The 55,028-nt window shown below is 69.5% G+C and carries 48 protein-coding genes and 3 pseudogenes; 33 read left to right on the forward strand and 18 right to left on the reverse strand.

Annotated elements, in window-relative coordinates; all coding sequences use genetic code 11:
- Positions 1-59: 59 nt before the first annotated feature.
- The 3 genes and pseudogenes from CHC05_RS27025 to CHC05_RS27035 form a co-directional block, all read right to left on the reverse strand.
- Positions 60-413, reverse strand: a complete 354-nt coding sequence (locus CHC05_RS27025; protein WP_089253378.1) for a hypothetical protein — start codon at positions 411-413, stop codon at positions 60-62.
- Between the two features lie 305 nt (positions 414-718).
- A pseudogene (locus tag CHC05_RS27030) lies at positions 719-1,678 on the reverse strand (HAD-IC family P-type ATPase); the annotation flags it as partial.
- Between the two features lie 31 nt (positions 1,679-1,709).
- Entirely contained in the window at positions 1,710-2,177 is a 468-nt protein-coding gene (locus CHC05_RS27035; protein WP_089253380.1) for a universal stress protein, read from the reverse strand.
- Between the two features lie 232 nt (positions 2,178-2,409).
- Between CHC05_RS27035 and CHC05_RS27040 the strand changes: the two genes are divergently transcribed.
- The 3 genes from CHC05_RS27040 to CHC05_RS27050 are packed head-to-tail and all read left to right on the forward strand — an operon-like array spanning position 2,410 to position 6,429.
- Complete coding sequence (locus CHC05_RS27040; protein WP_245871238.1) at positions 2,410-5,112, forward strand: bifunctional acetate--CoA ligase family protein/GNAT family N-acetyltransferase; 2,703 nt, start codon at positions 2,410-2,412, stop codon at positions 5,110-5,112.
- Between the two features lie 19 nt (positions 5,113-5,131).
- Positions 5,132-5,983: a universal stress protein gene (locus CHC05_RS27045; protein ID WP_089253381.1), complete on the forward strand. Its 852-nt coding sequence runs from the start codon at positions 5,132-5,134 to the stop codon at positions 5,981-5,983.
- Positions 5,984-6,000: 17 nt separating this feature from the next.
- Positions 6,001-6,429 (forward strand): CBS domain-containing protein, encoded by a 429-nt coding sequence (locus tag CHC05_RS27050; RefSeq protein WP_089253382.1) that lies wholly within the window; start codon positions 6,001-6,003, stop codon positions 6,427-6,429.
- Between the two features lie 298 nt (positions 6,430-6,727).
- Here CHC05_RS27050 and CHC05_RS41690 read toward each other — a convergent pair whose 3' ends face one another.
- Positions 6,728-7,237: a hypothetical protein gene (locus tag CHC05_RS41690; RefSeq protein WP_179266395.1), complete on the reverse strand. Its 510-nt coding sequence runs from the start codon at positions 7,235-7,237 to the stop codon at positions 6,728-6,730.
- A 195-nt stretch (positions 7,238-7,432) separates the two neighbouring features.
- Between CHC05_RS41690 and CHC05_RS27060 the strand changes: the two genes are divergently transcribed.
- From CHC05_RS27060 to ppdK, 8 genes and pseudogenes are all read left to right on the forward strand, one after another.
- Positions 7,433-7,993, forward strand: a complete 561-nt coding sequence (locus CHC05_RS27060; RefSeq protein ID WP_089253383.1) for a DoxX family membrane protein — start codon at positions 7,433-7,435, stop codon at positions 7,991-7,993.
- A gap of 94 nt (positions 7,994-8,087) precedes the next feature.
- Entirely contained in the window at positions 8,088-8,750 is a 663-nt protein-coding gene (locus tag CHC05_RS27065) for an ABC transporter ATP-binding protein (protein ID WP_089253384.1), read from the forward strand.
- Between the two features lie 83 nt (positions 8,751-8,833).
- Entirely contained in the window at positions 8,834-9,175 is a 342-nt protein-coding gene (locus CHC05_RS27070; RefSeq protein ID WP_089253385.1) for a TOBE domain-containing protein, read from the forward strand.
- A gap of 118 nt (positions 9,176-9,293) precedes the next feature.
- Positions 9,294-9,800 carry a flavodoxin domain-containing protein gene (locus CHC05_RS27075; protein ID WP_089253386.1) on the forward strand — a complete coding sequence of 169 codons (507 nt, stop codon included), beginning with the start codon at positions 9,294-9,296 and terminating at the stop codon, positions 9,798-9,800.
- A 28-nt stretch (positions 9,801-9,828) separates the two neighbouring features.
- A pseudogene (locus CHC05_RS27080) lies at positions 9,829-12,025 on the forward strand (phosphoketolase family protein).
- Between the two features lie 71 nt (positions 12,026-12,096).
- Positions 12,097-13,878 (forward strand): GAF domain-containing sensor histidine kinase, encoded by a 1,782-nt coding sequence (locus tag CHC05_RS27085; protein WP_089253387.1) that lies wholly within the window; start codon positions 12,097-12,099, stop codon positions 13,876-13,878.
- A 49-nt stretch (positions 13,879-13,927) separates the two neighbouring features.
- A complete protein-coding gene (locus CHC05_RS27090; RefSeq protein WP_089253388.1) occupies positions 13,928-14,383 on the forward strand; it encodes a pyridoxamine 5'-phosphate oxidase family protein in 456 nt (151 codons plus the stop codon).
- A 90-nt stretch (positions 14,384-14,473) separates the two neighbouring features.
- Positions 14,474-17,134: pseudogene (gene ppdK / locus CHC05_RS27095) on the forward strand (pyruvate, phosphate dikinase).
- Between the two features lie 63 nt (positions 17,135-17,197).
- On the opposite strand, the gene CHC05_RS27100 reads toward ppdK, so the two are convergent.
- Complete coding sequence (locus CHC05_RS27100; protein ID WP_425426847.1) at positions 17,198-18,184, reverse strand: Acg family FMN-binding oxidoreductase; 987 nt, start codon at positions 18,182-18,184, stop codon at positions 17,198-17,200.
- 142 nt (positions 18,185-18,326) lie between these two features.
- Between CHC05_RS27100 and CHC05_RS27105 the strand changes: the two genes are divergently transcribed.
- The gene (locus CHC05_RS27105; protein ID WP_089253389.1) at positions 18,327-18,965 is read left to right on the forward strand and encodes a response regulator; all 639 of its coding nucleotides are present in this window, start codon (positions 18,327-18,329) and stop codon (positions 18,963-18,965) included.
- Between the two features lie 48 nt (positions 18,966-19,013).
- Here CHC05_RS27105 and CHC05_RS27110 read toward each other — a convergent pair whose 3' ends face one another.
- On the reverse strand, positions 19,014-19,718 hold the full coding sequence (locus tag CHC05_RS27110; protein WP_089253390.1) for a CBS domain-containing protein: 705 nt from the start codon (positions 19,716-19,718) through the stop codon (positions 19,014-19,016).
- Positions 19,719-19,904: 186 nt separating this feature from the next.
- Between CHC05_RS27110 and CHC05_RS27115 the strand changes: the two genes are divergently transcribed.
- From CHC05_RS27115 to CHC05_RS41695, 5 genes are all read left to right on the forward strand, one after another.
- Positions 19,905-20,765: a universal stress protein gene (locus CHC05_RS27115; protein WP_089253391.1), complete on the forward strand. Its 861-nt coding sequence runs from the start codon at positions 19,905-19,907 to the stop codon at positions 20,763-20,765.
- 175 nt (positions 20,766-20,940) lie between these two features.
- Entirely contained in the window at positions 20,941-21,927 is a 987-nt protein-coding gene (locus tag CHC05_RS27120; RefSeq protein ID WP_089253392.1) for an Acg family FMN-binding oxidoreductase, read from the forward strand.
- Between the two features lie 174 nt (positions 21,928-22,101).
- Complete coding sequence (locus CHC05_RS27125) at positions 22,102-22,776, forward strand: CBS domain-containing protein (RefSeq protein ID WP_245871249.1); 675 nt, start codon at positions 22,102-22,104, stop codon at positions 22,774-22,776.
- On the forward strand, positions 22,773-23,135 hold the full coding sequence (locus CHC05_RS43495) for an Hsp20/alpha crystallin family protein (protein ID WP_089253394.1): 363 nt from the start codon (positions 22,773-22,775) through the stop codon (positions 23,133-23,135). The genes CHC05_RS27125 and CHC05_RS43495 overlap by 4 nt, the downstream gene beginning before the upstream one ends.
- Before the next feature lie 68 nt (positions 23,136-23,203).
- Entirely contained in the window at positions 23,204-23,365 is a 162-nt protein-coding gene (locus tag CHC05_RS41695; protein WP_179266396.1) for a hypothetical protein, read from the forward strand.
- A 186-nt stretch (positions 23,366-23,551) separates the two neighbouring features.
- Here the strand turns inward: CHC05_RS41695 and CHC05_RS27135 are convergent, their stop codons facing one another.
- The 3 genes from CHC05_RS27135 to CHC05_RS27140 are packed head-to-tail and all read right to left on the reverse strand — an operon-like array spanning position 23,552 to position 25,539.
- Positions 23,552-24,541 carry an Acg family FMN-binding oxidoreductase gene (locus tag CHC05_RS27135; RefSeq protein ID WP_144022791.1) on the reverse strand — a complete coding sequence of 330 codons (990 nt, stop codon included), beginning with the start codon at positions 24,539-24,541 and terminating at the stop codon, positions 23,552-23,554.
- 9 nt (positions 24,542-24,550) lie between these two features.
- Positions 24,551-24,676 carry a hypothetical protein gene (locus CHC05_RS43135; RefSeq protein ID WP_281257731.1) on the reverse strand — a complete coding sequence of 42 codons (126 nt, stop codon included), beginning with the start codon at positions 24,674-24,676 and terminating at the stop codon, positions 24,551-24,553.
- A complete protein-coding gene (locus CHC05_RS27140) occupies positions 24,673-25,539 on the reverse strand; it encodes a universal stress protein (protein ID WP_089253396.1) in 867 nt (288 codons plus the stop codon). Before CHC05_RS27140 ends, CHC05_RS43135 begins: the two co-directional genes overlap by 4 nt.
- Before the next feature lie 162 nt (positions 25,540-25,701).
- Here CHC05_RS27140 and CHC05_RS27145 point away from each other — a divergent pair, with 162 nt between their 5' ends.
- Positions 25,702-26,697, forward strand: a complete 996-nt coding sequence (locus CHC05_RS27145) for an Acg family FMN-binding oxidoreductase (RefSeq protein ID WP_089253442.1) — start codon at positions 25,702-25,704, stop codon at positions 26,695-26,697.
- Between the two features lie 113 nt (positions 26,698-26,810).
- Here CHC05_RS27145 and CHC05_RS27150 read toward each other — a convergent pair whose 3' ends face one another.
- A complete protein-coding gene (locus CHC05_RS27150) occupies positions 26,811-28,523 on the reverse strand; it encodes a SulP family inorganic anion transporter (protein WP_089253397.1) in 1,713 nt (570 codons plus the stop codon).
- Positions 28,524-28,629: 106 nt separating this feature from the next.
- Between CHC05_RS27150 and CHC05_RS27155 the strand changes: the two genes are divergently transcribed.
- On the forward strand, positions 28,630-29,616 hold the full coding sequence (locus CHC05_RS27155; RefSeq protein WP_089253398.1) for an Acg family FMN-binding oxidoreductase: 987 nt from the start codon (positions 28,630-28,632) through the stop codon (positions 29,614-29,616).
- A gap of 154 nt (positions 29,617-29,770) precedes the next feature.
- Complete coding sequence (locus tag CHC05_RS27160; protein ID WP_089253399.1) at positions 29,771-29,965, forward strand: DUF1918 domain-containing protein; 195 nt, start codon at positions 29,771-29,773, stop codon at positions 29,963-29,965.
- Positions 29,966-29,990: 25 nt separating this feature from the next.
- On the opposite strand, the gene CHC05_RS27165 is transcribed toward CHC05_RS27160, so the two are convergent.
- Positions 29,991-30,992 (reverse strand): magnesium transporter, encoded by a 1,002-nt coding sequence (locus tag CHC05_RS27165; RefSeq protein ID WP_245871239.1) that lies wholly within the window; start codon positions 30,990-30,992, stop codon positions 29,991-29,993.
- Positions 30,993-31,414: 422 nt separating this feature from the next.
- On the opposite strand from CHC05_RS27165, the gene CHC05_RS27170 reads away from it, so the two are divergent.
- Positions 31,415-31,855: an Hsp20/alpha crystallin family protein gene (locus CHC05_RS27170; protein WP_089253401.1), complete on the forward strand. Its 441-nt coding sequence runs from the start codon at positions 31,415-31,417 to the stop codon at positions 31,853-31,855.
- A gap of 196 nt (positions 31,856-32,051) precedes the next feature.
- Positions 32,052-32,741, forward strand: a complete 690-nt coding sequence (locus CHC05_RS27175; RefSeq protein ID WP_245871240.1) for a CBS domain-containing protein — start codon at positions 32,052-32,054, stop codon at positions 32,739-32,741.
- A gap of 60 nt (positions 32,742-32,801) precedes the next feature.
- Here CHC05_RS27175 and CHC05_RS27180 read toward each other — a convergent pair whose 3' ends face one another.
- From CHC05_RS27180 to CHC05_RS42730, 4 genes are all read right to left on the reverse strand, one after another.
- Positions 32,802-33,482 carry a phosphoribosyltransferase gene (locus CHC05_RS27180; RefSeq protein WP_089253403.1) on the reverse strand — a complete coding sequence of 227 codons (681 nt, stop codon included), beginning with the start codon at positions 33,480-33,482 and terminating at the stop codon, positions 32,802-32,804.
- Between the two features lie 365 nt (positions 33,483-33,847).
- The gene (locus CHC05_RS42720; protein WP_245871241.1) at positions 33,848-34,180 is read right to left on the reverse strand and encodes a hypothetical protein; all 333 of its coding nucleotides are present in this window, start codon (positions 34,178-34,180) and stop codon (positions 33,848-33,850) included.
- Positions 34,181-34,222: 42 nt separating this feature from the next.
- Entirely contained in the window at positions 34,223-34,570 is a 348-nt protein-coding gene (locus tag CHC05_RS42725) for a phage integrase N-terminal SAM-like domain-containing protein (RefSeq protein WP_245871242.1), read from the reverse strand.
- Between the two features lie 468 nt (positions 34,571-35,038).
- On the reverse strand, positions 35,039-35,332 hold the full coding sequence (locus CHC05_RS42730) for a molybdopterin-binding protein (RefSeq protein WP_245871243.1): 294 nt from the start codon (positions 35,330-35,332) through the stop codon (positions 35,039-35,041).
- A 657-nt stretch (positions 35,333-35,989) separates the two neighbouring features.
- On the opposite strand from CHC05_RS42730, the gene CHC05_RS27195 reads away from it, so the two are divergent.
- The 9 genes from CHC05_RS27195 to CHC05_RS27235 all read left to right on the forward strand — a co-directional run bounded on the left by CHC05_RS27195 (position 35,990) and on the right by CHC05_RS27235 (position 48,560).
- On the forward strand, positions 35,990-36,823 hold the full coding sequence (locus tag CHC05_RS27195) for a metallophosphoesterase family protein (protein WP_089253404.1): 834 nt from the start codon (positions 35,990-35,992) through the stop codon (positions 36,821-36,823).
- Between the two features lie 532 nt (positions 36,824-37,355).
- The gene (locus CHC05_RS27200; protein WP_179266398.1) at positions 37,356-39,044 is read left to right on the forward strand and encodes an MFS transporter; all 1,689 of its coding nucleotides are present in this window, start codon (positions 37,356-37,358) and stop codon (positions 39,042-39,044) included.
- Entirely contained in the window at positions 39,037-39,552 is a 516-nt protein-coding gene (locus CHC05_RS27205; protein ID WP_144022793.1) for an HPP family protein, read from the forward strand. Before CHC05_RS27200 ends, CHC05_RS27205 begins: the two co-directional genes overlap by 8 nt.
- A 767-nt stretch (positions 39,553-40,319) precedes the next feature.
- Complete coding sequence (locus CHC05_RS27210) at positions 40,320-41,525, forward strand: sulfotransferase family protein (protein ID WP_089253407.1); 1,206 nt, start codon at positions 40,320-40,322, stop codon at positions 41,523-41,525.
- 14 nt (positions 41,526-41,539) lie between these two features.
- Positions 41,540-42,844, forward strand: a complete 1,305-nt coding sequence (locus tag CHC05_RS27215) for an ABC transporter substrate-binding protein (protein ID WP_245871244.1) — start codon at positions 41,540-41,542, stop codon at positions 42,842-42,844.
- A 2-nt stretch (positions 42,845-42,846) separates the two neighbouring features.
- On the forward strand, positions 42,847-44,547 hold the full coding sequence (locus CHC05_RS27220; RefSeq protein WP_179266399.1) for a thiamine pyrophosphate-dependent enzyme: 1,701 nt from the start codon (positions 42,847-42,849) through the stop codon (positions 44,545-44,547).
- Positions 44,547-45,962: a pyridoxal-phosphate dependent enzyme gene (locus CHC05_RS27225; RefSeq protein ID WP_089253409.1), complete on the forward strand. Its 1,416-nt coding sequence runs from the start codon at positions 44,547-44,549 to the stop codon at positions 45,960-45,962. Before CHC05_RS27220 ends, CHC05_RS27225 begins: the two co-directional genes overlap by 1 nt.
- The gene (locus CHC05_RS27230) at positions 45,959-47,110 is read left to right on the forward strand and encodes a Glu/Leu/Phe/Val dehydrogenase dimerization domain-containing protein (RefSeq protein ID WP_089253410.1); all 1,152 of its coding nucleotides are present in this window, start codon (positions 45,959-45,961) and stop codon (positions 47,108-47,110) included. Before CHC05_RS27225 ends, CHC05_RS27230 begins: the two co-directional genes overlap by 4 nt.
- 46 nt (positions 47,111-47,156) lie before the next feature.
- A complete protein-coding gene (locus CHC05_RS27235; protein WP_089253444.1) occupies positions 47,157-48,560 on the forward strand; it encodes a class-II fumarase/aspartase family protein in 1,404 nt (467 codons plus the stop codon).
- Positions 48,561-48,573: 13 nt separating this feature from the next.
- Here CHC05_RS27235 and CHC05_RS27240 read toward each other — a convergent pair whose 3' ends face one another.
- Positions 48,574-49,326, reverse strand: a complete 753-nt coding sequence (locus CHC05_RS27240) for an SDR family NAD(P)-dependent oxidoreductase (RefSeq protein WP_089253411.1) — start codon at positions 49,324-49,326, stop codon at positions 48,574-48,576.
- Between the two features lie 138 nt (positions 49,327-49,464).
- On the opposite strand from CHC05_RS27240, the gene CHC05_RS27245 reads away from it, so the two are divergent.
- Together CHC05_RS27245 and CHC05_RS27250 are read left to right on the forward strand one after the other, a co-directional pair.
- Positions 49,465-49,947 carry an RrF2 family transcriptional regulator gene (locus CHC05_RS27245; RefSeq protein WP_089253412.1) on the forward strand — a complete coding sequence of 161 codons (483 nt, stop codon included), beginning with the start codon at positions 49,465-49,467 and terminating at the stop codon, positions 49,945-49,947.
- 58 nt (positions 49,948-50,005) lie between these two features.
- Complete coding sequence (locus tag CHC05_RS27250; RefSeq protein ID WP_144022794.1) at positions 50,006-50,767, forward strand: maleylpyruvate isomerase N-terminal domain-containing protein; 762 nt, start codon at positions 50,006-50,008, stop codon at positions 50,765-50,767.
- A 6-nt stretch (positions 50,768-50,773) separates the two neighbouring features.
- Here the strand turns inward: CHC05_RS27250 and CHC05_RS27255 are convergent, their stop codons facing one another.
- Positions 50,774-51,985 (reverse strand): acyltransferase domain-containing protein, encoded by a 1,212-nt coding sequence (locus CHC05_RS27255; protein ID WP_089253414.1) that lies wholly within the window; start codon positions 51,983-51,985, stop codon positions 50,774-50,776.
- A 10-nt stretch (positions 51,986-51,995) separates the two neighbouring features.
- Positions 51,996-55,028, reverse strand: a 3,033-nt coding sequence (locus CHC05_RS27260; RefSeq protein ID WP_144022795.1) for a non-ribosomal peptide synthetase, incomplete at its 5' end; no start/stop codon positions are given.

Consider the following 55,028-nt stretch of genomic DNA (forward strand, 5'->3'; position numbering starts at 1 on the left):
GAGTGGGCCGTCTCGTACGACTGACCCTGTCGACAGAGCGGCCTGGGCGCAGGCTGCGATCAGTGCCAGCCGACCCAGACCGGGAAAGCTCGATGATGCAGCGACACGATGCCGGCTGCGGCCAGCATCATCGCCAGCGGCAGATTCGCGACGGTGAAAAGCGCAGCGGTTGCCTCGATTAGCGCCACCGACGCCTCACCGCCGGGATCGTTGGCCAGGCCGATCTGGAAGGCTTGGGCCACCAAGTTGACAGCCACCCACGCGATGCCAGCGCCGAAGGCCACCGTGCTCAGCTGTCCAGGTCCCCGCTCGAACCTGACGAGGTGGCTGCGCAGACTGCCGAGGAACCAGAGGCTCGCCGCGGCGCCGGCGAGGAAGAGCATGCTCTGGGTCAGCAGTGCGGTCCGGTGCACGGCGAAGTCCGTAGCAGTTAGCGGCGTCCGTTCGAAGACAGTTGCCGTCGCACCAAGAACGACCATTGCGAAGCCGCTTGCGGCTCCCTAGCGCTGCCATCGGGTTGGCGCCCGGGGCGAACGGCTCGCCGGCGCGGCGTCCGTCAGGAGTGTTCCCGGTGTGCCGGCCGTAGACGACGTTCGAGGTGATGGTCAGGACCGAGATCCGTGTCGGGCACCACGATCTTGCCGTCTTTGCTGACATGGCCTTCGGGCGTGTATCCGTGGCCGTGGATCACGTATCCGCCGTCGCTGGTCACGGCTTCCTGGACAGCCATCCGTCCCTCGGTCAGCGTCCCGGTCTTGTCAGCGGCGATCACCGTCACCGACCCGAGGGTCTCGACGGACCGCAGCCGGCGCGGGATCGCCTTTGCCCGTGCCATCCGTCGCGCGCCGAGGGCCAACGCCAGCGTCACCACGGCCGGCATCGACTCCGGGACGGCCGCCACCACCAGACTGACGGCGGTGACCGCCATCTCCACCGTTCCCCGCCCGGTCAGAAGTCCCAGCACGAACACGACCGCGGACATCAGCAGCACGGCGACGCCCAGCACACGTCCGAGCCGTGCGAGGCGGCGCTGCAGCGGCGTCGGTCCCGGGCGAGTGCCCCGGACCAGCCCGACGATCCGGCCGAGCGCGCTGGCGGACCCGATACGCACGACGGTCCCGGCGCCGCGGCCAGCGACGACCACCGTTCCCGCACTCACTTCCTGGCCGGCTTCGCGGTCGACGGGCTGGGCCTCGCCGGTCATCGCGGACTCGTCGAGTCGCAGACGGTAGGTGCCGTCCAGTGCGATGTCGGCCGGGACGATGTCGCCCGCCGCGAGCAAGGCCCTGTCGCCGCGCACGACCTCGGACACCGGGACGATCCGGTCGACGCCGTCCCGAACGACGCGGGCGGTCGGCGCCGCGAGACCGTCGAGCGCGGCGATGGCCCGGTCGGCGCGGACCTCCTGCCATACGCCGATGCCGGTGTTGACGATGACGACCAGGGCGATGACCGCGGTGTCGGGATAGTCGCCAAGGACGGCGGTGACCACCGCGGCGGCGATGAGCAGCACGACGAGCGGATCGGTGAGCTGGCGCGCCACGCGCGTGCTCAACCGGTGAGCGGGGGCGGCATCGAGGAGGTTGGGTCCCTCGTCGCGCAGGTGCCGCCCGGCTGCCTCTTCGGTGATGCCGCCGGGCGGTGCCACGTCGGTCGCCGGTACGGAGATGGTCAGCATCGGATCGCTCCCGTCACCGGTGACTGTCCGGCTACGCGCGGACCGCCGGTTCGGCCGACGACGACGCCGGCACGGGGATCGGGATCACGACGACCGGGCAGGGCGCCAGTCGGATGACCTCCTCGCTGACCGATCCGAGCACCGTGTGGTGCAGGCGGCTGTGTCCGTGGCTGCCCAGCACCAGAAGATCCGCGGCTCGCGCCGCGTCCGCCAGCACCTGCGCCGCCCGTCCTTCGACAACCTCGGCGGCCACCGGGTGGGTGCTGCCGTGCTGAGCCGTCAGCGCCGCGATCTCCTGCTGTAGCACCCGCTCGGCGTGCTGACGGGTTTCGTCCGGCCGCACGGTGTGCGGGTCGAGTTCCACGCCGTCCCAACGCCAGGCCATGACGGCCTGCACCGCGCCGCCGCGGTCGGCGGCCTCCTGCGCGGCCCAGGCCAGCGCGCGGCGTCCGCCTTCGGAGCCGTCGACACCGACCACGATCAGATAGCTCTCCGTCATCTCGTCCTCCCTGATGCCGCTCCTGCCTCGCAGTGTCGGCCCGCCGGCAGCGGTCGGGCAGGCGCCAACGACCCTGACCGGAGGGCCGATGGTCCCGCCGTCGGCCCGTGCCGCCGCAGGAGTGATCGACGGGACCTCTGCGGACCACGGGCGGGCCGGTCGGCCCTGCCGAACCGGGGTGGGCAGGCATTGGCTTGGAAGGAACGTCGCCGCCGCTCTGAGGAGGGCTTCTGTGACCGACATCGCCGATGCGCCCCGCGCCGCCGTTCACGGCGGCGTCGACGCGCTGACCGCCGACGGCGGGATCGTCCGGATCCGCCCGGCCCTCCCGCAGGACGAACCCGCGCTACGGACGATGTACGCGAGCGCCGATCCCGACAACCTGCGGATGCGCTTCTTCGGGCTGGCCGGCGAGTCGACGATCATGACTGAGGTGCGGCGGCTCTGCCGAACGCCCGGACCGTGCCACGCGGCGGTAGTGGCCGAGCTGGCCGGCCAGGTGGTCGGGGTGGCGTCGTTCGAACGAACGAGCCCGGCGGACCGGCGTGCGGAGTTCGCGGTGTTCGTCGGCGACGCCGAGCACGGCCGGGGCATCGGCACGCTGCTGCTCGAGCATCTCGCCGCCGTCGCGCGCAAGGAGGGCGTCGACGAGCTGCTCGGCGAGGTTCTTCCCACCAACGGGTCGATGATCCGGGTGGCCCGGGACCTCAGCGGTCGGGTGTTCACCCGGTTCGCCGACGGCGTGTTGGACGTCGGCCTGCCGACTGTTGAGGACCGCGACGCCGTCGACGCTCGCGATCGGCAGTCCGGGCACGCGTCACTGCTGCCGCTGCTGTGTCCGCGCTCGGTCGCGGTGATCGGTGCCGGACGCGCGCCCGGCGGGGTAGGACATGAGACGCTGCGCGGCCTGACGGAGTCCGGGTACACGGGCGTGGTGTACGCCGTCAACCCGCACGCCACCGAGGTCGCCGGAGTCCGGGCCTACCCGTCGCTGCGGACGCTGCCGGGTCCGGTCGACCTCGTCGTGGTGGCCGTCCCGGCGAGCGCCGTCCCCGGTGTCATCGCCGATGCCGCCGTGGCTGGCGCCCGCGCGGCCGTGGTGCTCAGCGCGGGCTTCGGGGAGGTCGGAGCGGACGGCCGGCAGGGGCAGGCCGCGCTGGTGGACCTCGCGCGCAGGCACGGCATCCGCCTCGTCGGCCCCAACTGCATCGGGATTCTCAACACCGACGCGAAGGTCCGGCTGAACGCCAGCTTTGTACCCGGTCATCCGTTGCCCGGTGGCCTCGCCGTCGCCTCCCAGTCCGGCGCCGTCGGCATCGCACTGCTTGACCACGCCACTCGTTCCGGTTGCGGCATCTCCACCTTCGTGTCGTTGGGGAACAAGGCCGACGTCAGCGGCAACGATCTGATCTCGTACTGGTTCGACGACCCACACACCAGCGCGGTGGCGCTGTATCTCGAGTCGTTCGGCAACCCGCGCAAGTTCGCCCGCTTCGCGCGGGCACTGGCCCGTCGCAAGCCCGTGCTCGCGGTCAAGAGCGGCCGCTCCGCCGCCGGTCAGCGTGCCGGCGCCTCCCACACCGCGGCGGCGGCCGCGCCGGATGCCACCGTCAGCGCGTTGTTCGCGCAAGCGGGCGTTATCCGCGTCGACAACATCGGTGAGCTGCTGGACGCGGCACGGGTGCTCGTCGACCAGCCGTTGCCGCGCGGTGGACGGCTGGCCGTGCTCGGCAATGCCGGCGGCTTCAACGTGATGGCCGCCGACGCCGCCGCCGGCGGACGGCTGACCGTGCCGGCACCGACGCCCGAGCTGCACGACCTGCTGCGCCACCTCGCGCCTCAGGCGGCGACCCACGACAACCCGCTGGACCTGGGAGCCGCGGCGACCCCCGAGGCGTTCGCGTCGGCGGCGCGCACGCTCGTGGACAGCGGCGAGGTGGACCTCCTGCTGTTCGTGGTCGCCGCGACCCGCGCGAACGACGTCTCGGCCATCCTGGCCGCGCTCACACCGATCGTGGACGCCGCCACGGACCTGGCCGCCGCGGCCGTTGTCGTCGGCCTCGAAGCTCCCCCCAGGGTGCTCGGCGCGCGCCGCATCCCGGTCTTCGACCTGCCCGAGCAAGCGGTCCGCGCGCTCGACCACGCGGTGCGCTACGCGGACTGGCGGCGAGAGCCGTTGGGCCTCCAGCCCGACCTTCCGGGCATCGACTTCGAGGCGGCCCGGGCCACCGTCGAAGGCGCTCTCGCCGTTGGCGGCGGCTGGCAGCCGTACCCGGTCGCGGAGCAGATCCTGCGTGCCTACGGGATACCTCTGCTGAACTCGACGGCGGTCACCGACGAGGACAGCGCGGTCGGAGCGGCACGTGCGGCCGGCTATCCGGTGGCGGTCAAATCGGCTGACCCGCAGCTGGTCCACAAGACCGATGTCGGCGGGGTCCACCTGCACCTGACGGGAGAGGACGACGTCCGCGCCGCCTATCGCGCGGTGACGGCGGCCGGTGACCCGGCGCGGGGCGCCCTCGTCCAGCCGATGGCGGTCGCCGGCGTGGAGCTCGTCGCCGGAGTGGTCCACGATCACCTGTTCGGTTCCGTGGTCATGACCGGGCTCGGCGGAGTGCAGACCGACCTCTTCGACGATCGCGTGCTGCGGCTGGTCCCGATGACAGACCTGGACGCCCGCCGGATGTGGCGGTCGTTGCGCGCGGCCCGCCTGCTGACCGGTTTCCGGGGCAGCCGGCCGGTGGATACCGGCGCCCTCGAGGATCTGTTGCTCCGCCTCGGCCGACTCGCCGAAGACCTGCCCGAGGTGGCCGAGCTCGATCTGAACCCCGTGGTGGCCCGAGCGGACGGCGTGGTGGCGGTCGACGCGAAGCTGCGCCTGCGAACAGTGGACGCCGAACCGGACCCGGTCCTGCGCCAGCTCCGCCTGCCCTGACCAGTGTTGGGAGGTCACCATGGACAAGCCCGTTGTCGTCGGTGTCGACGGTTCGCCCGCGAGCATCGCGGCCGCTCGCTACGCGGCCGAGCTGGCCAGCCGGCGCTTGGCACCACTGCTGATCGTGCACGGCTACGTCCACCCGCTCGGATACGGCGCCGCCGGCGTCAGCCCGTACACGCCGGCGCTGCCCGATCCGCGCGCCGACGGCGCCAACCTGCTCGCCCGGGTGGCCAGTGGTGTGGCGCGGCAGTTTCCGTGCCTCGACACGGCCACCGAACAGGTCGCCGCCGGTGCCGCACCCGCCTTGATCGAACGTTCGCGTGGTGCCGAGGCCGTCGTGGTCGGGCATCGCGGGATAGGCGGATGCGCCGAGCTGCTGGTCGGTTCCGTCGGGAGCCAGGTCGCGGCCCGGGCCAGCGGGCCGGTCGTGATCTTCCGGCCCATCACCGAACGGCAGGCCGCCGCCCCGGTGTTGGTTGGTGTCGACGGCTCGGCCGGCTGCCTGCCGGCACTCGCCTTCGCGTTCGACGAGGCGGCCCGGCGCGCGCTGCCGCTGCTGGCCGTGCACGTCGCCGACGAGCGCGTCGAACCCGCGTGGCTCGCGGAGTCGATGCTGGAGACCGTCGTGGCGCCGTGGACCGACAAGTACCCCTTGGTCGACGTTCGCTGCCAGGTGCGCCCCGCGTCGGTCGTGGACCGGGCGATGGTCGACGCGTCCTCCAACGCGAGCCTCGCGGTCGTCGGCTCTCGTGGCCGCGGCGGTATCTCCGGGCTGTTGCTGGGATCGGTCAGCCAGGCGCTGGTGCACCAGGCGCGCTGCCCGGTCGCGGTCGTCCACCCGTACGCGACAGGCTCCATCCACGCCTGACCCTGAAGGAGGCCGTGATGAAGGCGATATACACCGGGCGGGAGGGCATCTCACCGTCGTTGGGAACGCGGCCGGTACGGCGGATCATGAGCGCACCGCCGGTCTGCGTCGCCGGCAGCGCCTCGCTCGGTGCGGCCCTGCGGACGATGGTGCGGGCCGGGCGACGTCATCTCGTCGTCGTCAACCGTGACGGCACCTGCGGTGGTGTGCTGGCTGACCGGACAATCGTGGCCGCCTGGGCGCGGCACGCGGCGGCCCTGGACACCACCACCGTGGACGCTGCGCTGGATCAGGGCGCGGTGGTCGTCGACGAGGGGATCTCGGTCGCCCGTGCCGCGCGGCTCATGCGCGGCGCCGGCGTCGACGCCGTCGCCGTCGTCGACGCGAGCCTGCGCCCGGTCGGCATAGTGACCGGAAGCGACATCGTCGCCCTGCTCGCCGGCTGAACGGTCACTTCACGACCAGCCGGTGCGCCCGCAACAGGCGGGCCCACCACGGCCGCTTGTCTTGCGGACGCAGCCGTGGCGCGGCGGCTCCTTTGACGCTGACCCACCCACCCGGACCCATGGTCACCGGGCCGACGGCGAGACCGCGGCGTCGGGTGGCCGTGAACGCCGCCCCGATTACCGCGATGGCCGCGACCCCCGCGGCGACCGCCAGCGCCTGCCGCAGGTCGACGACGGGGCGGCTCGGTCCCCGGCCCGACGACGGGCGCCGAGCCGGCCATCGGATGCCTCAGGACGGTCATCGCAGTCTCCTCAGGGCGCGGCGGTCGGCTGTCTCATCGTCGGGAACATCCGAGCGAACCGGCAGGGCCATCGGACCCACCCGGCAGGGCTTTCCGGACGGCACTGCTCGAGCGGCGACCGGTGCGGCCCTGGTCTGCGTCGGCGACCGGGCCGTCGACGAGTCCAACGCCCCGAACGTGTCGTGCAGCACCTTGACCATCGGCGCGGCGCAGTTCGTGGTGCAGGATGCCGCCGACAGGATCTCGTGGTGGACCGGTTCGTATTCGCCGTCGTTCACGCCCGGCACCAAGGTGGCGTCCACGCCCTTGCCCGGCGCCGAGATGAGCACGCGTCGAGCACCCGACTTGAGATGTCCGCCGGCGCTCTCGCGGGTCCGGAGCTTCCCGGTCGACTCGATCACCAGGTCGACGCCCATCTCCTGCCGCGGCAGCTCGACGGGATCGTGCTGCACGCGTAGGTAGGCCCGGCCGATTCGCCCCAGGCCGTTGATCGCCACTCGCAGCATCGCTCCTCCTTGGTCGTCGCCGCCAGCCTCGGCCCCCGCCTCCCGGCCCGGGCAGAGGCGAAGGTCCCGGTCCAGCGGTGACCGGGGTCCCACCCAGGTGCGGACCACCGGCACTGCTCCAGGCTCGCTCACGGGGGTGAAATCGATGTGGGTCCAGACAGGACCCGCAGCCGAAACGAAAGGACGTGGAGGGCCATGACCGCAATGGCAGAGCGGCACACCGCGCGGACGACCGCTCCGGCGGTCACCTACGAGTCGACCGAGACGACAGCGCAGAAGGCAGCGCGCTACATGTGGGCGGGCGTCCGCCTGGCCCTCGCCTTCACCTTCCTGTGGGCGTTCCTGGACAAGGTCTTCGGGTTCGGTTTCGCCACCCCGAGCGAGCGCTCGTGGGTCAACGGCGGAAGCCCGACCAAGGGGTTCCTCAGCGGCTCGGAAGGTCCGTTCGCGGACTTCTACCACAACCTGGCTGGCACCGGCTTCGCGAACTGGGCGTTCATGCTCGGTCTGCTGGGTATCGGGCTGGCCCTCACCTTCGGCATCGGCATGCGCATCGCCGCGGCCTCGGGTGCCCTGCTCTACGTCATGATGTGGTCGGTCGCGCTCCCTCCGGAGACCAACCCGTTCATGGACGAGCACCTGATCTTCGCCGCCGTCCTCGTCGGGCTCGCGCTCGTCGGCGCCGGCCGGACCCTCGGCTTCGGTGGGTACTGGGAGAAGCTGCCGATCGTGAAGCGGCTGCCCTGGCTCAAGTGACCGCGAAGCGCCATCTCGTGACCCGGGGCACCGCTGACGGCGGTGCCCCGGCCGAGTCTCGACGCGCCTCTCGACGACCGGAAGAAGGTGTTCCATGACCAGCATCCGGCTCGACTACGTGACCAAGGTGTTTCCGGGCGGAGCCGTCGCGCTCGACGGCGTTGACCTCTCGGTCCGCGACGGTGAACTGCTCGTCCTGGTCGGCCCGTCCGGCTGCGGAAAGTCCACCGTCCTGCGGATCATCGCCGGCCTGGAGGATGCCACCAGCGGGTCGGTACAGGTGGACGGCGTAGAGATCGACGGGGTTCCGCCGAAGATGCGTGACGTGGCGATGGTTTTCCAGAACTACGCCCTCTACCCGCACATGACCGTTGCCGACAATCTGGGTTTCGCGTTGCGCCTGCGGCACGTGGCGGCGGCCGAACGCACCGCGAGGGTCGACGAGACCGCGCACATGCTGGAGATTCGCGAGCTGTTGGAGCGCAAGCCGAAGGCGCTGTCGGGCGGCCAGCGCCAGCGGGTCGCGATGGGCCGGGCGCTGGTCCGCGACCCGCGGATCCTGTTGATGGACGAGCCACTGTCCAACCTGGACGCGAAGCTGCGGGTGGCTATGCGTGCCGAACTGCGCCGGCTGCACGAGCGGTTCCACACGACCACGGTCTACGTCACGCACGACCAGGTGGAGGCCATGACGCTCGGCGACCGGATCGCCGTGCTGCACGAGGGCCGCGTCCAACAGGTCGGGGCGCCCGGCTGACCGCCGGCGAACCCGCCGTCCTGGTCCTCGCGGACGGGACGCGGTGGACGCTGCCGGGCACCGGGCCGGCGGCAGCCCAAGAGGTGATCGTCGGGATCCGGCCCCATGCGTTGGTCTGGCCCGCACCCATCGGATCACCGCAGCTGACCGCCACCATCACCGGCCGAGAGTTCCTCGGCAACGCCGAGCACCTCTTCTTCGCCGCGCCCGGTGCGGCATCGTCCGACGACGGCGCCGGCCAGTGGACGGCCCGGGTCGAAGCCGACTGCGCCCTCGCCCCAGGCGACGAGGTGACCTTCGGCGTGGACACCGGCGAGCTCCACCTGTTCGACCCGGCCTCTGGCGCGGCGCTCCTCCGCGCCGGCCTGCCTGAGCGGTGCCCGTCGGGCAGAAGCACGGTGCTGATTCAGGCGGTGCGGATGTGATTCGGATCGACTCCCAGGTCGCCCAACCGCCGCACGTGATCGGCAGGGTCTTAGGTCCCGGTCGCGGCGGGCCCCGCGACTCTGACACGCGCTCCGCGCCGGCAAGAGGATGGACGGCATGAAGGTTCTCGTGACCGCAGCATCGAAACACGGCTCGACGGCTGAGATCGCCGAAGCCATCGCCGAGGAGATCCGGGCGGGCGGCCACGTCGTCGTCGTCCGGCCGCTGCCCGGCGGCGACGTCGACGGCTTCGACGCCGTGGTGCTCGGCAGCAGCGTCTACCTCGGAAGGTGGCTCAAGGAGGCGACGGACTTCGTCCGCCGGCACGGGCCGGAGCTGCGGCGCCGGCGGGTCTGGCTGTTCTCCAGCGGACCCGTCGGTGACCTGCCACGGCCCGGCGACCAGGCAGTCGACGTGTCCGAGGTCGAGCGTGCGACCGGCGCCGCCGGCCACGCCGTCTTCGCCGGCCGCCTGGACCGCTCCCGGCTCACGTTCGGCGAGAAGGCGATCGTCCTGAGCCTGCGTGCCCCGGAGGGCGACTTCCGCGACTGGACCGCGATCCACGACTGGGCGACCTTCGTCGCCACCGACCTGCGCTCGTCGAGCGCTCCCGCCCAGCCATAGCTACCTCGAGAGCCTGGAGGAAAGTCCCATGGACGCCGTCGCCGACCTGGAGACGCCCCTGCCCACCGACGACCTGGCGCGGCTCGACGCCTACTGGCGTGCGGCGAACTACCTGACCGTCGGGCAGATCTACCTGCTGGACAATCCGCTGCTGCGCGAGCCCCTGCGGCCCGAGCACGTCAAGCCCCGCCTGCTGGGCCACTGGGGCACCAGCCCAGGTCTCAACCTGTTGTACGCGCACCTCAGCCGGGTGATCAACCAGCGTGACCTCAACATGATCTACGTGACCGGGCCCGGACACGGTGGCCCCGCGATCGTCGCCAACACCTGGCTGGAAGGCACCTACAGCGAGCTCTACCCGTCGGTGAGCCGTGACGAGGCGGGCATGCGTCAGCTGTTCCGCCTCGAACGTGTTCCTCAACCCCGCCCGTGACGGTGCCGTGCTGCCGATCCTGCACCTCAACGGCTACAAGATCGCCAACCCGACGGTCCTCGACCGGATCCCGGACGAGGATCTGCACAGTCTCATGCGAGGGCACGGCTACCAGCCGTACGAGGTCGCGGGCGACGACCCCACGCGGGTCCACCAGGCGCTGGCCAGCACCCTCGAGAGGGCGCTCGACGACATCGCCGGCATCCAGCGGCGGGCGCGGCAGGGTGAAGCCGACCCGCGGCCCCGCTGGCCGATGATCATCCTGCGCACACCGAAGGGCTGGACCGGGCCGGCGGTCGTCGACGGGCTGCCGGTCGAAGGGACCTTCCGCGCCCACCAGGTACCCATCGCCGCCGTGCGGGACAACCCGGAGCACCTGGCCATGCTGGAGGCGTGGCTGCGGTCGTACCGACCCGAGGAGATCTTCGACGCCACCGGGGCGCCCGTCCCGAACGTGGCGGCGCTGACACCGCGTGGCGACCGGCGGATGAGTGCCCAACCACGGGCCAACGGTGGAACGGTCCTGCGCGACCTGGTCCTGCCCGACTTCCGCGACTACGCCGTACAGGTGACCCGCCCGGGGTCGCCGAGCAGCGAGGCGACGCGCACGCTCGGTGCCTTCGTCCGGGACGTGATCGTGGCGAACCCGGACAGGTTCCGTCTCTTCGGGCCCGACGAGGTCGCCTCCAACCGGCTCGGCGCCGCTTTCGAGGTGACCGACCGGGCCTTCGACGCGGAGATCCGGCCGGGCGACGACCACCTCTCCGCGGATGGTCGAGTCATGGAGGTGCTCTCCGAGCATCTCTGCCAAGGTTGGCTCGAGGGCTACCTGCTCACCGGCCGGCATGGAATCTTCACCAGCTACGAAGCGTTCATCCACGTCGTCGACTCGATGGTCAACCAACACGCCAAGTGGCTCAAGGTGACTCGGGGCATCTCGTGGCGACGGCCCATCGCCTCGCTCAACTATCTGCTGTCCAGCCATGTGTGGCGGCAGGACCACAACGGCTTCTCCCACCAGGACCCCGGCTTCATCGACCACGTCGTCAACAAGAAGGCCGAAGTCGTACGGGTATACCTGCCGCCGGACGCCAACACGTTGCTGTCCACCATGGACCATTGCCTGCGGAGCAGGCACTACATCAACGTCGTGGTCGCCGCGAAGCAACCGGCACCCACCTGGCTGCCGATGGACGAGGCGGTGCTGCACTGCCGCCGCGGCCTGGGCATCTGGAACTGGGCCAGCACCGCCGGGGACGCGGAACCGGACGTGGTGCTGGCCTGCGCCGGCGACGTGCCCACGCTCGAGACCCTCGCCGCCGCCGACCTGCTGCGAACCCACCTCCCAGACCTCAGGGTCCGGGTTGTCAACGTCGTCGACCTGATGCGCCTGCAGCCGGAAGCCGAACATCCGCACGGCCTGCCGGATGCGCAGTTCGACGCCCTCTTCACGGTGGACAAACCGGTGATCTTCGCGTTCCACGGTTACCCGACGTTGATCCACCGGCTGACCTACCGTCGCACCAACCACCACAACCTGCACGTCCGCGGCTACAAGGAAGAAGGCACCACGACCACACCGTTCGACATGGTGATGCTCAACGACCTCGACCGCTTCCACCTCGTCATCGACGTGATCGACCGCGTGCCGGGGCTCAGCTCACGGGCCGCCCAGCTGCGCCAGGACATGGTCGACGCCCGGCAACGGTGCCGCGACTACACCCGCGCCCACGGCGACGACGACCCGGCGATCAGCGGCTGGCAATGGAGCCCGCAGCCACCTGCCGCGTGATGGCACGGAGGGTTTTCGTGGCGGCGGCGACCTCGTTAGGCTGCCTACGATGGGGTTGAAGGAGCCTAACGATGTCTGGACCAGCCGAGCCCGACGAGCAGGCGGGCATCCAACACGAACGCGTCGACAGCTCGCTGACCTTTCCCGACGCCCCCCGGCTCGAGCTCGACCAGCTCCTTAGGCAGTTGGTCGATCGCGCGCAGGAAGTCATGGCCACCCAGGGGCGGCTCCGTGGGCTGCTGCGCGCGAACCAACTGATCATCGGCGACCTGGCTCTGCCGGCCGTGCTTCGCCGCATCGTCGAGGCGGCGCGTGAGCTGGCCGGCGCCCGCTACGCGGCGCTCGGCGTGGTGTCGCCGACGGGAGGGCTGGCCGAGTTCATCCACAGCGGCATGCCGGCCGACGCGGTGGAGGTCATCGGCCATCTCCCCGAGGGCAAGGGCCTGCTCGGTGCGCTGATCAATGATCCGCGGCCGATCCGGCTGCTGGACATCGGCGATGACCCGCGCTCGGCGGGCTTTCCGGCCGGGCACCCGCCGATGCACAGCTTCCTCGGCGTGCCGATCCGCATCCGTGACGAAGTCTTCGGCAACCTGTATCTCGCCGAGAGCACGACAGGTGCCTTCAGCGCCGAGGACGAGGAGCTGGTCAGAGCGCTCGCCGCGACAGCGGCGGTCGCGATCGACAACGCGCGCCTCTACGCCTCGGCGCAACTGCGCGGCGAGTGGCTGCAGGCCTCGGCTGCCATCACCCGTCAGGTCCTCGCGACCGAGGGATCGCCCATCTACCCGCTGCGGCGCATCGCCGAGCGCACCATGGAGGTGGCGAAAGCCGACCTCGTGACGGTCGTGCTCCCGGATCCCGACGACGAGGACGAACTGCGGATCGAGGTGGCCGTCGGCGTTGCCGCCGCCTCGCTCGCCGGAACTCGCGTGCCGGCCAGCGGGACGTTGTCGGGTGAGGTGCTCGCGTCCGGCCAGCCCCTGCGGTTGGCCAACCCGGGCGAGGGCGGCGCCCGCGTGTCGCCGACCGCCGAGGTCGTCGACATCGGGCCGGTCCTCGCGGTGCCGCTGCACGGCTCCGCACGCATCCACGGTGTGCTGTGGACCGCGCGAGCGCCCGGCCGCGTGCCGTTCACCGCCGACGACGTCGCCATGGCCGCGAGCTTCGCGAACCAGGCGGCGCTGGCCATCGAGCTCGCCGAGGCACGGGCCGAGCAGCAACGTGTGGCGATGCTCCACGAACGCGAACGGATTGCCGCCGACCTGCACGACCATGTGATCCAACGGCTGTTCGCCGCCGGTCTTTCCCTGCAAGGCGTGGCGGTGCAGGTCGGCGCCAGCCCGACCGCCGATCGCATCGTCCAGGTCATCGACGACCTCGACACCACCATCAGCCAGATCCGCACCACCATCTTCCAGCTCCAACGCCAGCCCGGCACGGCGGCTAGCAGCATCCGCGCCCGTCTGCTCGACATCGCGACCCAGGTCACACCGGCCCTCGGGTTCGAGCCCGGCGTCCGCTTCAGCGGCGTCATCGAGAGCCAGGTGCCCGACGACCTCGTCGACGACCTCGAGGCGGTCCTTCGCGAAGCGCTCACCAACGTCGCCCGCCACGCGCAGGCCACGTCGGCCGAGGTCGAGTTCACCGTCACCACCGATGCCGTCACCCTGGTGGTCCGCGACGACGGTCGCGGGATCGGCGAGAGCACCCGCAGCAGCGGCCTGGGCAACCTGCGGGCACGTGCGCAACGGCGTGGCGGCACCCTCGCGATCTCGGCGTTCCAGCCGAGCGGCACACGGCTGTGCTGGTCCGTTCCCTTGCCGGCTTTCGGGCCGACCGGCCGCGACTGAGGACCTTCGGCCCTGATCTCCCCGGCCCGCGACCCGCGAACGTTGGGCGGTGAACTCTTTACCAGCCGGACCGGGCGCGGCACCGAACCTCGCGGAGCTGAGCCGAGCCGAGTGCCTGCGCCTTCTCGCGACCGGGTCGGTGGGTCGCGTCGTCTTCACCGAGTCCGCGTTGCCCGCCGCGCATCCGGTCAACTATCTGCTGGACGGCGAAGAGGTGGTGTTCCGCACCGGCGGGGGCGGCAAGCTCGCGGCGGCGACCATGCGCAACGTCGTCGCCTTCCAGGTGGACGACATCCGAGCCGAGTCGGCGTCCGGCTGGAGCGTGCTCGGCGTCGGCGAGGCCTACGAGGTCGTCGACGCGGTGCGGCTCAGGTCGCTGGGCTCGAGGCTGCCGCGGCCGTGGGTCGGGTCCGCGGCGAACGGCCACACCATCGCCATCCCGCTGCGCCGGCTCACCGGGCGGCGACTGGGGATCGGAGAGCCACCGCGACGACCGCCTCCGTAGTCCCAGCCGGTCCAGGACCTAAGACCCTGCACTCCGCCTGCTCGGCAGCCGACGCTACAGGAGAGGACTGGGCCAGGAGAGGGGCGGACGATGCCGAAGTACGTCTACGACTTCATCGAGGGTGACAAGGACCAGAAGGACCTGCTCGGCGGCAAGGGCGCCAACCTTGCGGAGATGGCTCGGCTGGGCCTTCCCGTGCCACCCGGGTTCACCGTCACCACGACCGCGTGCCGCGCCTTCCTGGCATCCGGGCACGTCCCCGACGGCCTGTTCGCCGAGATCGGTGAGCATCTGCGGCAACTCGAGATCCGCACGGACAAGCGGCTCGGCGACGCCGCCGACCCGTTGCTGCTTTCCGTCCGGTCCGGCGGCAAGTTCTCCATGCCGGGGATGATGGAGACCATCCTCGACATAGGACTCAACGACCACAGCGTCGAAGGTCTGGCGGCCCATGCCCACGACGACCGGTTCGCCTGGGACTCGTACCGTCGTCTGATACAGATGTTCGGTCGCACGGTCTACGACATACCGGCCCGACAGTTCGAGTCGGAGATGTCCGTCGTCAAGGCGGCCGCGGGCGTCGAGGCAGACAACGACCTGACCGCCGACGACCTGCGACGGCTCGTGGCCGCGTTCAAGAAGGTGTTCCGTGCGGGGGCCGGCCGCGAGTTCCCCCAGGCGCCGCACGAGCAGCTCCACCTGGCGGTGCGGGCCGTCTTCGCCTCGTGGCGATCGCCCCGCGCCGGGCTCTACCGGCGGCAGGAGCACATCCCGGACGACCTCGGTACCGCCGTGAACATCATGGCGATGGTGTTCGGCAACCTCGGCGTCGACTCGGGCACCGGCGTGGCCTTCACCCGCGACCCGGCAACAGGCGCCCGCGGCGTCTACGGTGACTACCTGACCAACGCGCAAGGCGAGGACGTCGTCTCCGGCGTCCGCAACACCGTTTCGCTGGAGCAGCTCGAAGCCATCGACCCGGTCAGCTTCCATCATCTCGTCTCCATCATGGACACTCTGGAGAAGCACTACCGCGACCTGTGTGACATCGAGTTCACCGTCGAACGGGGCAAGCTCTGGATGCTGCAGACGCGGGTCGGCAAGCGGACCCCGGCCGCGGCCCTCACCATCGCCAACCAACTCGTCGAGGAGGGTCTGATCGACCTGGACGAGGCGCTGGCCCGGGTGACCGGCGAGCACCTGACCCAGTTGATGTTCCCGACCTTCGACGACCGGGCCCTGCCGGCGCCGTTGGCGCGTGGGGTGCCGGCATCACCGGGCGCGGCGTTCGGCCGGGTGGTCTTCGACTCCGCCGAAGCGGCCGCCGCCTCCGGTGAGAACGTCATCCTGGTCCGGCGCGAGACCAGCCCTGACGACCTCGCCGGCATGATCGCCGCGGCGGGCATCTTGACCAGCCGGGGCGGCAAGACCTCACATGCGGCCGTCGTGGCCCGCGGCATGGGCAAGACGTGCGTCTGTGGGGCCGAGGACGTGCGGATCGCGCCCGACGAGCGCAGCTTCACCGTCGACGGCGTCACCGTCAACGCCGGCGACGACATCTCGATCGACGGCTCGACCGGCGCGGTCTAGCTGGGTGCCCTGCCGGTGAGCCAGTCTCCGGTCGTCCGCTACTTCGACGGTGTCGAGCCCGGGCGGAGTGCTCTCGTCCAGGCGGTCGACCGGCTCTTGGGACACGCTGACCAGGTGCGCACGCTGGGAGTGCGCGCGAACGCCGACACCCCGCTCGACGCCGCGCGGGCACGGCGGTTCGGAGCGGCCGGCATCGGCCTGTGCCGGACCGAGCACATGTTCCTCGGCGACCGGCGTACGCTCGTCGAGCGGCTGATCCTCGCCGTCGACCAGGACGAGCGAGAGGCGGCGCTGGCGGCTCTGCTGCCGCTGCAACGCGACGACTTCACGGAGATCCTGGCGGCGATGGACGGCCTTCCGGTCACCATCCGCCTGCTGGACCCGCCGCTGCACGAGTTCCTGCCAAGCCTCGAGGACCTCGTGGCGCGGGTCGCCCGCGCGGACGCGCTGGGTGTCGACGCCGGGCACGACCAGGACCTGCTCGCGGCCGTTCGCCGGATGCACGAGACCAATCCCATGCTGGGCCTGCGGGGCGTGCGCCTCGGCCTGCTGGTGCCCGGGTTGTTCGCCATGCAGGTCCGGGCGATCGCGGAGGCGGCCGCGCGGCGACTCGCCGACGGAGGCGACCCACGACCGGAGATCATGGTTCCGCTGGTGGCGTCGGTCCGCGAGCTCGCGCTCGTCCGTGTCGAGGCACAGGCCGTGGTCGACGCCGTCCCCGGCGCCCCGCGCATGCGGATCGGCACGATGATCGAGGTGCCGAGGGCCGCGCTGACGGCCGGGGAGATCGCGGGCGCCGCGGAGTTCTTCTCGTTCGGCACCAACGACCTGACCCAGATGGGCTGGGGACTGTCGCGCGACGACGTCGAGGGGACCGTGGTGAGCCGCTATCTCGCGCTCGGCATCCTGGACCGCTCACCCTTCGAGACCCTCGACCGCGGCATCGGCCGCCTGGTGCGGCTCGCGGTCGAAGAGGGTCGCGCAGCCCGTCCTGACCTCGTCACCGGGGTGTGCGGTGAGCACGGCGGGGACCCGACATCGGTGCGGCTCTTCGCCGAGGCGGGGCTCGACTACGTGAGCTGCTCGCCCTACCGCGTCCCGATCGCCCGGCTCGAGGCCGGCCGTGCCGCGATCGTCACCTCGGGCTCGGACAGCCGATGAGACACGGTGAGGGGCCGACCGCGGTCGCGGTCGGCCCCTCACCGGCTCCGCACGTAGGAGGCCTCAGCCAGGCGGGTCGATGACCGAGGCGGCAGGCCGGCGCAGGCTGGGATATCCGGGATGCCCGTAGCCGACCCGGAGCACCATCTGCGGGAAACCGTGGCGACCGAGGGCCGATCGCAGCCGCTCTCGAGCCGCTGGCACCTCGATGGGCTGAGACAGCATCGACACGGCCAGGCCCGCGTCCGTGGCGGTCAGCAGGACGCGCTCGAGGGCCTGGCCGGCCGTCACCTGGTCGTCGTCGCGGTCGTGGAGTGAGCCGAGCACCGCCACCAGCGGCTCAGGCTCGTAGTCGCGTCCGGGCGGCCGGGTGCGCGCGCCGAACGCGCGCATCGGGAGCAGGTCCTGCGGCTCCGGTACGTATCCCGCGGCGCGGCCGGAGACCCCGTCGGGCGAGAGCTCCTCCCGCCGCCATCGCGCGAGCTCGCCCGCGTACGCCTCGTCTCGGCGCAGGACGCGGTTCGCGGCGTTGACGACCTCGGCGAGCGCGTTGACCGCACTGGTACCGATGATCAGGTCGAGCCAGCAACCTTCGGCACGGGCCGCCTCCCGCAACCGGGACCGGAGGTCGGCCGGGACGACCTCGGCGCTGAACGGCATGCGGTTGCTGTGCCGGCGCACGATGGCGGCGCACAACGCCCGCTCGGCGCCGGATGCCGGACGCGGGACGTCGGCAATCAGCTGGGCAACCACGTCACGGTCCTTGCTCGGCGGCTGGACCACCACCGCAGCGGGCTTGCCGACGGCCGCCAGAGCCATCCGGAGGTTGAAGACGGCGGCGCCGCAGCTGACGCGACCAGCCCATTCGCGCGCGGGGATGTCGGGCAGCCGGCTCGAGTCGAGGCGGACCTCGATCGTGCGGCCGGAGACACGGAAGCGCCAGGGCTGGCTGTTGTGCATCGACGGCGCGCGAATGGCCAGCTCGACCGCGGTGGACAGATCGTCCGCCGTGTAGCCGGTTGTCGTCGGCGTCATGTTCGTCGGCTCCATGGGTGGCTCCCTCGGCTGGGTCTCCCACCAATCGTGTTCCGCCGACCGTTGTCGGGGCAGGGGCAGAGGTCCTGAGGTCCAGGGTCGGCCGGTCTGCCAGGGCGGTGGTGCGCGGACGCCTCTCTGAGGTGCAGAATGAGTTGTGATTCGTGTGTATCTGCTCGACGACCACGAGGTGGTTCGCCGCGGCCTGGCGGACCTGCTGCAGAGCGGCGGCGACATCGAGGTGATCGGTGAGGCCGGTCTGGCCCGGGAGGCGGCCGCGCGCATTCCCGCGCTCCGGCCCGACGTCATGATCCTCGATGCCCGGTTGCCGGACGGCAGTGGCATCGATGTCTGCCGCGACGTCCGAGCGGTGGACCCGACGATCAAGGGCCTGATCCTGACGTCGTACGAGGACGACGAGGCGCTGTTCGCCGCCATCATGGCCGGTGCGGCGGGATACGTGCTCAAGCAGGTCCGCGGCACGGACCTCGTCGAAGGGGTCCGGCGGGTGGCCGCGGGCCAGTCGATGCTCGACCCGGCGGTGACGCAGCGGGTGCTGGACCGCATCCGCAGCGGTGTGGAGCAGCCGCAGGAGCTCAAGGCGCTCACGGACCAGGAGCGGCGGATCCTGGAGCACATCGCCGAAGGGCTGACCAACCGCGAGATCGCCGCCGAGATGTTCCTGGCCGAGAAGACGGTGAAGAACTACGTGTCCAGCCTGCTCGCCAAGCTGGGCCTGGAGCGGCGCACGCAAGCCGCGGTGCTGGCCACGCGCCTGTTACGCAAGAACCCGTGACGCCGGACGGGGCGGCGCCCGATCACGGACGCCGCCCCGTCGGACGAGTCACAGGATGCCTGTCGGTGTTCCGAGCCCCCGCTGGTAGGGCACGGGGTCGACGTCGTCGAAGTCGAACTCGATGTTGCCGACCACGGTGACCACGCCACTGACCTGCGTGGCCAGGTGCGTCGCGAGCTCGGCCGAGCTGCGTCGGTCGAGTTTGCCGCCGAGCGTCACGACACCCTCGGTGACTCTCACGCTGACCGCGTCGTCACTGATGCCCAGGATCCGGTGCAGAACTTCGGTGACGACGTCATGACGGATGTCGTCGTCGTGGCGCAGGTGCACTTTCAGCAGGTCGCCACGGGACACGATCCCGATCAACCGGCCGAGGTCGTCGATCACCGGAAGGCGTTTGACGCCCTCCCGGTCCATGGTCTTCGCCGCCTCGACGAGCGTGGTGGAATCCATCGTGGTGATCGCGGGTGTGGTCATCAGGTTCCGGGCCTCGTTCGCGTCGGCCTTGACGCGCGCCGCGTGCCGGCGCCGGCCTTCGAAGATCCGGGGCTCGTGTGGCTTGCCGATCAGCTCGACCTTGTGCAGCAGGTCGGCTTCGGAGATGACACCCAGCACACGGCGGAAGTCATCCACCACGGGCACGGCACTGACGTGCCGGGCCGTCATGACGTCGACGATCTTTCGGTACGGCGTGGCCTCGTCCACCGTTGCGACGTCCGTCGTCATGACGTCGCCGACCTGCCAAGTCCTCATCACGAATCTCCCTCTGGTCGGATGGTCTCGCCTTCAAGGTAGGTGCGGCCTCCGGTATGGGTCAGAGTCACGGGACTGTCGCCGGTCGGGACCTGGGTCATGTCCACAGTGGGTACTTCGGCCCTGCAAACGGGGGGCTCCCCGTCGCACGCTGATCAGGAGATGGACATCGGGAGAGGAGAAGCGATGAACATGACCCGGATCGTCGTCGGCGTGGACGGGTCCGAACCGAGCATGGCCGCCGCGCGATGGGCGGCCGGGGAGGCGCAGCAGACCGGCGCCACGGTCGACCTGGTGCACGCCTTCGACTGGGACTACTACGGCGGCCGTTTCGACGGCGGCAACATCCTGCGCGAGTGGGCAGAGGACAAGGCGAGCACCACACTCGCCGACGCCGCGGCGGCCGTCGCCGCGGTCGCACCCGGTGTCACGGTCTCGCACGAGCCGGTGCTCGGGTCCGCCGTGCCGGTGCTGCTCGAAGCCGCGGCCGACGCGTCGATGATCGTGGTAGGCAACCGTGGACGCGGCGGGTTCGGCAGCCTGTTGCTCGGCTCCGTCGGGCAGCGACTCGCGACCCACGCACCGGTGCCGGTCGTGGTCGTGCGCGGCCGTCCCGACATCGGCGCCGGAGCTGTCGTGGTCGGTGTCGACGGCTCTCCAGCCGCGTTGGACGCGCTCGCAGCGGCTTTCCGCATGGCGGCGTCGCGTTCGGCCCGGCTGATCGCCGTGCGGGCCTACGTTCCGCCGACGCCGCCCTGGGGCGTCAACGTCGAGCCGGTGGTCTACGACGTGGCCGAGCGCGACGCGGAGCTGCACGCGGAGCTCGACGAGCAGCTCGCCCCGTGGCGTGAGAAGTTCCCCGACGTCGCCACGGAGACGCTCGTGGCCCACGGCTCCCCGGCCGGAGTCCTGGTGGGCCTGTCACACACCGCCCGGCTGGTCGTGGTCGGCACTCGCGGCCACGGCAGTGTCGCCGGCGCCCTGACGGGATCGGTCGGCCTGCAACTGGTGCACCACGCCGACTGCCCTGTGCTCATCGTCCGATAGATCCGCTTGACGGTGCCGACGCCCGCACGGGCGCCGGCACCGCGGCGTCCTGACGCCCGACCCGACGGTCCTGCCCTTGCCACCGGCAACGATGCGCCAGCATCGGGACCTTCGGCATGCGTCGCGGGTCACGTGGCGCTGGTGGAGACAGTCATGGTGGGCCCACGCTGGCCCTATGAACGACCAGCTGTGGTTCCGACCCGACGGTCAGCCTGGCCCGGAGTTGCGGGAATGCCTTACCGCAGCGGCAGCGGCCCCGTCGATCCACAATACTCAGCCTTGGCTCTTCCGGCCTCGTGCGGACACCGTCGACGTCGTCGCGGACTGGACGCGGCGGCTCGACGTCCTCGACCCCGACGGCCGGGAGCTGTACGTCAGCGTCGGCGCGGCGGTGTTCAACCTGGGTGTGGCGATCAGCGCGCACGGCCGCCGGGCGGACATCCTGGTTCTGCCCGACGCCGACCGGCCCGAGGTCGCCGCGCGGATCGTTCTGGGCCGCGCACGGAGGCCGACCTCGGCGGCGACCGCGTTGGCCGCGGCGATCCCGCGTCGGCACACCAACCGTCGGCCCTTCAGGGACCGCGAGGTACCCGCCGCTGTGCTCGCCGACCTGACGGTGGCGGGCGACCGTCATCGAACGACGGTGATCGTGGCGGACACGACCTTGCGCTCCGCGGTCTTGGCGTTGGCGAGGACCGCGGAGAACGTCCAGCGCACCGATCCCGCATACCGCGCGGAGCTCGCCGCATGGACGACGCCAGGCGGTGTCGGCCGGCGCGACGGTGTGCCGCGGGACGCGTTCGGACCGCACGACGAGCACAAGGCGATCCCGCTGCGCGACTTCGGGCTGGGGAACGGCGCACCGATCGCCACCGCGCATTTCGAACGTGACCCCGCGGTCTTGCTCCTGTTCACCGGTGGGGACACGCCGGCGGACTGGGTCCGCGCCGGGATGGCACTCGAACGCGTCCTGCTGACGGCGACGGTGCGTGGCTTGGCCGCGACTCCGCTGAGCCAGGTGGTGGAAGTGCCGCGGTTGCGGTCGCTGCTGGCGGGTGGGTTGGAGGGCCGGGTCCTGCAGAACGTGCTGCGAGTGGGGTATCCGGCCACTCCGATGCGCCCGACGCCCCGCCGGCCAATCGAGGAGACGCTGCGGCCGTGACGGGTGTCAGCGGCACAACCCGTCGGGCGACCGGAGGCACGCGTCACCACGAGCAGGGACGTTCGTCCTGCGGCGGCGGTCTGATGGCTCTGACCCGTGCCGCACGCGGAGACCTAGCGTGAGGGTGGACGGTCGAAGGAGGTTGTGATGAAGGCATGGAAGGTCCACCACGTCATGACGCGGAACGTCTCGACAGTCGCGGGTTCGACCCGCTACCGGGAGATCGTCGAGCTGATGGCCGACAAGAAGATCAGCGCGGTGCCCGTGGTGGACGACGCCCGCCGCGTGCTCGGTGTGATCTCCGAGGCCGATCTGTTGCACAAGGTCGAGCTTGTTGGTGAGCCGCACCAACGCCGGCTGTTCGAAGGTCGACGCCGTCACGCCGCCAGGACAAAGGCCGATGCCTCGGTCGCGCGTGAGCTGATGACGGCGCCGGCCGTCACCACGTCACCCGAAACGTCGCTGGTTCGCGCCGCGCGGGTCATGGAGCGCGAGCACGTCAAGCGGCTCCCGGTCACCGACGACGACGGTCATCTGGTCGGAATCGTGTCCCGACGGGACCTGCTCTCCATCTACCTGCGACCCGACGCGGATCTCCGTCGAGATGTCCTCGAGGTGCTGGAACGCATCTTCAGCGTCGAATCGTCCGAAGTGGATGTTATCGTCGCCGACGGCGTGGTAACCCTCTCAGGCCGCGTCGAGAGGCACAGCGCCGCACAGCTCGCCGCCTACGTGGCTGGCCAGGTCAGCGGCGTCGTCCACGTCGTCGACGGTCTGACCTTCGAGTTCGACGACCTCAACCCCGTCTACCTCAAGCCCGGTCTGGGCAGCCCAACCGGTCTCCTGTGAGACCGGGGAGGCAGGAGGCCACGCGGTCGATACTCGTCGAACAGGCGGTCAGCCCGCGTCGCTACCGGCTGCGGGCGGAGTTGCCGGGAATCGATCTGGTGCATCTGCGGGTCACGTGCGACGGAAGCGAGCTTCGGCTCGACGCGACCCGCGAACCGCCAACGGGCGGCGCGCTCGACCGCAGCGAGTTCTGGTACGGCCGGCGGCTGCGTTGCGTTCCGCTTCCACCGGACCTGCGTGCGCGGACCATGACCGCGTCGTACACGGATGGCGTCCTGGAGGTCACCGCGGACCGTGGAATCGCTGAGCCGCGACGTCCGGCATTCCAGGTTGAGGTCCAAACGCCGGCCCACCGATGACCTACGGCCCTAGCCCTGGTCCTGATGTCGGCGTGTCATGAAGGGGACAACAGCTGGAGGTGGTTTCGGTGCGTCTGACCTCGCGTGACGGCATGGCGACCGGACTGGCCGCGGCGGCCGTGGCCGCCTACATCGCCTTTCTCCACGGCGTCGACGTGGCGCCTTTGTCCGACGCTCGCGCGGTGACGGCCGGCGTATTCGTATTGGGAATGGCGGCCTGCTGGCCGTGACCGGCGCCATGCTCACCGGCAGCCGGGTCCTGCTCGCCCTCCTGGTTCTCGACACGGTGCTGCTCTGGGCGGTCGCCGTCATTCGCCACCTGGCGATGCCACATCCGGTGCGGCGCCGGGTCGTAGTGCGGACCGAGCGACCGGTGGTTCAGGCAGAGAATGCCCTCGCCGCTCTCGAGCCGCGTGTCACCGCGGGTCCTCGTCGAGCACCTCGCCGAGGTCAAGATGACTGGCCGGTGGCGGCGGAACAGGTTGGCCCTGCGGCCCGGTTCGTAGGACGAGCTGCGGCTGTGCCCGGCCGGCGAGCAGCCGACCGATGAGCTCGCGGGTTCGGGGCACCTCCACGACATCGCTCATCACCGACATCGCCAACGTGCGGGCCGTGGCCGTCAGCCAGACCGCGCTCGTCGCCTCGCCGGCCCGGAGCCGGTCGGCCGGTGCATCCGTCGGCGTCGCCAGGATCAGGTAGTCGGCGAACCGGTCGTCGCCGAAGCCAGGAAACAGTCCGGTCTCGCCGCCCCCGGCGAAGTCACGCACGGCGACCGGTCGCGAAACCGGCGCCACGAGGCTTTCGAACGAGACGCCCGCACCGGTGGGGCGGTGGACCGTCCAGGCGGCCAGCTCCCGGCGGTACGCGGGATCGGACCGTTCGGCCCGCTGAGCCTCGTCGACGGCGGCGCCCAGGCTCGGCCGCTCGGTGTCGCCGATCCAGAACAGATCGCATTGCTCGCGTACGGCGGCCGAGTCCAGGGCGGCGACGTCGTCGTCCGCGATGCGACTGTTGGCGACGATGGGCCGGCGGTCGCTGTGGCGGTGCCGGACGGCCCGCGCCATCGCGATATCGGTCGGGTCCGCGGCCGCGGGACCGGTGATGCCGACGACGGCGAGCAGGTCGCCGGAGTCGCCGTCGGGAAACCGGCGGACGTCGAGGGCGTGGCCGCGGGCCGCGAGGGTCACCCGCAGATGGTGCAGGGCAGTGCCGCAGCTAACCATTGCCATCCGGCCGGTCGGGTCGACCGCGTCCAGCCGCCTGCTGTCGTCGCGCCGCAGCTCCAAACTCTCGTCCCGCAGCCGCCAGCGCCACGGTTGGCTGTTCAAGATGGACGGTGCGTACAACGTCGCCGAAACCGCGTCCCGCAACGCTTTGCGAACCTCTGAGCGCTCTCCGCCGGCCATGAACACAGCCTAGAGGCCACACCGCCGCGCGTCGGTGATGCCGCCGATCCCACCGGCATCGACCGCCTCGTCGTCACCACGGTCACCGACGAGGATCTCCCGGTCGTCGACCGTCTCGCCCGTCCCCGGCTTCACCGCACCGCGGCGGCCACCGCGACCTCACGCACGACCGCTACCGGGCAGTGCGCATGGTGGATCAGCTCTTGGCCGACCGATCCGAGGAACGTGCCGCTGAAGGCGCCCCGGCCGCGGGAGCCGACCACCACCAGCCTGGCACCGGCACTGGCCGCGACGAGATGTCCCGCGGCGCTTCCGATGAGCACGTCCGTCGACACGGACACCTGCGGGTACTTCTGGTTCCAGGTGGCGACCTGGTGGTCGAGGTCGTCCTTGAGCTGCTGTGCGGCGATCTCGAGGTAGTACCGGGTCGGCGGCGGGGACCAGGTCCGGATGACGCGCAACGGAGACCGCGTGGCCGCGGCCTTCTCGAAGCCGAACGCGAGGGCGAGCACCGAGCACGGCGAACCGTCGAAACCGACCACGACGTCTCCCTCGGCCTGGCTCACCCCGGCCCGCACCACGATGACCGGGCAGTGGGCGTGGGTGGAGACGGACAAGGCGGTCGAGCCGATCAACAACTCCGCGAAACCTCCCTTGCCGCGACCACCGACCACGACCAGTGCGGCGTTGGCCGAAACGTCCCGGAGGCAAACCTGGGCGGGTCCGTCCATGACCTCGGCGGTCACCGCGACCTCGGGGTGCGACGATCGGGCGTCCTCGACGGCATAGGCCAGCGTTGCCCGGGCGTCGGCGTGGGCCTCGTCGTCCGGCCAGGCGCTCGGGCCGGGCGCGAACAGCGTCGGACCGATGTACCAGGCGAACGCGTACACCAGCTTGACGGGTGCGGACGCGCGGGCGCCCTCGTCGAGCGCCCAGCTCAGGGCGGCCCGTGCGTCGGGCGAGCCGTCGTATCCGACAACGATCGGGCGGGCGTCCATGACGGTGCCTCCTGACATCTCGTGGCTACAGGTCAAGCGAAGCGCGTTGCGTGGAGACCCGGCAGGGCCAACCGGCCCCCGGTATGCGTGCCGGTCGGCCTTGCCCGGTGTCGCGTTGATGGGGTTGCCTGGAAATCGGCGCAGCTAGGAGAGGACAGGATGATGTCGCGTATCGAAAACCCCACCGCGGTAGCGCTCGCCGAGGCCGCCAACGCGGCCGGCTACGCGCCGTCGATCCACAACACGCAGCCGTGGCGCTGGCAGGTATTACCCGATCGGCTCGCCCTGTTCGCGGACCGGACCCGGCAGCTCACCGCGACCGATCCCGACGGCCGGATGCTGGATATCAGTTGCGGCGCCGCTTTGCAGCACGCGCGCCTGGCGCTCGCGGCGGTCGGCTGGAACACGAGGGTCATTTACCTGCCCGACCCGACGACGCCGGACTTGCTCGCCGAGCTCGTCGTGTCCGACCGGGTCGCGCCCGCGCCCGAGACGATGCGGATGGTGCAGGCGATGCGCACGCGGCACACCGACCGCCGTCCGGTGTCCGACGAGCCGATTCCCGCTGGCGTTCCGGAAGCGCTGACGCGTGCCGCTGACGGTCTGGCCCGGCTGCACATGCTCACCAACGACCAGGTCATCGACCTCGCCGGCGCGGCGCACCGCGCCGCCGAGATCGAGGCGGACGATCCCCGGATTCGGGCGGAGCTCGCCTACTGGACCAGCAGATCCGCGCGGGACGGCACCGGCCTGCCGCGGGATGTGCTGCCGGAGCGCCCACAGCAGACGACCGTTCCGGGACGGGACTTCGGAATGCCGGGCACGCTGCCGATCGGCTCTGGCCATGACCGTCAGGCGCGGTACGCACTGCTCTACGGCGACGAGGACGAGCCCCGTTCCTGGTTGCGGGCGGGCGCCGCACTGGCCGCGGTCTGGCTGGTCGCGGTGAGGCTGGGTGTGTCCGTGGTGCCGCTCAGCGGCGTTATCGAGGTGACCGCCACCCGGGAGACCCTGCGCGCGATCCTCGCCGGGATCGGCCAGCCGTACATCGTCATGCGGTTGGGTATGGCGGACCCGGCGCACGCGGGACCGCCCCACACCGCGCGCATGCCGGCCAGCCAGACCGTCGACCTGTCAGCCGTCAGCGCAGACGTCTGAGACGTCGAGCCTGGGCGACGCGGGTTCTCCACCGCCCGACATCGAGGGGGCAGCCATGCCGATCCAGGTGCTCGTCGATGACGACGGCTCACCCACGGCGAACCAGCTCCGGATTATGCGGATCGTCCGCGTTCGGCCCGCCAGTGTTCGTACGCGTTGACGGCGGTCGGCAGCGTCGGGAAGATGCGGTCCGCTCCGACCGCCGCGGCCAGCCCGAAGGCCTGCAGGTCGTCGAGCAGGTCCTGCTTGACTCGGGCGAGGGCGAAGACGATGCCGCGCTCCTCGAGGTCGCGGCGGAGGCGCTCCACGGCGTCCAGCGCGGTGATGTCGACTTCCACGTTGGCCTCGGTGTTGAGCACGAACCAGGCGACCCGCTCGCGTTGCTGGTCGACGGCGGCCAGGGCACGACGGTGGAAATCCTCGGCGTTGGCGAAGAACAGCGGTGAGTCGTACCGGTAGATCACCAGACCCGGCACGGTGTGTGCCTGTGGAAAGTCGTCCACGTCGTGCATGCCGGGCAGCCCCGGCACCAGTCCTTGCACGGCGTCGTGTGGGCGGGCGACGCGAAGGAGCATCTCGGCGACCGACAACCCGACGGCGAACAGGACACCGTAGAGGATGTCGAACGCGAGCACGCCGGCGAAAGCGCCGAGCGCGAGCAGCAGCTCACTGCGCCGGAACCTGGCGAGCCGGCGGAAGCCGGCCAGGTCGATGAGCCGCACGGCGGCGTACACGACGATCGCGCCGAGCGCGGCGGTGGGGAAGTGGACCAGCAGCGGGCCGAGGAATAACAAGGTCGCGATCACCAGTACGAGCGCCACCAGGGAGTACAGCTGGCTGCGCGCACCGACGGCGCTGGCCAACGCGGTGCGGCTGCCGCTGCTGCTGATCGGAAACCCTTGCAACAGGCCCGATCCCACGTTGGCGACCCCGAGCGCGACGAACTCCTGGTTGGCGTCGACGTCGTGGCGGTCGGTCGTGCTGTCCCGGCCCGCGAACGACCGTGCGGTCAGGATGTTGTCGGTGTAGCCGACCAGCAGGACACCCGCCGCCGGGAGCACGAGGCTCGCCAACTGGTCCAACTCCGGGAACGCCGGAGAGGGCAACCCTGACGGGATCGCCCCGATGACCTGGATCCCGTGGCGCTCCAGGCCGAACAGGGCGACCGCCGCTGTGGCCAGCAGCACTGCCAGAAGCGGAGCCGGAGCGAGGGGCAGGAGACGCTGAGCGCCGAACAGGAACACCAGTACGACGGCCGCGAAGGCGACAGTGGCGCCGTGCGCGTCCGACAGGTGCGTCACGAAGGAGGCGAGCTGCGTGAAGAACGACTGGCCGCTGACGGGTACACCGGTCAGCTTGCCCAGTTGTCCGACGATCATGATGAGCGCCACACCGGCCAGATAGCCGACGAGGATCGGGCGGGAGAGCAGGTCGGCCACGAACCCGAGTCGGACCAGCCGCGCGATCAGGCACAGCCCGCCGACCATCAGCGCCAGCGCGGCCGCGAGGCTCGCATAGCGGCCCGGGTCGCCGGCCGCGAGCGGCCCGACGACCACCGCGGTCATGAGCGCTGTCGTCGACTCGGGGCCGATGGACAACACCCGCGAGCTCCCGAAGATGGCGTAGGCCGCCAGCGCGGGCAGGATCGCCCACAAACCCGCGACCGGGGGAAGCCCCGCGACGGTCGCGTACGCCAGTACCTGCGGAACCAGATACGCGGCGACGGTCACCCCCGCGACCACGTCTCCCCGCAGCCATCGGCGCTGGTATCCGCTCAGCGTGACGACGCCAGGAAAAAGTGATCGGAGCGTCGGACGGTGGGCCATCCCGACATTGTGGCCGGTGACCCTACCCGGGCGTCGGAACCTTCGGCGCACAATGCGGGTCGGGCGGCGCTGGTGGGGCAGCTGTCGCCTGGATCACGCTGGCGCCATGAACGAGCACCTCTGGTTCAGCGCGGACGGTCTGCCGGGGCCGGCGCTGCGGGAATGCCTGGCCGCGGCGACCGCGGCTCCCTCGATCCACAACACCCAGCCATGGCTGTTCCGGGCTCGGGGTTCCACCGTGGAGGTGATCGCCGATATGGCGCGAAGCCTCGTGACCGTCGATCCGGATGGTCGGGAGTTGTACGTCAGCGTCGGCGCCGCCCTGTTCAACCTGCGCGTGGCCATTCGGGCACATGGCCGACAGCCCCGCGTAGCGGTGTTGCCCGACCCCGGTCGGCCAGAGGTCGTCGCCCGGGTCACGGTGGGCCGCGCGCAGGCTCCCACGCCGGAAGTGACGGCCCTCGCCGGCGCCATCGACCGCCGGCACACCAACCGGCGGCCCTATCGCGACCGACCGGTCCCCGCGACCGTACTGGCCGACCTCGCGGTGGCTGGTGACCGTGAGCGTGCCACGGTGATCGTCGCCGACGCCGCTCGGCGGTCGGCGGTGTGGGCCCTCGCGCGGACGGCGGACAACATCCTGCGTTCCGACCCCGGCTACCGGGCGGAGCTGGCCGCGTGGACGACTTCCGGTGGGGCCGGCCGTCGTGACGGCGTTCCGCGCGACGCGTTCAGCCCTTGCGACACGAACAGGGCCATCCCGCTCCGCGACTTCGGGCTCGGGAACGGTGCCCCGACCGCCACAGTGCCGTTCGAACGGGAGCCGACGACGCTGCTGGTCCTCACCGGCGGCGATGCCCCCGCCGACTGGACGAGGGCGGGGATGGCCCTCGAGCGGGTCCTGCTCAGCGCGACCGCCCGAGGCCTGGCGGCCACACCGCTCAGCCAGGTCGTCGAGGTGCCACGGTTGCGGTTGCTGCTGGCCGACTGGGCGAACGGCCTGGTCCTTCAGACGGTGCTCCGAGTCGGATACCCGGCGACCCGGGCACGCCCGACGCCGCGCCGGCCGCTGGAAGAGGTCCTGCTGCCCTAGCCGGGGCCTTCGTGGTCCCGCCCGCAACAGCTGTCACGTCGGTTGTCGTCGCGTCCAGTGGTCCCGACGAGAGGTGACCAATGCCGGTACCGGCTCCCATCTGGCCGGACGAGGCTCGAAACACGAAGACGCTCACAACGGAAGGGACAAGGCGATGAAGGCCAAGGTCGGTGACCGCCTGATCCTCGAAGCCACCCACGTCGGTGACCACCGTCGCTACGGCGTCGTCATCGCGTTGAGACACGAGGACGGGACGCCGCCGTACGTCGTGCGCTGGCTGGACGACGGCCACGAAGCGCTGGTCTTTCCCGGTCCCGACTCGCGGATCGAGCAACCAACCGGAAGCTGACCGGTCCGCGGGTCCTCCGTGCTCGTCACCGGACGAGGACGGTCACGGCGGCGAAGTAGACGACGATCGTGAGCAGGTCCTGCACCACCGTCGCGAGCGGTCCCGAGCCGAAGGCGGGATCGTGACCGAGCCGATGGAGGAGCCACGGCAGGGCGAGCGCGACGAGCACCGCGCTGGAGCTCGCCGCCAGGGTCGCGATGGCGACGGCCGCGGCCAGGCCAGGGTCCTGCCAGACACCGACGATCACCGCGAACATCAGTCCGCCGAGCATCGCGCCGACCATGAGGCCGGTGAGGGTCTCGGGCGCCACCAGGCGGCGGATGCCGACGCCGACCGACAGTCCCCGAATGGCTACGGCCTCGGTCTGCGTGCCGACCGCGTCGGCCAGGTAGACGATGCCCGGGATGAAGTACGCGACGACGAGGTTCGCGCTCAGCTCAGCCTCGAAAGCGCCCATCAGCACAGCCGAGAGCATGGCGCCGACCAGTCCGACCGCGAGCCAGGGCAGGCGATGCCACAGGCGCCGTCGGACCGTCTCCACCGTCGCCGAGCGGGCGGCCGCCGCGTCCCGCATGAAGCCGCCCATGCGGGCCAGGTCTTCGTCGTGTTCCTCCAGTAGGACCTCCAGCAGGCGCTGTGGTGGGACCAGCCCGACGAGCCGTCCGTCGGCGTCCACCACGGCAAGGCCGGGCTCGCCGTGCCGCACCGCCCGCCACGCGGCGGATTCTTGATCGGTGCCCGGCCCCACGACGGGTGGTTCCGGGTCCATGACCGCGTCCATGGTCGCCGCGTGCGGAGCCGCGAGTATTCGTTCGATGGTTGCCAGTCCGCGGAGCTCGCCGTCGACGCACACCGCGACGACGGAGGCGCTGCTGAAGTGCCGGCCCCGAAGACCGCGCAGCACGGCGTCCACCGACTCGTCGGGCCGGACGATCGGCACGTTCGCGGTCGCGTGCGCCGCGGCTGTGCCCGGGTTGCCGTTCGCGGATCCGGGCAGCGCGGGCGCGGGGATGGTCTTGTCGGTCACCACAGCCTCCTGGCCCTCCATCCAGTGTGGTCCCGGTGTCTGGATGGTGAAAGGGGTCCACAGGCTCGCTGCGGAGGACCTTCGGCCCTGGAGCGTCGGGTTCGGCGGCTTCCTAACGTCGACTGCGGAGGGATGCGATGAGACGACTGCCGGGCGCAAGCTCGCCATCATCTGTTCCAAGGCAAACCTCGACATGGCTACCCCGGGCTGGTGCTCGCCAACACCGCCCTAGGAGAAGGCGTGGAAACCCAGCGCGGCCGACTTCATCGAGAGGACCGACGGTGCCCAACTGCTGTTATCTGACACCGGAGCGAGCACGAGCTCGGGCACTTCGGCGACGGCAGGATGACCTTCGTCCCTGCCTCCACGATGGATGGAGGTGGTCGAATAGACAAGGAGTATCGATGAAAGGAGGGGTCAGGATGAGTAGCGTGACGTTGCGGACGCGCGGCCTGTTCCCGACGGAGTGGCCCACGTTCGCCTGGCTACCGCTGGGAGGACCGTCCATCCGCATCGAGGAGTTCCTGGACACCCAGGACTACGTGGTCCGAGCGGAGCTGCCCGGCGTAGACCCGAAGAACGACATCCACGTCACGGTGACGGACGGCGGACTCGTCATCAAGGTGGAACGCAAGGAGGAGCACCGGACCGAGGACGGCAAGGTCGTGCATTCCGAGTTCCACTACGGCTCGCTGTTCCGGCACATCCCGCTGCCCGGAGGAGCGCGCGGGGACAAGGTCACGGCGACCTACGAGGCCGGCATCCTCGAGGTGCGGGTCGCGGTGGGCGAGGTCGTCCCGAAGACCCGCGAGATCCCGGTCATCGTGGGCAACGGCAAGCCGGCGGCCATCAAGAAGAGCTGACCCGCGTCAGCGTACGGCGCCCGACCCCACGGGTCGGGCGCCGCTGCACGTGTGCCGGCCCCGGCCGAGGAGCCGACCTTCGACCCTGTGAGACGGGCACAACGCCGCTGCCCGCGCTTGGTACTTCGCGCGATCCTGCAGGTGGAGGGGAGCGGAGAAAGGATCAGAGATGAGACAGTGGACCGTTCAGGATGTCATGACACACGACGTCGTGTCGGTCGCGCCCGACGCCTCGTACCGCGAGGTGGTCAACGTCCTGGTGGACAGTGGCGTCAGCGCGGCGCCTGTCGTCGACGCTCGCGGCCACGTCGTCGGAGTGGTGTCGGAGGCAGACCTGCTGCACAAGGTGGAAGCGGTCGGCGACGAGGCGCACCGGCGCCACTTCGCCGGCAGGCGCCGTAGTCACGCGCTGACGGTCGGTGCCGTCGCCGCCGATCTGATGACCGCGCCGGCCGTCGTCATCGCGCCCGATGCCTCGATCGCCGCGGCGGCCCGGCGGCTGGAGTCCGAACGCATCAAGCGGATGCCGGTGGTGGACGTGCAGCGTCGCCTCGTCGGCATCGTGTCGCGCCGGGACCTGCTGTGGATCCACACCAGGACGGACGCCGACGTCCGTTCCGAGATCGTCGACCACGTCCTGCTGCGCACGCTCTGGATCGACCCGGCCGCGGTCGAGGTGGATGTCGTCGACGGAGTTGTGTCGCTGGCGGGCCGCCTCGAGAGCCGCAGCCTGGCCGGCCTGGTGGCCAGCCTCGTGTCCAAGGTCGCCGGCGTCGTCGAGGTGATCGACCGGTTGGCCTGGGATCAGGACGACTCACGTGTGGTCCGTGCCGCCGGCTACCCGTTCGGCACGCCCGAGCGCCTCATGCGGCCGTCCACAAACTGACCGGCAGGGCCCGCGAAAGGGTGCGGCGGCCTCTTGCCGCCGCACCCTCGTTGGCCCGGCTCAGGCGGCTCGATCGGACGCGGACCGTGGGCCGCGATACGGCGAGCGGATGCCGGCCCTGTGCAGGATCTCGGCGACCTCTTCGTAGGTCGTCGGCGGATACTCCCGGTACAGGCGGCCGATGCTGGGCACCCACGGCTGACGGTCGACACATACGGTCTCGTCGACCTCGTCGTCCAGGCTCGCCATGGCGTCGGCCTCAGCTACCGGAACGGCGAGCACGACACGTTGCGCGCCGCGGGCTCGGACCGTGCGTACCGCGGCGAGCGCCGTGGCACCGGTGGCGACGCCGTCGTCGACGAGCAGTGCTGTGCGCCGCGCGAGCATCAGCGATGCCCGACCGGCCCGCACTGCACGCGCGCGTCGTTCGACCTCGGCTACGAGTCCTGCAACGAGCGCGCCGAACGCGCCCTCCGAGATCCAGGCGCTGCTGAGCGCTGAGTCATCGAACACCGAAATGCCGCCTTCGGCCACGGCGCCGAGCGTGACGGCGGAGACGAATGGATCCTGAATCCGCTCGACGACAACGACGTCCAACGGCAGGTCCAGCGCACGGGCCACCTCCAGCGCCACTGGAACGCCACCGCGGGTCACTCCGAGCACGACCGCATCGCAACCGCGCAGGTGGTCCAAGCGGTTGGCGAGGCGGCGGCCGGCGTCAGCCCGATCCCTGAAAGCCATCTGTCGTCACCTCCGTGTCGTCCGGACAGCTCCATCGAACGCCGGAGCACCCCGGCCTCGGCAGGGACTTTGGTCCCGGAACCGTGGTCCCGCGGCCCCGATCCGGTCCCCGGTTCCCACGTGGACATTCGCGTGCGTGCGCCTCCCGAGGGTCCTGCGCGGGAGCGGAGTGCGGCGGGGACCTCGGTCCCGTTTGGCCTGCCGGCCGGCCCGTTCGCCACGTGGCCGTCGGACCACGCCGGGTCGGGCACGTCGACCCTGGTGGAGGCCGCCGTGGCAGACCATGCTCAGAGATGAACATGGGCTGGTAGACACACGGCAACTGCCCGAGCAGGGTGGGGCGGTCCGAGGGCACGTCCCCGCGCCTACATGCGAGGTTCGACTCCTCGCCCAGCCCCGGCGCGCCGGCAGGTGGTCCCGTCACGAGCGGGACCCTGGCCTCTGCCGGTGGCCTGGGTCAGCGGTCGCACGCTGGGCGATGAGAGCACGAGGGGATCGCCATGACACACACGAAGACATCGACGGTCACGATCGTCATCGACGAACACGACGACCAACGACACACGTCCGCCGAAGCGCGGTGGCCCGCCGGTGTTGTAGAACAGCCGGATGATCGCCTGGTCGCGCAGGTCCATGAATGACCGGCTGGCGCAGGCGCCCAGCAGGGTGCGGGTCTGCTCGGCGGTGATGACCGGCACCAGCTTCTCGGGCCTCTTCGGTTGGCGGACCCTTTCCATCGGCTAGCGGCGGATCGCCTCCTCGTCGAGGGTGAGCCACTTGAAGAACTGCTGCAGGCACTTGTGCTTGTTCAGCGCGATTGACGCCGAGCGGATGTCGACCATCCACGCCTGGAAGCCCTCGATGTGGCCGCGGCCGACCAGACACGGGTCGTCGGCCGCCTCCGCGGCGTCGAACTCGTCGCACTCGGTCGCGAGGTAGCGGCCGAGCTGAGCGGCGGCGAGCAGGTAGCTGTAGCGGGTGGTCTCCGGGTGGTTGGCGGCGCGCAGGGTGCGGTCCCAGTCGCGCAGGTAGCCGGACCAGGTGGGGGACAGACCGGCGGTGATCTTACGGATGTCGATGGTCGGCATGGTCGTTTAACTCCGAGTCAAGGGGTCTGGCAGCGGCGTGCTAGACCTGACATCGATGCAGAGCTATGAAAAGAGGGCTCCCGCAAGTCGCTGACCTGCGGAAACCCTCACGCTGTCGGGACGGCGGGATTCGAACCCACGACCCCTTGACCCCCAGCTCCTGGCTGGGGGAGCGGCATACTCGGCAACGTATGCCCAGGTCGGGTGAAGCGTATACCTGCCGAGTAAAGGAGTCGCGACACCTTGACCACCTACGCGTCCGGCGGGGTTTACCGTCGACGAAGATGTCGACCAGCCCTTGGTCGGGTGGGGCCGCGGTGATCCAGTCGACGCCGGTGCCGGTGAAGGTGCAGGAGACTGAGTCGCCGTTGCGGGAGGTGGCGTGTACATCGTCCAGATGGTCGCGGAACGCGAAGTCGAGTTGCGCTGAGCCGAGCGGAAGGTCGGCGAGGTAGGCCGAGCGGACCGTCACGGTCCACCCCGACAGGGTGTAGCGGTGTCCCGCTGGAGCGCGACGCCGGCCCGGTAGACGCCGACGAACTCGCTGCCGTCGTGCATCAGCGCCACCCTCACATCGGCCGGTGCCGTGCGGTCGACGGCGCGGACGCGCAGGGTGTGGGTTCCGAGTGTCGCCTGCCACGGGTAGATCCACTGGACCCGGGTGTCGAGATTCGGTTCTGGGCGCACGACCGCCGCCTGCCGCGGGTCGTCGTCGACCTGGACCTCGAGCGCGAGAATTGCGTTGCCTTGTGCGCACGCCACACCGGCAACGACGACGCGCCTCGCACGGACACAGGTGAACGAGTCTGGCCGGTCGATGCCGGAGCTCGTCTTGAACACTTACCAGCGACGAGGGCGCTTCTCATGATCGCCGCCCGCCTCACCGACGCCGGACCACGACTCCACGGAGGCGGTGAAGAACGGTTCGGGCGACTAGGTCCGCTGGCTTACGGCGAGCGGTCGCTGCTGAAGCACGGACACCGACAGCAAGGGCTACCGGTTCGCCGACTTCATCGACCTCGTTCGACTGGAGCCGGCGGCGGCGGCAGTCGGAGCCGCGGGCTGGCCGGCAAAAGCGCACCCAGGGGGAGGAAGCGTGATCGCGGGACCGGAGGGTACCCCGGCTGGGGCCTCCGTGAGGACGGCCCGGCTGAGCTCGCCGAAGTTCCCGCCTACCGCGCCGCGGTCGAGCGGATCACACCGGACGAGACCGCGGCGTCGGCCGGTCCGCGACCGACAGCCGGAGACGACGTACCTCGCACAGAACGCAGCGTCGAACGCCTCGGCCAACACGGCCTGCTGCTGGGTGTCGCGGGGGGCATCCGTCTCCGAGTGTCGCGGTGGGAAAGCGTGGCGGAGATCGACCCAGGCGCCTCTATCGTGAAGACCGACAGGGTTTCCGGCATCTGACGGAGCGTCATGCGACCAGGCGTGTATGCGATCAGCGACCTCCACGTGGGATTCCGTGACAACCGGACGATCGTCGAAGAGCTCCGGCCGCGCCACCCCGAAGATTGGCTGCTTGTCGCCGGCGATGTCGGCGACTACGCCTCTGACGTGGCGTGGACGTTCGCTACCTTGCGGCGGAACTTTGGCACTGTTATCTGGGCGCCCGGCAACCACGAACTGTGGACGTTGCCGGACGACCCGGTGCAACTACGCGGCGTTGAGCGATACGAGCACCTGGTGAGCGTGGCCCGGCAGCTCGGTGTCCGTACACCCGAGGACCCCTACGCGGTATGGCGAGGAAGCGACGGGCCTGTCACGGTCGCGCCCCTCTTCCTCCTCTACGACTACACGTTCCGACCAGCGGGCTGCCCTGATGCCGCTTCCGCGATCGCCCGGGCCTATGCGGCCGGCGTGGTCTGCACCGACGAAGTCTTCCTGCACCCGGATCCGCACGCGACGCGGCAGGAATGGTGCGCGGAGCGGCTGAGGCTGACCGAGCAACGTCTCTCCAGGTGCGATCCGTCCATCCCGACGCTGCTTGTCAACCACTTTCCGCTCGTGCGGCAGCCGACCCTGGCTCTCCGCCATCCGGAGTTCGCGATCTGGTGTGGGACCGACCGTACCTCCGACTGGCACCTGCGTTTCGGCGCGTGTGCGGTGGTGTATGGCCACCTCCACATTCCACGAAGCACCCGCTACGACGGCGTTCCCTTCGAGGAGGTGTCGGTGGGCTATCCGTACGAATGGCGACGGCGTCACGGGGGCAGCCCTGCCGCAAAGGCGATACTTCCTCCACCGGAATAGCTGGGTGTATACAAAGTATGGAAGTCGCCTGGTCGGTCGGGTGCGCGGCACGGTCGCGGTGCTTCTTTCGCCATCCGTCGGACGACACGTAAAGCGACAACCGGCCAAAACCGCCGACGGTACGGGGTGGCCCCCGCAAACACCGGGCGGCCGACGCGGCGCAGAAGGGGTGGCCCCCGGAGGTCGACGAACCTACCGAGACCCAGCTCTAGCAGCCGATCGGTAGGTATCGATCATGCGAAATGATCAATATCTATGTGGGATAGGCGACAGTCAACCTGTTGAGTGCTGGACGAGCCGCTGTTGACCGTGCGCGATCAGTCCAATACAGTCACCAATCAATCGCGTGGCTAGTACAGCCACGCCGAGGCTTCTTCGTTCGGGGGTGCGGGAGCTGTCTGCTGCAGTCCGTCTATCTGCGGGTCGGTCGTACTCCATGTAGTCCCGGCCAACGAATCCACTGCCTTGTCGTGCGGTGCAGCGCGGCATGCGAACGCATGGTGTCCTCGACCTGACAATGGGGGAGCAAACTGTGCCCAGTTCAGACTCTGGCGAGGTTGGTGAAGCATCATCGGTCTGGCAAAGGTGGAACCGGCGGAGCTCGAGCGGTGCGTCGTTTGAGCATCCGTTCGCTTTCTGGCTGGGCATCACCATTACTACCGTCGGTGTCATCCTCCAGCTGCCGATGTACTTCATGGCCGGAATGGAGCATTACCATCTTGCCGGCATGCCGGTCACCACCGAAATGGCGATCGGCATGGTGATGTTGTTTATCGGTGTCGGGTTGACCGCTTGGGGCCTGTATCCGAAACAGGTCCCCGGCACCGCGAAGATGTCCAAGGTTCGCGTCGGCGCCCTCGATGACGCCCCCATCCGTCCCGCACACATCGCCCTCCTGCTCGTTCTCGCGGCTGCGATCACGATCGATGTCATGAAGCCGGTCAGCTTCGCCTTCCTGGCACCGGGCGCGGCAATGGAATACGGGCTCAAGAGTCCCCTCAATCCGGGTTCCGACGCGCTGCCGATCGGTCTCTACCCACTTTCCGGCATCACCGGCACGATGATCGGCTCGTTCATCTGGGGATATCTCGGAGACAGGATCGGTCGCAGGGCCTCCATTCTTCTGGCTGGCGTCATATTCATCGCGACCTCCACCTGTGGCACCATGCCGGAATACTGGATGAATTTGATCACGTGCTTCGCCATGGGCCTGGGCGTCGGCGGCATGCTGCCGATCACGTTCGCCCTCATGTCCGAAGCGGTGCCCAAGCGCCACCGGGGTTGGATGATGGTGCTCATCGGTGCCGACATCGCGGGCGCCTACATCATCGTGAGCTGGCTCTCCGCGACGCTGGCCTCGCCCGACCAGTTCGGCTGGCGAATGCTCTGGCTTATCGGCCTTCCCACGGGACTCATCCTCCTGGTCCTCAACCGGTGGATCCCCGAATCGCCGCGGTTCCTGCTCCAGCAGGGCCGTGAAGAGGAAGCCCGCGCCGTCATGCGCCGCTACGGAGCCGTGATCATCGAGGACACGGAGTCCGAGCTGGTGGTGGAGAAGAACCTGCACGGAAACTTCCGCCAGCTGTTCACCGGCCCGTTCATCGGCCTGTCCGCCGCCCTTGTCCTGCTCGCGCTCAGTATCGGCATGACCCAATACGGCTTCCAGCAGTGGATGCCCTCCAACCTGCAGAAACTCGGTTTCTCTGAGGTTGCCTCGAGCGAGCTTCTCCGCAACGCCGCACTGATCGGATTCCCGCTCAGCGTGCCCATCGCGTTGCTGTACGGGTTCTGGAGCAGCAAGAAGACCGTGATCATGGTGACGGCACTCATGGGGGCGGCGCTGGCCGCGTTCGCGACGCTGGGTGACAACGTCGTCAACAATCGAACCCTGCTCTACGTCCTGCTGGTTGTTCCGGTCTGGGGTGTGAGCATCCTGAACTCGGTCCTCGCCGCGTACTCCGCAGAGGTCTATCCGACGGTCGTCAGGGCACGAGGGAGCGGCCTGTCCGCCGGTGCCACCAAGCTCGGCGGCGTCCTGATTCTGGCTACCGTCGTGGTCGCGATCGCCGCGCCGTCTGTGCGGATCACCGCCGCGTTGGGGGTCATCCCCATGGCCTTAGCGTTGATCGTTCTGATGATCTACGGTCCGGAAACGCGCCACAAACAGCTTGAGAGCATCACGGCTGAGGAATTGAATGTGAGATCAGCGGCCGTTGGGTAAATCGACGACCGCCCGTCGGGCAGAACTGTTCGGTGGCCTTCGTGGTCGCTTCCGGGAGGCTCTGCTCGACGCTGGAATCGCTACCGTTGGCGGGACACTTGGCATCGCCGCGATCGTGGCGCTCGGTGTGGTGTTTTCCAACCCGCTGCTGATCGCACCGTTCGGGTCGACGTGCATGATGATTTTCGGCGCCCCGGAAACGCCGTTCGCCCGTCCTCGTAATGTTCTCGGCGGACACCTGATCTGCACCGCGACGGGACTGGCCGCACTTGAATGGCTGGGGGACCGGGCTTGGGTCGCGGCGATCGCTGTCGGCGTCGCGATGGGACTGATGAAGCTGACCCGCACATTTCATCCACCCGCCGGCGGCGATCCGATTGTGGTAATTCTTTCGTCGCCGGCCTGGCTGTTCGTGGTTGTGCCGGTGTTGCTCGGCTGCGTAACGCTGATCTGCGTCGCGTTCGTCTTTCACAAACTGAGTAAACGGGCATCTTATCCATTGTGGTGAACCGCGCGCGTGACGACCAGGTTTCGTCGGATCGTGGTAGCTGGTCTGCACTGCGCGGCAATGTCCGATCTGTCGCGTCGCTCGCGAGATAGCAAATCGACCAGGGACTTTGTCCACCCCGATGGACAGATCATGGACATCAATCCCGCCTCTTTCCCGATGGCGGTTTTCTCGGTTATGCTCGCGTCTGGTCCTGGGGCGATCAGCTCTGTTGGGCCGTGCGTAGTGCAGGCACCTTGTGTCGGGGGGAAGGAGCCGCTGGTGCGTAATCGCGTCGCGCTGACCTCCCAAGATAGAGATCAAACTCGGCCCCGTCATTTGTCCCGCCAAGCGGTAGGAAATGCGGAATTCAATGGCCGACACCCCCGCCGCCGAGTCGATTCGACAGGTCCGCCAGCGCTCAGTCGGAAGCCGGGCCAAGTTGTATACCGTTGCGAAATCCGGTCGCGGCGCAAGACCGCACGCGCGCTCGGCGGATCAACGACACCCAGGTCCCATGCCGCGAAGACGGCACCCGAAGGCACCACCGGGCTGATCGGCGATGGCTCACACGCGCACAGTGCTTCTAGGCCACCCGGCCAGTTGGCCCACCGATCCCGCGCCGCGCGGAGGCATGGGTCCAACCGGCGCAGGGCGCTTGGGTCACCGACCGCGCCAGCGCAACGGACGCCTCGCCATCAGCAGCCCCTGCCGCGTGGCCAACCGTGTAGACCGACGATCCGGCCGTGCTTCAGCCGCCTGATGCGCCGACAGCGGAGGTCAACCACATGACGAAAGCGTTCTCGGGCTTTTCTGACAAGCCCTTGGCCGCCGCTGCCGGTGAACCCGCACTTGACCCGACGCGGCTGGCGGAACTGGCCGCGACCCGCGGTGGCGTCCTGCCGGCGACGTCGAGATTCCTGCCGGGACTGGTCCGGCTCTGCGAAGCGTTGGAGAAGGAAGCCGCGCTGACGCCCTCTGGGCGCGTCTCGGCGCAGCGATCGCTGGTGAACGCATTGGTGACGCAGGCAGATCTGCACCGGCTGCAGAGCGGGCGCCCGCAGGTGCGGCGTCAGCCCGTCGGCCGCCCCTTGTTCATCACGGGCCTCCATCGCAGCGGAACCACATTGCTGCAGTGGCTGCTGTCCCGGCACCCGCAGGTGCGTGCTCCGCGGCTCTGGGAGCTCCTCGCGCCGTCTGCGGCCTCAGCGCCCGACGAGCTCGTCGGCGCAGCCGACGGCTACGTCCGGGACTATCATCGCGCCGCGCCGACCTTTGCGGCCATCCACCCGCTGTCGGCGACAGAACCCGAGGAGTGCCACCGGTTGCTCGGCAACGCGTTCCTCTCCGAGATCTACGCGCTGCGCTTCCATATTCCGTCCTATATGGACTGGCTGGGGTCCCAGGACCGGGAGCCGGCGTATCAGTTTCATCTCGAGCAACTACGGGCCATTCTGTGGCGGGTTCCAGGCGAGCAGGTCGTCCTGAAATGCCCGTTCCACCTGTGGCACGGTGGCGCGCTACGACGCGTCTACCCGCATGCGCGAGTCGTCCGGCTCCATCGCGACCCCGTCGAGGCGATCGCGTCAGCCTGCAGTCTGACGCGCGCGGTGCGGGCGGCCAGGTCCGACGCCGTGGATCCGCTTGCCATCGGCGATTTCTGGATCGACCGGGCCCGGTCCGGGGTCGCCCGGCTCGCCGACCTCGGGCCTACCGCCAACGGCGGCCTACCCACCTTGGACCTGCGGTACCGCGACCTCATCGCCGATCCGATCGCCGCCGTCCGCCGGGTATGCCGATTTCTGCGGCTACCACTGTCGGCGGAGATCGAGGGTCGGATACAGGCCGCATTGCGCAGCGGCCACCTACGCAAGCAAAGCGAACATACGTACCGCCTGCAGGACTTCGGACTGCGGCCCGCCCGGCTCGAAGCGATGTTCGCCGACTATCGCGTGAGCCTCGATCTCGCCAGTCGCCGAGTGCTATCACCCTGATACGAGGAGACGCCATGACGCAGCCGGCCAACCCGACGGTTCCCGCACAGCGAAACGCGGCCAACCCACCCACGAACACCGCCCCGGACCCGCTGAGTCTCGTCCGGGTCGAGGTCGACGCGGTCAACGAGCACGCGGGCGACGACCCGATCAAGATCGGCATCGTGTCGCCCATGAGTCGACCGGGCGACGCGATGGCCGGCGTGCTGGTCTCGCGCGGCGCCCGGCTGGGGGCCGAATACCTCCGCGAACACGGCGGCGTGCTCGGCGGCCGCAACGTGCGACTCATCGCCTACAACGACATGGCCACCGCGACCGAGGACGGCTTCGCCAAATCGGCCGTTGCGCAGATGGCGAAACTCGCCTTCGTCGACGACGTCATCGCCGCGCTGGGCCAATGGCACCTACGCACGACCGATCCCGTCGCCAACTTGTGCGAGGCCGTCGGGTTGCCAATGTTCGTCGAGAACGGCCACAGCACCGTCACCCGGGGACGCCGGAGCATCTTCCGCACCTACTTCTCCATCGCCGACCGCGCACCGCTGATGATGGACTGCCTCAAGGGGACCGGCGCACGCCGTGTCGCGATCCTCGCCGCGGACACCGTGTTCGGGCAGACCATGGCCAACACGCTCCAGCAAGAAGGTGAGGCACGCGGCCTGGAGTTCCTGCGCATCGACTTCGAGCAGGAGGTCGTCGTCGACTGGCGTGACGACCTGCGGCGGATCAAGGAATGGCAGCCCGACGTCTTCATCAATGGCGGACTCAACGTCATCGCCGGAGGCGGCCCGGTCGGCAACAGCTACCACATCCTCCAGCAGGCGATCGAGGTCGGGTTGCTCCCGGGCGTCGCCATGATGGTGACCTTCGGATTTCCGATGCGTTCGCTCGACTACTGGCGGATGGCCGGTGAGCCGGGCAACGGCGTGATGTGGCCGGCGACGAAGTTCCGCCCGTCCTGGCCCGAAATGACGGCGATCGGCCGCTGGTTCACCGAGCGGTTCACTGAGCGGTACGGGTTCGCGCCGCCAGACACCTGCCTGAGCGCCTTCACCGACGTGACGATCATCGGGCAAGCGCTCGACCACGCCGGCACCTACTCGCGTGCGGCTCTGCTCGACGCCTTGGAGGAAGCGGAGTTCGATACCTGGCGCGGACCCCTACGTTTCGAACGCGGCCAGCACCACAACCCACCCGAGCTGGTCATCATGCAATACCAGACGCCGAACCAGACGTTCGACGAGGCGGCGATCATCCACCCGCCGTCGCTGGCCGACAGTAAGTACCTGCCGCCGAACGTGACCGTCGAATCGGCTTAGCGGTGAGCCCTACCCGCTCGGCGGCAGGATCGGTCGCGGACACACTGGTGGCAGGCCTGCGCGCGCAGGGCGTGGACCGCGTCTTCTGTGTGGCGGGAGAGAGTTACCTGCCGATCCTCGACCGCCTCTACGACACGGCGGAAATCGAGGTCGTCACCTGCCGGCACGAGGCGTCGGCGGCGTTCGCCGCAGTGGCTGACGCCAAGCTGACCGGACACGCCGGTGTTTGCCTGGTCAGCCGCGCGCCAGGCGCGACGAACGCCGCCATCGCCGCGCACTCCGCCGCCGAGGACGCCACGCCGCTGGTGCTCATCGTCGGTGACGTCTCGACCGACGAACGGGGCCGCGACTCATTCCAGGAGATCGACTGCGGGCAGTTGTTCGGCGGATTCACCAAAGGTGTCTGGCAGTTGGCCCACCCGCCGGCGGCCGCGGAGTTCCTCGGCCGCGCCTTCCGCGTGGCTGAGTCAGGCACACCCGGCCCGGTTGTCCTGACCGTCCCGGAAGACGTCCTCTACCAACGTGATCCGGGCCCCATGTCCTTGACGCCGGTTCTAGCGGCTTCTGCCACGGTCAGGTCGGCCGACCTGGCGGCCGTCGCGTCGACGGTGCGGCGCGCACGACGACCGCTGCTGGTCGCGGGCGGGCTGCTCGGGTCCGCAAAGGCCCGCGCCACCCTTCGCGAGACCTCCGAGCGGCTGCTCCTGCCGATCCTGACCAGCAACAAGCACCAGGATCTGTTCGACAATCGCCATCCGCACTATGCCGGGCACCTGCACAACAACACTCAGGCCGGCCAGCGCGCGCTGTTCGAGCGCGCCGATGTGGTGTTGGCGGTCGGCACCCGGCTCGACGCGACGACCACTCTGGGCCACCGGTTCCCGTCCGGGTCCGTCCCCGACCAGGCGCTGATCCACGTGTATCCGGACCCGGCACGGCTGGGCGCGCGGCATCGTCCAGCAATCGCGCTCGCCGCCGATCCGGGCACCTTCCTCGGGTCACTGGCGCAAACCGACCCGCCGACCGACCCCGCCCGGGTCGATTGGATCGACGAACTGCACGCGTTCGAAGTCGAGAAAGGTCGATGGCAGCAGCACCAGGCCGACGACGGCGTGCCTTTCGGAGCGGTTATCACGGCCCTCGACGACGTGACCGGCGGCGACATCGTGGTCACCGTCGACTCCGGCACGTTCACCAGCTGGCTCTACCGCTACCTGCGGCTCACCGGCAACGCCCGGATGCTCGGCGTGACGTCCAGCGCCATGGGGTTCGGCGTGCCGGCGGCCGTGGCCGCCGCGATGCGGCTGCGGCGGCCCGTGGTCGCGGTCGTCGGCGACGGCGGATTCCTCATGACCGGCAGCGAGCTGGCGACCGCGGTGGCACACGATCTGCCGCTGATCGTGTTGATCGCCAACAACGCCAGTTACGGGACGATCCGACTACACCAGGAGCGCACCTACCCGGGCCGGGTCATCGCCACGGACCTGCGCAACCCGGACTTCGCGCGATTGGCCGAGGCGTACGGCTGTCTCGGCCTCTCCATCGCCGAAGAGGCCGACGTCGCGCCCGTCCTTCGTCGCGCGATGGGGCATGGGGGCCCGGTCGTCGTCGACGTGCGGACAAGTCTGCAGTGGATCACCGCCTACCGGCGGCTGGCACTGACCCAGCCCCTGGTCGCGGCGACCTCCCCGAGGAGTCTTTGATGCACTACCAGAACTCGTTGCTCGAGCTCATCGGGAACACACCGCTGGTGCGCCTCAAGAGGGTGGCTGCTGGGCTGCCGGCAACCGTCCTCGCCAAGGTCGAATACTTGAACCCGGGCGGCTCGGTCAAGGACCGGATCGCCGTTCGAATGGTCGAAGCCGCCGAAGCGGACGGCCGTCTGCGGCCAGGCGGCACGATCATCGAGCCGACATCGGGCAACACCGGTGTCGGCCTGGCGATCGTCGCACAGGAGAAGGGGTATCGATGCCTCTTCACCTGTCCCGACAAGGTCGCGGCCGACAAGATCAGGGTCCTGCGCGCGTACGGCGCGACCGTGGTGATCTGCCCGGCGACAGTTCCGGTCGACGATCCGCGCTCATACCGGAGCGTCGCGGCGCGACTCGAGCGGGAAACCCAGGGCGCGGTCCTGCTCGACCAGTATTCGCACCCGGAGAACCCCCGTTCGCACTATCTCGGCACCGGCCCCGAACTCTGGCGACAGACAGACGGCAGGATCACCCATTTCGTCGCCGGTATCGGCACGGGCGGAACCATCTCCGGCGCCGGCGCCTACCTCAAGAAGGTGTCGCACGGACGGGTCCGCATCATCGGAGCCGACCCCGAGGGCTCGATCTACAGCGATCCGGAGGGACCGGTCCGGCCCTACCTCCTGGAGGGGGTCGGCCAGCCCCAGTTGCCGCGCTCGTACGACCCGACGGTGCCTGACGAGATCATCCGCGTGTCCGATCACGAGGCGATCACCATGACCCGGCGCCTGGCCCGTGAGGAAGCCCTCCTCACGGGCGGTTCATGCGGAATGGCGGCCGTCGCCGCCCTCCGGGTCGCAGAGCGACTCACGCCGGACGACCTGGTCGTCGTGCTGCTGCCTGACTCCGGGCGCGGCTACCTGGCGAAGATCTTCGACGACCAGTGGGTGGCACGGCTCGGCCTCTTCGACGACCCGGCCGACACGGGTCCGCGGCTACGGGAGCTTCTACCGCTTTCCGTCGAACGGCCGCGCGCGATCGTTCTGCAGCCGGAGGTATCGCTGCTGCGGGCGGCGACCCTGCTCGACCACTACCCGGGCGGGACACACATCGTGGTCACCGCGGGAGCGCCTCCGCTGCGGCTGGCCGAAGTCGTTGGCCTCGTCGCCGCACACACGTTGCGGGATGCGCTGACCGACCCCCGCCGGTCCGCCATCGACCCGATCTCCAGCGTCGCGACCGTGCGCCCGCACGTCGGCGCCGGACAGTCCGCCTCCGCGGCCGCTTGCCACCTCGATGCCCACGACGCCGCTGTCGTGATCGAGCGAGGCTTCGTGTGTGGCGTGGTCACCGGCGACGAGCTCGACGACCTGACCCGGGCCGATACCGCTCGGACATCACGAGAAACCGCATTGGAGACGACGTGAGCACCGTCCTGGAGTACGTCGACCCCTTGGAGGGCTTTCGCGGGTGGCTCGTCTACGACGGGGGCAGCTGTCGCATAGCCGCCGGTGGCTGCCGCGTCCAACAAGGCTTGACGCGGGACACCCTGGTCTCGCTGGCGAGCCGGATGACCCTCAAAGAGCGGCTGCTGGGGATCAACGTCGACGGGGCCAAATGCGGCATCGACTACGACCCTCGTTCACCGGGTAAGGCGGCAGCGGTACGCCGGTTTCTCGCGTTCCTGCGCGAAGAGCTCGTTCACCGCTTCAGCATGGGCTCTGACATGGGCACGCGGTGGGACGAACTCGAGCGACTGGCCGCAGCGGAAGGGATCCCGTCGATCAAATACGCGGTGCGCCGGGCGCAGGAGTTCACCGACGACGAGTTCTTCGCGCGGCTGCGCACCTTGCAGGCGCCCGTCGGCGCGCTCACATTGGCCCAGCGTCGAGCAGGCCACGCGCTGGCCGAAGCGGCAGTGGGCGCCGCGCGGGCCGCCGGTCTTGGGCCGCGCGCTACCTGCGCTCTCCAGGGCTTCGGCAATCTCGGGCGGGCGGCGGCGTGCACCCTGGCCGAAGTCGGCATGACAGTGGTCGCAGTGTCCGACGAGTTCGGCTGCGTGGCCGACCACCACGGCCTCGACATCCCTGGGATGCTGGCAGCGCCGTTCGGCACACCGGTCCAAGCATCGGTGCGGCGAGGCGAACAGCTGCCGTCCACGGCGTTGTTCAAGATCCCCGCAGACATCAGCATCCTTGCCGCGACCGAAAACGCGATCTCACTGCCGCAGGTTGGGGAACTGCCGACTCCCGTGGTCGTCGTCGGCGCCAACTGCGGGCTGACTCCCGACGTCGAGGCCGCGCTCGATCGCGCCGGTGTTCTGGTCATACCCGACTTCGTCGGTGGGATCGGCGGTTCCGCGTCCGTCGAGGCCCTCTTCGGCCCCGAGCATCGGCCTACGGAGGTTCACGTACTCGGTGGGGTCACCCAGATCATGCGGCAGCTGGTCGACCATCTGATCAGCGAGGCGCGCAGGCGCGGGACATCAGCGCGTTCCGTCGCGCTGCACCTCGCGCAGACGACGATTCCCGTGCCGGACCGCCGCCCGTACGGACGCAGCCGGTTCCTGGCATGAAGCTTCAACCTATTCGCTCCAGCTCACCGGAGGACATTCCGTGTCGATGACAGCCGATCGGCCGACGACAAGCACGTGCCGCCACCCGCGCGGGCACATCACGGACTCCCGTTTTTACGGCGACCGCTTCGCTACGCCAGCCAGTAGGCGAATCTTCTGCGACATCTGTCGCAAGCAACGTTGGCTGGACATCGAGGCCGCTCTCGCTACTGTCCAGGCCGAGCTGGGCATGATCCCGGCGGCGGCCGCGGAGGGGATCGTCGCGGCGGCGAAGCTCGAATTCATCGACCTGGACGCGGTCGAGGCCGAGACGAACCGCACGGGGCACTCGCTGATCGGTTTGCTGCGGGTTCTTCAGGATGCCTGCCCGGAAGGCAGCGGCGAGTTCATTCACTTCGGGGCCACGACGCAGGACATCCAGGACACCGGACAGGTCCTCGAAATGCGCGACGTCCTCGACGATCTCGACACGACGCTGCGTGCGATCGTCCACCGCCTTGTCGAGCTCGCCGAGGAACACACCGAGACCGTGGCGGTGGGACGAACCCACGCTCGGGCAGCGCTGCCGATGGCATTCGGACTGAAGATCGCGAGCTGGCTCGACGAGGTGCTGCGACACGTCGAACGCATCGCCGACCTGCGCAACCGGGCGCTGGTCGCTCAGCTGTTCGGTGGAGCGGGCACGATGGCCGGATTCGGCGACCTAGGCCTGGTACTCGTCGAGCGGTTCGCCGACCGACTGGGCATCGGCGTGCCGACGATCGGCTGGCATGTCGCGCGCGACCGGGTTGTCGACTACGTGACGACGCTGGCGATGCTGGCCGGCACGATGGGCCGGATCGCCGAAGAGGTGCGCATCCTGGGCCGGCCCGAGTTCGGTGAGGTCTCCGAGGCGTGGCAGTACGGGAAGGTCGGCTCGAGCACGATGCCGCACAAACGCAACCCGGAACGCTGCGAGCAGACGGTGGTCATGGCGAAACTGGCGGCAGGTCAGGCGGCCGTCGCCTACGGCGCCATGGTCGGTGACCACGAACGCGACTCGCGTGCCCTGCGCGTCGAGTGGGCGTGTGTGCCCGACGTCTCGCACTATTGCCTGGCTGCCTGCGAGATCGGCCGCGAGATTCTCGAGGGTCTGACCGTGCATCCGGAGCGACTGTCGCTCAACGTGCGGGAGGTCGCCGACCAGATCGCCTCCGAGCGCCTGATGCTTGCGCTGGGCGAGCACCTCGGCAAGCAGACTGCCCACGAGCGGGTGTACGAGATCAGCCAGCGGGCGTTCGAGGTCGACAGCACGATCCGCGAGGTGTTCAGAGAGACCGAGGACCTGCGCGACATGTTGGACGACGCCACGCTCGACGCCATCTTCAATCCGTCCGGCTATCTGGGCGCCTCCACGGCGTTGACGCTGCGCGCCGTGGCCGAGGGCCGAAAGTGGTTGAGCAATCGCTAGCGCGATGCTTCGGTCAGCCGCGGCCGAGCAGGGCACCACCGTTGATCTGGATGACCTGCCCGGTCACGAACTCCGACCCGTGGCCGGCAAGGTATCGCACGACGCCGGCGACGTCGGTCGGTGTCCCACCGCGACCGATCAGACTCTGCCGCGAACGGGCTTGATGAAACTCGGGCGTCATCCGCTCCCGGTAGAACTCGGTGTCGCCGATATAGCCGGGCGCGACCACGTTCACCGTGATGCCGTCGGGGCCTAGCTGGGTGGCGAGCTCCGCCGACCACGGGTGCAGCGCTGCCTTCGCGGCGCCGTACGAAGCGTTGCCGCGGAAGGCGGCGATCGACGTGATCGTGATGATCCGTCCGCCACCACCCCGACGCAGGTGTGGCAGCAAAGCGTGCGTAAGGAGAACCGTTGGAAGAACGTTCGACCGATAGTTGGTGACATACTGCTCGCTGAGCTGCGTGAGATCATCGGCGCCGTGGGGTGCGAAGTTCCCGCCGGCGTTGTTGACGAGGACGTCGACGACGCCGTGGGCGGTCGCGGCCTCGGCTGCGGCGTATTCCACGGCTTTCGGGTCCGTCAGGTCGGCCACCACCGGACGCACTCGTGGTTCACCGATCCGCTCGTTGATGGCCTCGGCGGCGGCGGTGAGCACCTGGGAGCGTCGGCCGATGATGACCACATCGTCGTCGTCAGCCAAGGCGTCCGCGATGGCATAACCGATGCCGGTGCCACCTCCGGAGATCACGACCAGCCGGCGTCCCATCTCATAAGCAGCCGTCACGCTTACGGTCCTCCGTCGTTTTCTCACTCACCGCGTGGTCCCTCATCGTATCGGAAATCCATTGATAACAAACACATCGACGAGCGCCACCGGGGCGCCGGGATCGGCGATACTGTTCACATGAGACTCTCCGCGCGGGTCGACTACGCCATCCGCGCGGTCGTCGAGCTTGCCGCTCGGACAGATCCTGACGCTGCCCCGACCGGCGCGGCACTTCAGCCCTCGGTAAGGGCCAGCGAACTCGCCGCCATTCAGGACATCTCACCGAAGTACCTCGAGGGCATTCTGCTCAGCCTCCGCCAAGGCGGCGTCGTAGCGGCCAGGCGCGGCTCGGTCGGCGGCTACCGGCTGGCCCGACCGGCCAAGGACATCTCGCTCGCCGACATCATCCGCATCGTCGATGGTCCGCTGACGAACATCCGTGGCTTCCGGCCCGAGCAGCTTGACTACGTCGGGCCGGCAGCCACACTGCAGATGGTCTGGATCGCGCTGCGGGCCCGCGAACGGCAGATCCTCGAGGGTGTCACCGTGGCGGAGATCGTCCGCAACGACCTACCCGAGCGGGTGCGATCATTGACGCGCGACCCGCGCGCGTGGCATTAGTCAGTAGGATGACCCGGTGCAGCGTCACAGTCCGGTCGACACCACGGTCGATGCCTCGTTGCGGCTTCCGTTCGCCCCGGCGGATTACATCCAGCCTCTGACCGACGCCATGGCCGGCTTCGCGGCGATCGCCGCGACCACCGACCTCGATGCCCCCATCGCGCTCAACAAGAAATGGGCACTGGCTGGCCTTGTCCGCCACCTCGGCGGCATTCACCGGTGGGCCGCCGCGATCGTCGAGACAGGCAAGCGCGTCAGCGGCGCTCCGAAACCGCCGCTGGGCGCGGATTTAGCCCGGTGGTACCAGGAGAGTGCCGAAGCCCTCAGCTCCGCCATCGCCAAGAGCCGACCCGACTCGACGTGCTGGAACTTCACGAAAGACCCGCGCGTCACCGCGTTCTGGTACCGGCGCCAGCTCCACGAGACGATCATCCACGGGCGTGACGCCGACGCCGCGACCGGGACGATCCGCGCGATCCCGCTCGGCGTGGCCGCGGACGGGGTCGACGAGGTCTTCACGGTCATGCTGCCCACCGTTCGCAGATGGGGAACGAAGCTGCCGCCCCGGCTCACCGGTCCGGTTCTCGTCCACGCAACAGATTCCGGGCATCGTTGGCTGTTGACGCCCACCGACGACGTTCACCCCGCCGTGAAACGCCAACCCGGCGCGACCGTGCTTGCAGACGCTACGGTCAGGGCCACCGCCGACTCACTGCTCATGGCGCTGTGGGGGCGTGCGACCGTCGCCGAGGCGGACGTCACCGTCGACGGCGACGTCGAAATGGCGCGGGCGTTCCTGGACGCCCGCCTCACCCCCTGACGATCGTCAGTCGACGTCCACACCACGTATCCATAGCTCGCCGCTGGACAGCGCGAACACCGCGGCCTCCGGCCGCGGGTCGAGCGGATGGCGTAGCGACGAGACCGGGTCGGGAGACACGCCGTTCTGCCGCGCCAGCGTGCTCAACGTCGTGCCCGGTCCGACCTCGAGAAGCACCACCTGCCCGGCGCCGGTGGCGGCCGCCAGACCATCCGCGAACCGCACCGGCGAGCGCAGGTGGTGCGTCCAGTACGACGGATCGATGGCCTCGGCACTGCTGAGCCACCCTCCACTCAGGTTCGACACGACCGGGATCGACGGCGGTCGCGTGCGGATACTGCGGGCCAGTCGGTCGAACTCGTCGAGCACGTCCTCGATAAGCTCGGAGTGCGCCGCGGCCCCAAAACGCAGCCGCCGCACGGTTACCTCTCGTTGGGCGAGATCCAGCTCCAGCGCCCGGACCGCTTCGACGTGGCCAGACACTACGCATTGGGTCGGTGAGTTGATGGCGGCCACCGAGACTCCCGGCCGCATCAGGGGTTCGAGCCCCGCGTGCCCCAACTGGACGATGAGCATCTCACCACTTGGTAAGCCGTCCATGAGCTGCGCGCGCAACGCGACCAGCCGCACGGCATCACCGAGCTCGAGAACCCCGGCGAGCGTGGCTGCGACGTACTCGCCGAGGGAATGGCCGATCAACAACGATGGCCGCAGCCCGCGCGCCAACCACACCTGGGCCAACGCGTACGATGTCGCGAACAACGAGCCGAGGCCTAGCGGTGGCCGTTCCATCGCGCTCAGCGCCACGTCAGGGTCGAGGCACGCGTGGACATCGAGGTCCAACGCGTCTCGGAAGCGGCGGGCACAGTCGTCGAAGTGGCCACGGAACACCGGCTCGCGTTCGTACAGTTGGGTGGCCATGCCGGCATGCTGTGCACCGCCGCCGGGGAACATGAAGCCGATCCGGTCGGGCGCCGGCCGCGGCGCCTCCGCGGTGCGCACGAACCGGGAGGGCTGCTTGCGCAACGTCGTAACCGCGTCGTCGACGGTCTGGCAGAGCACCACCCGTCGATGCCGCTGGCTGTCTGCCGGCCGCCGCAGGTCGGCGAACGAGGCATTGGGCTTCCGCAGCCGTTCGTACGCCTCCGTGGTGGCACGCTCCAGCTCTTCAGCGTCATCACCCGCCAGGCGCAGCACGTGCCAGCTGTCGGCTGCCATTCGCCCGAACCTACTTCATGTCCGCGGGTTGGTTTCCCACGCTGGTCACGAGGGCGTCAACGTAGCGGCGCAGCAACCGCTCGTCGGGGCCGCCGGCTTCGACCCGCTCGAAGCCCTTGTCCACCTCGGCCGACGGCGCGGGCAAATCTGTCCGCGAGCCGGTTGCCAGGATGCCCTTCATCAGCTCGAGCTGGTCCGGGAAGCGCGCGGCGATGTGGTCCATGAATTCCGCACGTGGTAGCACCGGCAATCCCGCCCGCTCCGCCAGCAACGCGATGACCTCGTTCACGCGCACCCGGGTCGGTGGGTCGATCGTGAACAACCCCCCATCGCTGCGGCGCGACGCGCTGGCCACCAGTGCCCGCGCACCCAGGTCCGCCGGCACCCACTCTTCTTCGAACCGCAGGTCGGCCGCTACACCCATGGCCAGGAATCGGCGCAGCAGCCCCATCACCGCATCTCGGTCGTTGCTCAGGCCGGTCCGGGAGTCGCCGGCGATCCGCGGAAGCCGGAACACCGACGCCGGCGCACCACGGTCGCGTGCGGCAACGACCAACCGCTCCGCGGCCCATTTTGACGCCGCGTAGCCGGGCAGGGAGGGGTCGCGGTGCTCGCCGAGGCGGGCCGAGACCGTCGACACCAGCAACAGCTCCTTGAGTTGGCCGGTGGTCGCCAGCTCGATGATCCGGCGGGTGCCGTCGACGTTGGCCCCTTCGAGCCCTTCGTACGGGAACAGAATGTCAACGTGTGCGCCTGAGTGGACGATGACGTCCAGTTGCGCGGCCAGCCGCGCGAACTCGTCCTCGCTCAGACCCAGCCGCTGCCTGGTGAGGTCCCCCTCCCGAACGCGGACCCGTTCGGCCAGGTCGTCCCGGTGGCGACCGAACCGGGCGAGGTTGGCAATGACACGGTCGGCGGCGCGCTGACCCCGCACCGGCCGCACGAGGCAGGTCACTGTGCCGTCGGTGCCGGACAGGAGCTCGTCGAGCAGGAAGGCGCCGAAGTAGCCGGTCGCACCGGTGAGCAGGATGTGCTGGAACCGGGTCGGCGCCCGGGGCGGCAACGCGGCGGGGGATGCCGTCTCGCGCACGGCGGCAACGGCTTTCGACGTGGTCGTGCCGGCCGATTCGTCCAACGCTGCCGCGAGATCACGAATCGTAGGTTTCGTATAGAGCAACGTCAGCGCGACATCGCGACCGGTTACCTCGCGGAGGGCGAGGACGGTGCGGGCGGCTTGGAGGGATGTGCCGCCGAGGGCGAAGAAGTTGTCGTCGACGCTGATGTTGGGCAGGCCGAGGGTTTCGGTGAAGGTGTCGGTGATGGTTTGTTCGGTGGGGGTTCGTGGGGTGATGGGGGTGCGGGTGGTGGTGTGTTGTTCGGGGTGGGGTAGGGCGTTGCGGTCGATTTTGCCGATGGTGGTGAGGGGGAGTTTGGGGAGGGTGACGAAGATGTTGGGGATCATGTAGCGGGGGAGGTGTTCGGCGAGATGGGTGCGTAGGTCGGTGGTGTTGATGGTGCCGTTGGTGGGGACGATGTAGCCGACGAGTTGTTTGTTTCCGGGGGTGTCTTCGCGGACGGTGACGGCGGCTGCGGTGATGTGGGGGTGGGTGGTGAGGGTGGATTCGATTTCTTCGAGTTCGATGCGCAGGCCGTTGAGTTTGATTTGGGTGTCGATGCGGCCGAGGAACTCGATGGTGCCGGTTTCGTTCCAGACGCCGAGGTCGCCGGTGCGGTAGAGGCGTTGGTTGGGGTTCAGTGGGTCGGGGATGAATTTTTCGGCGGTGAGTTCGGGGAGGTTGAGGTAGCCGCGGGCGAGGCCGGCGGCGCCGACGACGACTTCGCCGGGGATGCCGACGGGGCAGAGGTTGTCCCATTGGTCGAAGACGTAGGCGACGCGGCGGGGCATGGGGCGGCCGATGGGTGGTTGTTCGGTCCAGGTGCGGTGTTCGCATTCGTGGTAGATGCAGCCGACGGCGGCTTCGGTGGGGCCGTAGCCGTTGATGAATCGTCGTGGGGCGGTGTTCCAGCGGTTGACGAGGTCGGGTGGGACGGCTTCGCCGCCGGCGATCATGTAGGTGAGTTCGGGGTAGGGGTGTGGGGGGATGGCGCCGAGGACGGCGGGTGGGCCGCCGAGGTAGTTGATGTGTTCGTCGAGGAGTAGGTCGCCGAGGGCGGGTGGGGACAGGCGGGCTTCTTCGGGGACGAACACGAGGGTGGCGCCGGAGACCAGGCCGGTGAAGATCTCACCGACGGCGAAGTCGAAGATCATGGCCATGTGGTGGGCCATGCGGGTTCCTGGTCCGAAGTGGAACAGGTTGCGTAGCCAGATGGTGAAGGTGGTCAGGGCGTGGTGTTCGATCATCACGCCTTTGGGTTTGCCGGTGGAGCCTGAGGTGTAGAGGACGTAGGCGAGGCTGTTCTCGTCGGCGAGTTCGGGTAGTGGCTCGGCGGCGGCGTGTTCGATGGTCGCCCAGTCTGTGTCCATGCGCAGTGGGCTCCAGCCGTCGGGTTCTGGGAGTCTGGGCTGGAGTGTCGAGGTGGTCAGGACGACTTTGGCGGCGGTGTCGGACAGGACGAACGCGAGTCGTTGTTGGGGATGGGAGGTGTCCATGACGACGAAGGCGGCGCCGGTCTTGAGGACGCCGACGAGGGCGACGAGCAGGTCGAAGCCGCGTTCGAGGCCGACGGCGACGACGTCTTGGTGGCCGACGCCGAGCTGGCGCAGGTGGCGGGCGAGGATCCCGGCGCGGTTGTCGAGCTCGCCATAGGTCAGTTCGGCGCCCTGGAATCGGGCCGCGACGACGTCTGGATGGATCGCGGCGATCTGGGTGTGGACCGGGTCGGTGGTCTGCTCGACGTGCTGGCCCTGCCAGTCGGACAGCATCCGGTCGCGTTCCTCACCGACGACCAGTGGCACCTGCGAGACCCGGGTGCTGGGATCGGCTACCGCGGCCCGCAGCACCAGCTCCAGATGCGACATCAGGCGGTGGACCCTGGAACGGTCGAACAGATCCGTCGCGAACTCCACCCGAAACTGCAAACC

It is taken from the genome of Asanoa hainanensis (genome assembly GCF_900188485.1).
Classification (GTDB): domain Bacteria; phylum Actinomycetota; class Actinomycetes; order Mycobacteriales; family Micromonosporaceae; genus Asanoa; species Asanoa hainanensis.

Excerpts from the sequence above, each read along its gene's own strand:
- CHC05_RS27035 (WP_089253380.1), bottom strand. The coding sequence starts at position 2,177 with ATGACGGAGAGCTATCTGATCGTGGTCGGTGTCGACGGCTCCGAAGGC.
- CHC05_RS27045 (WP_089253381.1), top strand. The coding sequence starts at position 5,132 with ATGGACAAGCCCGTTGTCGTCGGTGTCGACGGTTCGCCCGCGAGCATC.
- CHC05_RS27050 (WP_089253382.1), top strand. The coding sequence starts at position 6,001 with ATGAAGGCGATATACACCGGGCGGGAGGGCATCTCACCGTCGTTGGGA.
- CHC05_RS41690 (WP_179266395.1), bottom strand. The coding sequence starts at position 7,237 with ATGCTGCGAGTGGCGATCAACGGCCTGGGGCGAATCGGCCGGGCCTAC.
- CHC05_RS27060 (WP_089253383.1), top strand. The coding sequence starts at position 7,433 with ATGACCGCAATGGCAGAGCGGCACACCGCGCGGACGACCGCTCCGGCG.
- CHC05_RS27065 (WP_089253384.1), top strand. The coding sequence starts at position 8,088 with ATGACCAGCATCCGGCTCGACTACGTGACCAAGGTGTTTCCGGGCGGA.
- CHC05_RS27075 (WP_089253386.1), top strand. The coding sequence starts at position 9,294 with ATGAAGGTTCTCGTGACCGCAGCATCGAAACACGGCTCGACGGCTGAG.
- CHC05_RS27085 (WP_089253387.1), top strand. The coding sequence starts at position 12,097 with ATGTCTGGACCAGCCGAGCCCGACGAGCAGGCGGGCATCCAACACGAA.
- CHC05_RS27100 (WP_425426847.1), bottom strand. The coding sequence starts at position 18,184 with ATGGAGCCGACGAACATGACGCCGACGACAACCGGCTACACGGCGGAC.
- CHC05_RS27110 (WP_089253390.1), bottom strand. The coding sequence starts at position 19,718 with ATGAGGACTTGGCAGGTCGGCGACGTCATGACGACGGACGTCGCAACG.
- CHC05_RS27115 (WP_089253391.1), top strand. The coding sequence starts at position 19,905 with ATGAACATGACCCGGATCGTCGTCGGCGTGGACGGGTCCGAACCGAGC.
- CHC05_RS27120 (WP_089253392.1), top strand. The coding sequence starts at position 20,941 with ATGAACGACCAGCTGTGGTTCCGACCCGACGGTCAGCCTGGCCCGGAG.
- CHC05_RS27125 (WP_245871249.1), top strand. The coding sequence starts at position 22,102 with ATGACGCGGAACGTCTCGACAGTCGCGGGTTCGACCCGCTACCGGGAG.
- CHC05_RS27135 (WP_144022791.1), bottom strand. The coding sequence starts at position 24,541 with ATGGCCGGCGGAGAGCGCTCAGAGGTTCGCAAAGCGTTGCGGGACGCG.
- CHC05_RS27140 (WP_089253396.1), bottom strand. The coding sequence starts at position 25,539 with ATGGACGCCCGCCCGATCGTTGTCGGATACGACGGCTCGCCCGACGCA.
- CHC05_RS27145 (WP_089253442.1), top strand. The coding sequence starts at position 25,702 with ATGTCGCGTATCGAAAACCCCACCGCGGTAGCGCTCGCCGAGGCCGCC.
- CHC05_RS27150 (WP_089253397.1), bottom strand. The coding sequence starts at position 28,523 with ATGGCCCACCGTCCGACGCTCCGATCACTTTTTCCTGGCGTCGTCACG.
- CHC05_RS27155 (WP_089253398.1), top strand. The coding sequence starts at position 28,630 with ATGAACGAGCACCTCTGGTTCAGCGCGGACGGTCTGCCGGGGCCGGCG.
- CHC05_RS27160 (WP_089253399.1), top strand. The coding sequence starts at position 29,771 with ATGAAGGCCAAGGTCGGTGACCGCCTGATCCTCGAAGCCACCCACGTC.
- CHC05_RS27170 (WP_089253401.1), top strand. The coding sequence starts at position 31,415 with ATGAGTAGCGTGACGTTGCGGACGCGCGGCCTGTTCCCGACGGAGTGG.
- CHC05_RS27175 (WP_245871240.1), top strand. The coding sequence starts at position 32,052 with ATGACACACGACGTCGTGTCGGTCGCGCCCGACGCCTCGTACCGCGAG.
- CHC05_RS27180 (WP_089253403.1), bottom strand. The coding sequence starts at position 33,482 with ATGGCTTTCAGGGATCGGGCTGACGCCGGCCGCCGCCTCGCCAACCGC.
- CHC05_RS42725 (WP_245871242.1), bottom strand. The coding sequence starts at position 34,570 with ATGCCGACCATCGACATCCGTAAGATCACCGCCGGTCTGTCCCCCACC.
- CHC05_RS27195 (WP_089253404.1), top strand. The coding sequence starts at position 35,990 with ATGCGACCAGGCGTGTATGCGATCAGCGACCTCCACGTGGGATTCCGT.
- CHC05_RS27210 (WP_089253407.1), top strand. The coding sequence starts at position 40,320 with ATGACGAAAGCGTTCTCGGGCTTTTCTGACAAGCCCTTGGCCGCCGCT.
- CHC05_RS27215 (WP_245871244.1), top strand. The coding sequence starts at position 41,540 with ATGACGCAGCCGGCCAACCCGACGGTTCCCGCACAGCGAAACGCGGCC.
- CHC05_RS27225 (WP_089253409.1), top strand. The coding sequence starts at position 44,547 with ATGCACTACCAGAACTCGTTGCTCGAGCTCATCGGGAACACACCGCTG.
- CHC05_RS27235 (WP_089253444.1), top strand. The coding sequence starts at position 47,157 with ATGACAGCCGATCGGCCGACGACAAGCACGTGCCGCCACCCGCGCGGG.
- CHC05_RS27240 (WP_089253411.1), bottom strand. The coding sequence starts at position 49,326 with ATGGGACGCCGGCTGGTCGTGATCTCCGGAGGTGGCACCGGCATCGGT.
- CHC05_RS27245 (WP_089253412.1), top strand. The coding sequence starts at position 49,465 with ATGAGACTCTCCGCGCGGGTCGACTACGCCATCCGCGCGGTCGTCGAG.
- CHC05_RS27255 (WP_089253414.1), bottom strand. The coding sequence starts at position 51,985 with ATGGCAGCCGACAGCTGGCACGTGCTGCGCCTGGCGGGTGATGACGCT.